We start from the raw sequence: 54,880 nt of genomic DNA on the forward strand, positions 1-54,880 counted from the left end.
CAAGACCGTGCTGCCGCGCGTTGCTGCCCTCGTCGATGTCGCCCAGGTCTCGGAGATCATCGAAGTCGTCAGCCCCGATACCTTCAAGCGGCCGATCTATGCCGGCAATGCCATTCAGACGGTGCAGGCAAGCGATGCCAAGAAGGTCATCACCGTGCGCACCGCCTCGTTTGCTTCCGCCACGGAAGGCGGTTCGGCAACGGTGGAGGCGATCGCAGCGATTTCCGATCCGGGTCTGTCGCGCTTCGTCGCCGATGCGCTGTCGGCCTCCGACCGTCCGGAACTGACCTCGGCGAAGATCATCATCTCCGGCGGCCGGGCGCTGGGCTCTGCGGAGAAGTTCAAGGAGGTCATCCTGCCGGTTGCCGACAAGCTCGGCGCTGCCGTCGGCGCATCCCGCGCCGCCGTCGATGCCGGTTATGCCCCGAACGACTGGCAGGTCGGTCAGACCGGCAAGGTGGTAGCGCCCGACCTCTATATCGCCGCCGGCATCTCCGGGGCGATCCAGCACCTGGCCGGCATGAAGGATTCGAAGGTGATCGTCGCCATCAACAAGGACGAGGAGGCGCCGATCTTCCAGGTCGCCGACTACGGCCTCGTCGCCGATCTCTTCGACGCCCTGCCGGAATTGCAAAAGGCGCTCTGAGCGAGCTCCATGCTTTTCTTTCGCACTTGCGAATGACTGGAAAATTGTCTTTTATCTGCTGCCGGGCGATCTTTCGTCCGGCAGTAATGCTAAAATAGTGCGGCAACGCGGGGGCGACTGCCGAGCGGGGGGTTTGGAGATGAGTGCGGTGTTGAAGAATATTGGGATCATCGGTGCCGGCCAGATGGGCTGCGGCATCGCGCATGTTTCGGCCGCCGCAGGGTACAGGGTCCACATCTACGATCTCTCGCAGGACCGCATCGAATCCGGCCTTGCCACTATCAACGGTAATCTTGCCCGCCTGGTGACGAACGGCAAGATGACGGATGAGGAACGTAAATCGACCTTATCGCGCATATCAGGCTCCGCCGATGTCAACGACCTCGCTCCGTCGGATCTCGTCATCGAGGCGGCCACCGAGGACGAAAGCGTCAAGCGCAAGATTTACAGTCAGGTTTGTCCGGTAATGAAGCCGGAAGCGCTGCTGGCCACCAACACCTCCTCGCTTTCGATTACCCGGCTTGCCGCCGCCACCGACCGCCCCGAACGCTTCATGGGCATTCATTTCATGAACCCGGTGCCGGTCATGAAGCTGGTCGAACTGGTGCGCGGCATCGCCACCGATGAGAAGACCTTCTCCGCCGCCAAGGAATTCGTCGGCACGCTGGAAAAGACCATTACCGTCGCCGAGGACTTCCCGGCCTTCATCGTCAACCGCATCCTGCTGCCGATGATCAACGAAGCGATCTACACGCTCTATGAAGGTGTCGGCACGGTCGACGCCATCGATACGGCAATGAAGCTTGGCGCCAACCATCCGATGGGGCCGCTGCAGCTTGCCGATTTCATCGGCCTCGACACCTGCCTGTCGATCATGCAGGTGCTGCATGACGGCCTGGCGGACTCGAAATATCGCCCCTGCCCGTTGCTGGTGAAATATGTCGAAGCCGGCTGGCTCGGACGCAAATCCGGCCGCGGCTTCTACGACTATCGCGGCGAAGTGCCTGTCCCGACGCGCTAAGAGGGACATCACCAAAAAGGGCGAATGGACCGGACGCCCGCGAAATGCTTTCCTTGCCGTGAACGGGGGGGAAACGCCATGTCGACCGAAACACCGATGTTCCTGCTGCAATGCTGCGTCCTTATCGGAATTGCCGGCGTTTTCCTGATCAGAGGAAATGGCGACTCCTGACCGATATCCTCACGATCCGATCGCACCCTTGATCAAAGTCTTGGCGTCCTCGCTGTCCCAGGCGGCAGGTCCGTTCATGGCGGAGATCAGGCAGCCCTTGTCGTCGAGCAGCAGCGTCACCGGCAGGCCGAAGGCGAGACCTTCCTTCTTCAGGCTATTGAAGACGCCGATCGTATTGTCGCGATAAAGCTGCAGCGCATCAACGCCGGTCTCGGCCAGGAAAGTCTTCGGCTTTTCGTCATCACCGGTATCGATATTGACCGGCACGACCTGGAACTTGTCGCCGCCCATCTGCTTTTCCAGCGCGTTCAGCGCCGGCATCTCTTCGCGGCAGGGAACGCACCATGTGGCCCAGAGATTGAGCAGCACGGTCTTGCCGGCGAAATGGTCGAGCGTCAGCGGCTTGCCGTCAGGGCCCTTGAAGGACACCGCGGTCAGCTTGCGCGGCTCGCTGGCGGCAACCATCGCCGCAACCTGCCCCTTCATCAGCGGCGCCAGGGTGACGGCGCGTTCCCTCGCCAGCGGGCATTCGGCCGAAGCCGTATCGCCGATGCCATTGCCAATCCCCGTCTCCTTCACGTATACCGCTGCCGCACCGGCAACAACGCCTGCAACGGCGGCGATTGCGATCAGTTTTACCGACGGCAGGCCGAAGGGTTTTTTTGTCGTCATTTCATTCTCCAGGACGGGCATCCATGGCCGAGAGCAACACGGACACCAAATCCTCCAACCAGATGTGGGGTGGGCGCTTCGCCTCCGGCCCGGACGCGATCATGGAGGAGATAAATGCCTCGATCGGTTTCGACAAGAAGCTATTCGCGCAGGATATCCGCGGTTCCATCGCCCATGCGACGATGCTCGCCCATCAGGGGATTATTTCAGCCGAGGATAAGGACAAGATCGTTCACGGGCTAAACACGATCCTGTCAGAAATCGAAAGCGGCAATTTCGAATTCTCGCGCCGGCTCGAAGACATCCACATGAATATCGAAGCGCGCCTGGCGACGTTGATCGGACCGGCTGCCGGGCGGCTGCACACCGCCCGCTCGCGCAACGACCAGGTGGCGCTCGACTTTCGCCTCTGGGTGAAGGAAGAGCTCGAGAAGACCGAGAAGATGCTGACCGGCCTGATTGCCGCCTTCCTCGATCGCGCCGAGGAACATGCCGAAAGCGTCATGCCGGGCTTCACCCATCTGCAGACCGCCCAGCCCGTCACCTTCGGCCATCACTGCATGGCCTATGTCGAAATGTTCGGCCGCGACCGCTCGCGGGTGCGCCATGCCATCGAGCACCTGGACGAAAGCCCGATCGGTGCGGCCGCCCTTGCCGGCACCGGTTATCCGATCGACCGCCACATGACGGCCAAGGCGCTCGGCTTCCGCGAGCCGACCCGCAATTCCATCGACACGGTTTCCGACCGCGATTTCGCCATAGAATTCCTGGCGATCGCCGCGATCACTGGCATGCATCTGTCGCGCCTGGCCGAAGAGATCGTCATCTGGTCGACGCCGCAGTTCGGTTTCGTGCGCCTCTCCGACGCCTTCTCGACCGGCTCCTCGATCATGCCGCAGAAGAAGAACCCGGATGCGGCCGAACTGGTGCGCGCCAAGACCGGCCGCATCAACGGCTCGCTGATCGCACTGCTGACGATCATGAAGGGCCTGCCGCTCGCCTATTCCAAGGACATGCAGGAAGACAAGGAACAGGTCTTCGACGCAGCCGAGAGCCTGGAGTTGGCCATCGCCGCCATGACCGGCATGGTGCGCGACATGACCGTCAACAGCGCGCGCATGAAGGCGGCGGCCGGCTCCGGCTTCTCGACGGCGACCGACCTTGCCGACTGGCTGGTGCGCGAAGCCGGCCTGCCCTTCCGCGATGCCCATCACGTGACCGGCCGCGCCGTCGCGCTGGCCGAAAGCAAGGGCTGCGACCTGGCCGAGCTGCCGCTCGCCGACCTGCAGGCGATCCATTCCGCAATCACCGACAAGGTCTATGACGTTCTGACGGTCGAAGCCTCGGTCGCCAGCCGCAAGAGCTTCGGTGGCACGGCCCCCTCCGAGGTGCGCAAGCAGATCGCCTTCTGGCGCGCCCGCAACTGAAAGAAAGGCGAAGCAAAACGCCGCTTCGCCCTTTCCCCGCACGGGGAAAGACCGTCCAACAATCAGGGTGCACAAGGCGGAGAAACTTCGCTATGAAGATGTCCATCGTTCGAAATGACGATGTCGGTCATATCTCGTACAAGAGGATATCCATGCAGAAGAGCTTGTCGCACCTCATTCGCTTGACGGCAGTCATCGCCGTCATCGGCCTTGCCGTTGCCGGATGCGGGCGTAAGGGCGATCTCGACCCGCCGAGTGCTGCGGCAACGAAAGAAGGCGACGTTTCCAAGCCGACGAAACAGCCGGGAACCGTTGACAAGCCCTTCCTTCTCGATCCTCTTCTTTAAGGCATAAGCCCGTGAACCACTTCGAGCACCGCGACGGTATCCTTCACGCCGAGAACGTTCCCGTTCCCGAGATTGCCAAGGCGGTCGGCACGCCGTTCTACGTCTATTCCACCGCCACCCTGGAACGCCATTACCGGGTCTTCTCCGAAGCCTTCGCCGATATGGACTCGATGATCTGTTACGCGATGAAGGCGAATTCGAACCAGGCGGTGCTGAAGACGCTGGGTCGCCTTGGCGCCGGCATCGATGTCGTCTCGGAAGGGGAACTGCGTCGCGCGCTCGCAGCCGACATTCCGGCAAGCCGCATCATGTTCTCAGGCGTCGGCAAGACCCCATCCGAGATGGATTTCGCGCTCGAGGCCGGCATCTACTGCTTCAACGTCGAATCCGAACCCGAGCTCGAAATCCTCAACCAGCGCGCCGTCAGCGCCGGAAAGAAGGCTCCCGTCTCCTTCCGTATCAACCCGGATGTCGACGCAAAGACACATTCGAAGATCTCGACCGGCAAGAAGGAAAACAAGTTCGGCATCTCCTGGGAGCGCGCCCGCGCGATCTACGCCCATGCCGCCAAGCTGCCCGGCATCGAGGTCACCGGCATTGACATGCATATCGGCAGCCAAATTACCGAGCTGCAGCCTTTCGACGACGCTTTCAAGCTGCTGCGCGACCTTGTCGCGACGCTCCGCGCCGACGGCCACACGATCGATCATGTCGATATCGGCGGCGGCCTCGGCGTCCCCTATAAGGACGACAATAATCCGCCGCCGCTGCCGGATGCTTATGCAGCGATCGTCAAGAACCAGCTGCGCGATCTGGACTGCAAGGTCATCACCGAGCCCGGCCGCCTGATCGTCGGCAATGCCGGTATTCTGGTGACCGAGGTGCTTTATGTGAAGGACGGCGGCGAGAAGACCTTCGTCATCGTCGACGGCGCGATGAATGATCTCATTCGCCCGACGCTCTACGAGGCCTATCACGAAATCCGCCCGGTGACGATTTCGGCGGCGAACGCGCCGCGCATCCGCGCCGACGTGGTCGGCCCCGTCTGCGAGACCGGCGACTATCTGGCGCTCGACCGCGAAATGGCGATGCCGAAGCCCGGTGATCTGCTGGCCGTCAGCACTGCCGGCGCCTATGGCGCCGTCCAGGCCGGCACCTATAACAGCCGCCTGCTGGTCCCCGAAGTTCTGGTCAAGGGCAGCGACTTCCATGCGATACGACCGCGTAGAACCTATGCCGAGCTGATCAGCCTCGACTCCGTTCCCGCTTGGCTCGACTAAAGCAGTCGCGCAACGTGTGGCGGTTTTACGATCACGACATACGCAAAACAAAGAGCTAAAGCGCGGGAAGCGACCTGAAAAATCGCGACGCGCTTCGGGTAGACCATCACTTTTTGGCGAATAAACGTGAAAAGCCGGTATTGCCGGCCGCTCGCCCTCGCCTTCGCCACAAAGAGTGTTATCCTTGTCAGCCATGAGCGTATTGCCCCGCAATCGCCGGAAGCGCCCTCTGTTCCACGTCAGATCGCGGAGACCGGACCGATGACAAGCCCCTTCAGGCAGAAGAAAGGTGCATTTGCGCTCCGCCCTGCCCTTGCCCGGCTGGTGACGACGAAACGTCTGCTGGCGCGCATCGTGCTTTTTTGCGAGCAGCTGCTGCCGCTTCTGTTGCCGGTTCTGTCGGTCGCCGCCCTTTATCTTTCCGCCTCCTGGTTCGGCGTCTTCCGCAGCGTGCCGGATTGGTTGCGCATCATTCTGCTGATCGCTTTCGCTCTCGCTTTGCTTGTCGCGCTCCTTCCCTTCCGCAATCTGCGCTGGCCGAGGATCGCCGAAGCCGACCGCATGCTGGAAGAACGCAACGGGTTGCCGCACCAGCCGGTCACCGTCCAGGAAGACGAGCCGGCTTTTGATGCGCCATTCGCCCGGGCGCTTTGGCGCGAGCACCAGCTGCGCATGGCCGAAAAGATCGCAGCGCTCGATGCGGGCATGCCGAGGCCTGACATTGCCGGGCATGACCGTTTCGCCCTTCGCGCCATTCCGGCGCTGCTTGTCGTCACGGCCTTTGCTTATTCGCTGTCGATCAATGGCGGTTCGGTCAGTGACGCATTGCAGGCAGCACCCGAACAGGTGACGGTCGATCCGGCGGTGCGCATCGACGCCTGGGTGACGCCGCCCTCCTATACCGGCCGCGCGCCGGTCTACCTGACCGCCGACGGCAGTGAACAGGCGCCGATCGGCATTCCGCAGTTTTCCGCTCTCACCGTGCGCGTCAGCGGCGGAAAGACGGCCGAAAAGGTCGTGTTCCGCAAAACGAACGGTCAGACGCAGGAGATCGCCCTGCAGGCGGACGCGAACCCGCGCCAGACAGCTGTGACGGCCGGCAACCAGCCGGATGCCGTGCCGGCCGGCCAGGCCGCCATAGCGCAGACGCATGCGATGAAGCTCGAAGAGAACGGCACGCTGGAAGTCAACGGCCGCCGCTGGAGCTTCGACATCCTTCCCGACAAGGCGCCGGAAATTGCATTTGACGGCTTGCCGAAGCCCAGCGTCAATGGCGCGCTTGAAATTGGTTTCACAGTCAAGGACGACTACGGCGTCCAGGAGGCTCATGCGGAGATAGTACCGCTCGAAACCGATCCGAAAGCAACGCCTCTTTACCCATTGCCGGAGTACAGGCTGGATATCCCCCGCCGTAACGCCCGTGACGCCAAGGGTGTGACCAGCCGGAATCTGACCGAACATCCGCTCGCCGGCAAACGCGTGCGCGTGACGCTTGTTGCCAAGGACGGAGCCGGCCAGACCGGCCGCAGCCCGCCGCACGAGATGACGCTGCCGTCGCGGCCCTTCAACGAGCCGCTTGCCGCGGCCGTCGCAGAGGAACGGCAGGTTTTCGCCCTCGACACCCGCAAGATGCCCCAGGCGATCGCGCTGAACGAAGCGCTGACGATCCGTCCTGAGGAGACCATCCCCAAACTCACCAACTACCTGTTGCTGGAATCCGCCTTGGCGCGCATGAAGCTCGCAAAGAGCGAGGAGGCGCTGAAGGATACGGCCCAATATCTCTGGGAAATAGCTCTCGGCATGGAGGACGGCGATCTTTCCCTTGCCGAGCGCAAGCTGCGACAGGCCCAGCAGAATCTCGCCGATGCGTTGAACCGCAACGCGCCGGACGAAGAGATCAAGAAGCTGATGGACGAACTGCGCAAGGCGATGCAGGACTATCTGAGCGAGCTTGCCGAGCGCATGCAGAATGCGCCGATGCAGCCGAACCAGAACGCCCAGAACATCCTGCGCCAGCAGGATCTGGAACGGATGATGGACCAGATCGAGAATCTCGCCCGCTCCGGCAACCGCGACGCCGCCCAGCAGATGCTGTCGGAATTGCAGCGCATGATGAACAATCTGCAGGCCGGCCGGCCGCAGCGCGGTCAGCAGAGCCAGGAGAACAGTGAGGCCCGCAAGCAGATCGACAAGCTCGGTCAAATCCTGCGCGACCAGCAGAAGCTGATGGAACAGACCTTCCGCCTCGATCAGCAGCTCAAGGACCGCCTGCAGCGCGGCGAACCCGACATGGGCGAAAACGATCCGCTGCTCGACGAGATGCTCCCCGGCGAAAACGGCGAGCCGCAGGAGCAGCAACAGGGCCAGCAAGGCCAGGAAGGCCAGCAGCCCTCCGACCAGATGACGGCCGAACAACTGCGCGAGGCGCTGAAACAGCTGCGCGCCCAACAGGATGGGCTCGGCAAGCAGCTGGGTGAATTGCAGAAAAAGCTCGGCGAAATGGGCATGAAGCCCGGCCCCGGCTTCGGCCAGGCGCAACGCGAGATGGAAGGCGCCGGCCGCGAACTCGGCCAGGGCCGCGGCCAACCGGCCATCGAAAACCAGGGCCGCGCGCTGGAAGCGCTTCGCCAGGGCGCCCGCGACATGATGAACCAGATGATGCAGGCGCAGCAGGGCCAGCAGGGGCAAGGCCCGAATGGCCAGGTCGGCCAGGGCGATCAGAACGGCCGCGATCCGCTCGGACGGCCACGCATGAGCGAGAGATATATCGAGGACGACGGGGTGAAGGTGCCTGACGAAATCGACGTTCAGCGGGCGCGCGAAATCCTCGATGCGATCCGCGAAAAGCTCGGCAACAATCCGCCGCAGGAAATGGAACGGCGATATCTCGAACGGCTGCTCGATATTCAATAGGCGCTCAAGCGCGTAACCCCGAAAATCGCCATCGATTTTCGGGGTTACGCGTGAAATTCCGAAGAGTGAACGCGCTTTAAGCGACGAGCGCCCGGGCAACCGCCTTGCGGATATCGGGAAGCGCGAATGGTTTGGCGACGACATCGATGATCTTTTCGGCGAGATCGTCGGCTCGTTCGCGCTGCTCGGCATAGCCGGTCATCAGCAGGATCTTCAGGCCGGGAAAGGCATCCTTGGCCTGGTGGGCGAGCTCGATGCCGTCCATCACAGGCATGCGGATGTCGGAAAGCAGCAGGTCGTAGACCCCATCCTTGAGCTTCTCCAACCCCTCGGCGCCATCGGCCGCTTCATCCGTCTCGTGACCGTCGAGCCTGAGCGCCCGGGCTACGAAAGACCGCAGGGAGTCCTCGTCTTCCGTAATCAGAATTCTTGCCATATGTGCATTGCTCCGTCTTCAGCCCCGCGACGGAAATCACCAGACTTTCCTTTTCGATCGGTAAAGATGGCGAAGCAATGGACGGGATGGTTAACAACCCGTCTCGGCGGCTGCACGGCGCGGCGCCTCTTTCAGACGTGCTAGAGCCTTTCCTGGTGAGATTGAAGCATTCTTCCGGAGCAGATTTTCGTCAGGACAGAGGCGATTGGCGATGGGCGTACCTCCTGGTACGTCCGAGCCGATCGCCTGTGATCCTGGCTAGAGATGCCCGGCCCACCGGCCGCACCGCTTCGCCGGGGCGAAGCGATCAGTGCGTCCGGCGATTTTCAGTCTTGCAGATTTGCCGGGCAAATCTGCGGGAGGGTTGGCTGAAACGGGCCGGCTGCTCGACCGGCCGGCTTGGCCGTAGAGCCAGGCTACGACGCGCGCCGGCCGGTCGACCATCCGACTCCGTTTGAGCCAACAGAATGCTTCAATCTAACCAGGAAAGGCTCTAAGGCGCTGCAGTACTCCCGATCATTCAGGCGTCGCCGGTCACCACGCCGACGAAGGGCAGTTCACGAAAAGCATAGGCGACATCCATACCGTAGCCGACGACGAAATAGTCGGGGCATTCGAAGCCGACATAATCGGCCTCCAGCTTTTCCTTACGCTTGACGCGCTTGTCGAGCAGCACGGCGATCGTGACGTTGCGTGCGCCACGCTCGAACAGCAACTCCTTGGCAAAAAGCAGCGTCCGGCCGGATTCGAGGATATCGTCGATCAACAGCACGTCGCGGCCATGCACATCGCTGTCGATATCCTTGACGATGCGCACGCCCTGCGAGACCGTACCGCTGCCATAGCTCGACAGCGTGATGAACTCGACCTCCGGGGCAAGCCCGGTGTCATGCAGGGCGCGAATCAGGTCGGCGGCGAAAATGAAGGAACCCTTGAGCACGGCGATGACGAGCAGGTCCTTGGTCGGACCGTTGGCGATCTCCCGCGCCATCGCATGATTGCGTTCGGCAATCTGTTCGGCGGTGAAGAGCGGCTCGATATTTTTTCCGCGCACGACAGGCATAGGGGCTTCTCCATGAAAAGAAGGGTAAGCCGTTAGCACATATGCGCGCTTGAAACAGCCTCGCCGGCTAGAAATTAACCGGATTGGCACCACCTGCGGCAGGAATTGGCCGTGTGGCGTGCCCGTGGTGGCTCTATGGCAGGAAGGAAAGCCGAACCTCCGGCATCTTTCCGCCGGCGTGCTGGACGCGCGCCGAAAAGCCCCGGCTCTGGCCGCTATAGATGACGTCAACAGGCGGGTTGATGATGATGCTCGCGGTCAACCGCTCGTCGGTCACGAGATCGGCGCGGATCGGCTGCAGCGTCTGCGTCGTGCCGCTGTCGTTTTCGATGATGCCGTTGATGACGAGCACGCGCATGCCGTTCGCATCGCGCGGCGTCGCCGTCACATGGGTGAAATGCAGCGGCGCTCCGGAATAGGCTCGGCCGCCCGACAGGCCCGAGAAGCCACCCGCAAGGCCGAAGACGAGCACGGCAAGCGCCAGCACCAATACGGCGAAACTGCGCATCGACGCGCGCTGCAGCCAGGTCTCCGCCTCCCGCAGAAGAAGAGCGGCCGTCGCCGGCCGAAGCGGCGGCTGTGCGGCGCCTGCCCGCTTGCGGTTGTCGTTATGGGTCCTCGCGGTGAATTCCCGCGGCCGCGCCTTGCCGAGGCTGACGAATTCGGCGTCGGCAATATCGGCAGGGCGCTGATTGCGGTACTGGCGGCTTGCGGGTTCGGGCGGCAGGAAATCATAGGCCTGGCCCGGTGTCCGGCGGCTGAAGAAAGATGCTTCCATGGTGGCTGCCTCGCAGATGTCCACATGGTTTCGCCGCCAGCGCTAATCTTGGCATTGAAACGAATCCTGCTCAGTCGTAAATTTTAATGGTTAATGCTTCGCAAAGATTGCCATCAAACGGGCGTCTTTCCGGCAAAATTTACCGGCTGTTAACGGTGTTGGTTAACAAGTCGCACGGTGAAACCCACAACAGACTGAGCTGCCCGTTGATTCACTTCGAGAATGTCGGTTTGCGCTACGGCATGGGCCCGGAAATCCTCCGGGACCTGACCTTCGACATTCCGAAGAAATCCTTTCAGTTCCTGACCGGCCCGTCGGGCGCGGGCAAGACGTCGCTGCTGCGGCTGCTCTTCATGTCGCTGCAGCCGACGCGCGGCCTGATCCGCATGTTCGGGCGCGACATTTCCGAAATCCCGCGCCCCGAGCTGCCGCTGCTGCGCCGGCGCGTCGGCATCGTCTTCCAGGATTTTCGCCTGCTCGATCATCTCACCACCTATGAGAATGTCGCTTTGCCCTTACGAGTGCGCGGCAAGGAGGAGAGCTCCTACAAGACCGACGTCCTGGAACTGTTGAAATGGGTCGGCCTCGGCGAACGCATCAACGTGCTGCCGCCGGTGCTCTCCGGCGGCGAGAAACAGCGCGCCGCCATCGCCCGGGCGCTGATGGACCGGCCGGAAGTCCTGCTGGCCGACGAACCCACGGGCAATGTCGACCCGCCGATGGCCAGGCGCCTGCTCAATCTTTTCCTCGAGCTCAACCGGCTCGGCACAGCGGTCGTAATCGCCACCCATGATTTGGCGCTGATGGAACAGGTGGAAGCCCGCCGTATGATCCTCTCGGAGGGGCATCTCGATATCTATGACTGAGCCCCCGTCCAAAAACCGAGACAAGGCGCCGGCCCAGGCCCAGCAGAAGCGGCCGGAAATGCGCGTGCGCCCGACCGCGCCGATCCTGCCGCCCTCCAACATCCAGGGCAATGCCCTGATGGTGGTGATATCGATCATGGCCTTTCTCGCCTGCCTGACGCTCGGCGGCGTCAGCATGGTGCGTTCGACGGCGGCGAGCTGGGAGAGTCAGATCTCCCGCGAGATCACCATCCAGATCAAGCCGGACGACAATCTCGACATGGAAAAGGCGCTGACACAGGCGCGCGACCTGGCGCTGACCTTCGTCGGCACCAAAAGCGGCCAGATCGTCGACGAGGCGGCCACCGCCCGTCTGCTCGAACCCTGGCTCGGCCCCGGCCTCGACCTCAAGGATCTGCCCGTCCCCCGCCTCGTCGTCATCACCATCGACGAGAGCAACCCGCCGGATTTCGAGGCGATGCGCGGGCTCCTGAAGGACAGCATCCCGCAGGCGAGCCTCGACGATCACCGCACCTGGGTCGACCGGCTGGTGTCCATGGCGCACACGACGGTGCTGATCGGCACCGGCGTCCTGCTCCTGGTCTTTTCGGCCATGGTGCTCACGGTCGTCTTTGCCACGCGCGGCGCGCTGTCGGGCAATCGCCACATCGTCGAAGTGCTGCATTTCGTCGGCGCCGAAAGCTCTTTCGTCGCCACCGAATTCCAGAAGCATTTCCTCAAGATCAGCCTCAAGGGCTCGGCGATCGGCAGCGCGCTTGCCGCGCTTTTCTTCGCCACCGCCGGCTTCTGGCAAAGCCGCACCCTGGCGACGCCGGAAACGGATCAGGCAACCGCGCTGTTCGGCACTTTTTCGGTCGGTGTACTCGGTTATGCTGGCATCTTCGCGACCATGATCGTTATCGCGCTGCTGACGACCGTCACGGCGCGACTGACCGTCATGCGGACGATCTATGAAATCGATACATTGCGCTCGGACCCGACGCGCACCGACGGCATCGCAAGTTGATCGTGACCATGTCGTTTTGTCATTGTAGCGTCTGTTCCACGCCGTAATCAGCGTATAATCACGATTCATGACCATGGGCCATACGACACGCAACCCGATTCGGCAGGAACCGGAGCTTGAACACCCGGCGGGCCTGCCGCCGCGACGCGGGCCGATCCGCCGCATGTTGCGCTGGGCCGGCTTTGGTTGCGTTCTGGCGATCGCCCTGATGTTCGGCGGCTTCCTGCGCTTTGCCGATTCCGTGACGACACTTAAGCCCCCGGCCGAGCCGAAGGCGGACGCGATCGTCGTGCTGACAGGGGGCTACCAGCGCATCGACCAGGCCGTGGAACTGCTGCAGAAGGGTGCCGGCAAGCGGCTCCTGATCTCCGGCGTCCACCCGACGACGACGACGGCTCAGATCCGCAAGATGACGCAGGGCTCGGCCGATCTCTTCTCCTGCTGCGTCGATATCGGTCATGACGCGATAGACACGATCGGCAATGCCGAGGAAACCTCCAACTGGATCCATGCCAAGGGATATAAAAGCGTGCTCGTCGTCACCAACAATTACCATATGCCGCGCACCCTCGCCGAGCTCTCCTATGTCGATCCCGACATCGAGTTCATCCCCTATCCCGTCGTCAACTCGGATCTGAAGACCCGCAACTGGTTCACCGATCCGAACGCGATGCGCGTCATGCTGGCCGAATATCTGAAGGTGCTGCTGGCCGGCGCCCGCAACATCACCGGCTTCGGCCGCCACACCGGATTGCGCTCGGCCAGCGTGTCCGCCGCAGACTAGAGCTTTTCCTGGTTAGATTGAATCATTCTGTTGGCTCAAGCGGAGTCGGATGATCGACCGGCCGGCGCGCGTCGTAGCCCAGCCCTACGGCCAAGCCTGCCGGTCGATCAGCCGGCCCGTTTCAGCCAACCCTCCCGCAGATTTGCTAGGCAAATCTGCAAGACTTGAAAATCGCCGGACGCACTGATCGCTTCGCCGCGGCGAAGGGTGCGGCCGGTGGGCCGGGCATGTTTCCGCCAGGATCAGAGGCGATCGGCTCGGACGTACCTTGGAGTATGCCCTTCACCAATCGCCTCTGCCCTGACGAAAACCTGCTCCGGCAGAATGCTTCAATCTAACCAGGATAGGCTCTAGGTTTTGCCAGAGCACGATGCCGAAAAGTGTGAGCGGTTTTCGGACGACATCATGCTCAAACTCTTTTAATTTAGAACAGGATTCAGATTTCAGGCCCGGCTTGAAATCTGAATCCTGTTCTGGGGCAACATCAAATGCTTTTTATGACGGGCAATATCGTGTAGGCCGGTCGCGTGAGCATGCCTCGGGAAAATTTCATGATCGCCCTGCGTTCCGTCCTCTTCAACACGATCTTCTATGCCAACCTCATCATCCGGATGATCGTGCTCTCGCCCTATTATTTCGTGGTGCCGCGGCTTACTGCCTATGAAATCCCGAAGAACTGGGCGCGCTCCAATCACTGGCTGATGCGCGTGATCGTCGGCACGACCTTTGAGATCGAAGGCCTGGAGAACCTGCCTGACGGCAGCTACATCCTGGCGCCGAAGCACCAGTCCTTTTGGGATACCTACGCGCTTCTGCCAAGGCTCAAGGACCCGGTCTACATCCTGAAGCGGGAGTTGATGTGGATTCCGCTCTTCGGCTGGTATGCCAAGAAGCAGCGCATGATCCCGGTCGATCGCGGTGCCCGCGGCAAGGTGATGGTTGACGTGCTGAAACGCACGAAGGAAGAGCTTTCGACCGGCCGCCAGCTCATCATCTATCCCGAGGGCACCCGCCGCCCGCCGGGCGCGGAGCCGCTCTATAAATACGGTATCGCCCGTATGTACCGCGATCTTGGTATTCCCGTCGTGCCGGTCGCCATGCACCCCGGCCTCTTCTGGCCGCGACGCAGCATCCGCCGTTATCCCGGCCATTTCAAGGTGCGGATCCTGCCGCCGATCATGCCGGGAATGGATCCGGACGCCTTCTTCGCCCACCTGATCGAGGTGACCGAACGGGCAAGCGACGAGCTCTTGCTCGACACCATCGAACGCAATCCGCATCTGCCGCTGCCACCGACAGCGATCGCCAGGCTGACCGAGCTGCGCAAAGTGAAGGCAGCGACGGCCTGAAGTCTTCAGACGCGCAAAGAACGCTGTAACACTTCGAGTTGCTGCATAATTTTATCCTTAGATCGGTACCGATTTAAGGGATCATGCAGGCAGCCCGCAGCCGTTCCACCTCGTTGACGACCTGCTCCAGCCACTGATCGCGAATGCCCATCTGCCTGAGATGCGCAAGCGTGTTGAAGACATAGGCATCGTTCGGACCGGACTGGCCGCTGGCCTCATTCACCACCCGTGCCGCCGCAAGCGCGTCGAGCGTACCGGCATATTGCTCGTGGTCGCGGTCAGCGACGTAGGTCACCGCCTCCATCCGCCGACCGCCGACAAATTGCAGCCGGACCCGGCGTTCCAGATAGACATTGGTGACAAGTTCGCGGGCGCGGAGATACTCGATCACCTCCTCCCATCTGTCCGGCGAAACACGGAAGGCCATGCCGCGGCAGGCGCCGCCCCTGTCCAGGCCGAGGACGAGGCCCGGATTGTCGCGTGTGCCGCGATGGACGTAGGAACGGACACAGAGTGAACGCCTGTAACCATGCACCAGGGCTTCCGCCCGTTCCAGGAACTCGAAGCCCGGATTCCACATCAGCGAGCCGTAGCCAAACACCCAAAATTCGTCCATATCGCACGCCAGACCGGAATCACTTTGCGATTCACCATTGGAGAACATCATGGCAGCGTCAAGCCGATCTGGCAGCGGTGAGTCCAGCAGCGGCAGGAAATTCTGGCTGCTGGGCGGAGGCATTCTCCTGGTGATCGCGCTTTATACCGGCGGCTGGTTCTATGCGGCATCGGCGTTGAAGACTACGGTGCTGAAAGCGATCGCGCCGCGTGATCAGGCGGGCGTCAGCGGCGAATGCTCCGATATCGAATTCCGCGGCTATCCCTTCCGCATCGGCCTGTTCTGCTCCAAGGTCGACGTCGACGACAGTGTCAACGGCGTCTCCGCCACCTTCGGCGCCCTGCGCTCGGCGGCCCAGGTTTACGCGCCTGGCAATATCGTCTGGGAATTGGATTCGCCGGCGGAAATCCGCACCAGCAACGGCCTTTCAATCTCTGCGCAATGGGCGAACATGCAGGCGAGCCTGGCAACCAGGCTGAAGGGCATCGATCGCAGCTCGACCATCATAGAGGGCCTGAAGGCGACGGCGGTCTCCTCCCTCACCGGCCAGACCGTCAGTTTCGACGCGGCCCGCACCGAAATTCATCTACGTCAGAACGGAGCCGATCTCGACGGCGCAATCTCCGTGAAGGATGTGAATACGGCGATCATGGACTGGCCGCAGGTGTTCCCGAAACTCACGGCCAGCATCGATCTGACCGTCGCCGGCAAGGCCGGCCTGATCGACGGCAGCGACCCGAATGGCCTCAATGGCGCGGCCGGCGATCTACGCCGCATCGTCGCCGATATTGGCGACGGCAAGGTGATGACGCTCACCGGCCCCTTCTCCTTCGACGAACAAGGCTTCCTCTCGGGAAAATTCAAATTGGAGATCGAACGGCTCGGGCCTTGGGGCGACAGCCTGAAACAGACCTTCCCCGACATCGCATCAACCGTCAACACGGCGACCAAGCTCCTGCAGTCGCTTGCCGGCGGCAAGGACAAGGTCTCGGTCGATCTCGTCGTCGATCACGGCAATGCCACCGTCAGCGGCTTCATCCCGCTCGGCCGAATACCGCCGATCTAACCGATCCGCTTGATGAAAAAGATCTCGGGGACCGACTGGAGCCCGGGCAGCTCCATCACGCCCGTTTCGGCAAATCCATTGCGGCGATGCCAGTCCTGGGGCCGGCTCTCGTCGCATTCGCTCGACGTCATCAGCAGACGGATGCCTTCGGCGCGCATCGCCTCTTCCCAGGCGAGAAACAGCGCGGTACCGACTCCCGACCGGCGGTGGCCGGGCAGGACGCGGATCATCTCCATATAGGGAACCCTGCCCCAGAAGCGGGAGAAGCGCAGGAAGCCGACGATCTCACCGGCTTCCCTGGCGACGAGATATTCTCCGTGCGCCACACATCGCGATACCCATGCCTTGCCGGCACTGGCATCCTCGCGCGCCAGCCAATCGATTTCAGACTGGCTTGCGCTCGCGACCTCCACCATGGCGGCGGCTACTTCTTGTCCAGCGGGTGAGGGCGGCCGAAATCCGGTGCGTCGACGTCCTGGCCAGCCTGGACGATCGAGCGGCGGATGGCACGTGTGCGGGTAAAAAGTTCGAAAATCTTATCGCCCTCACCCCAGCGGATCGCCCGCTGCAAATAGGCGAGATCCTCCGAGAAGCGCGCCAGCATTTCGAGGATTGCATCGCGATTGTGCAGGCAGACGTCGCGCCACATCGTCGGGTCGGAGGCGGCGAGACGGGTGAAATCGCGAAAGCCGGAGGCGGAATATTTGATGACTTCCGATTCCGTCACCGTCTCCAGATCGTCGGCAGTGCCGACGATGTTGTAGGCGATGATATGCGGCAGGTGCGAAACAATCGCGAGCACCTTGTCGTGGTGTTCCGCATCCATCTCGTCGACCTTCGAGCCGAGCGCCTGCCAAAAGCCGCGCAGCCGCTTCAAGGCCGTCTCGTCGGTACCTGCGACCGGCGTGAAGATGCACCAGCGGCCTTCGAAGAGGCCGGGGAAGCCGGCATCGGGGCCGGATTTTTCCGTGCCGGCCAGCGGATGGCCGGGGATGAAATGCACATTCTCAGGCATGTGCGGCTGCATCTGCGCGATGACGGAAGCCTTGGTCGAGCCAACATCGGTGACGATCGCGCCGGGCTTGAGGTTGCCGGCGATTTCCTTCGCCACGCTTTCCGAAGCGCCGACCGGCACCGAAACGATGATGAGATCGGCATCCGCGACGGCCTCTGCCGAAGAGGTGGTATAGCGATCGCCGAGGCCAAGCTCCTCCGCACGCTTCAGCGTGTCGGCGCTGCGTGTGGCGACGACGATCTCTTTCGTCAGCCCGAGCCGGCGAATGTCGTGGGCGAGCGAAGATCCGATCAGGCCGATGCCGATCAGCGCGATTCGGTCAAACAGCACGCTCATGCCTGACGTCCCATGAATTCGCGGAGTGCTGCAATGACGCCGCGATTGGCCTCTTCAGGGCCGATGCTCATGCGCAGCGCATTGGAAAAGCCGTAGCTGCGCACGGCGCGCAGGATGTAACCTCGGCTCGTCAGAAGTTCGTCCGCGTCGGCGGCACGCTTGCCGTCGATCTCGGGGAAATGGATGAGGACGAAATTCGCGACCGACGGCGTGACTTTCAGCCCGATCGCTTCCAGCGCCTCCGTCAACGTTTCCACCCACATCTGGTTGTAGGAGACGGCCTGCTGGACGAAAGCCTGGTCGCGGATGGCCGCGGCGCCGGCAGCGATCGCCGCCGCATTCAGGTTGAACGGCGCGCGGACGCGGTTCACCGCATCGACGATCTCGGCCGGCGCGTACATCCAGCCGACGCGCAACGCCGCCAGACCGTAGGCCTTCGAGAAGGTGCGGGTCATCACCACGTTGGAGCTGGAAGACACCACCTCGATCCCGGCTTCGTAGTCGTTGCGGCGCACATATTCGGCGTAAGCCGCATCGAGCACGAGGACGACGTGTTTCGGCAGGCCGGCCTGCAGGCGGCGGATTTCGCTGACGGGAATATAGGTGCCGGTGGGATTACCGGGATTGGCGATGAAGACGATCTTCGTCCTTTCCGTCACCGCGGCAAGGATCGCGTCGACATCGACGGTATAGTCCTTTTCCTTCACGACGACGGGCGTGGCACCCGTGCCCATGATCTGGATCTTGTAGACGAGGAAGCCGTGCTCGGTGATGATACCTTCGTCACCCGGGCCGAGATAAACATGGCAGAGCAGGCCGAGCAGTTCGTCCGAGCCGTTGCCGCAGAGGATGTTTGCCGGATTGAGGCCATGCACGGCGGCGATCGCCTCGCGCAGTTCGATCGCCTGCCCGTCGGGATAACGCCCGAGATTTTCGGCAGCGGCCTTGACCGCCTCGATCGCTTTCGGGCTGGCGCCGAGCGGCGTTTCGTTGGAGGAGAGCTTGTAGACTCGGGCAACACCCGGCGCATGTTCCTTGCCCGGCACATAAGATGCGATATCGAGAATACCGGGACGCGGAACGGGCTTGCTGATCTCAACGCTCATGGGTCGACCTTGGATTTTCCGGAAAATGACCAAGTGGCATTAAAGCGGAATGCGGTTCTTGTCGAGAGCGGGAACGGGGTCACCGGTTGCGCGCCGTCGGCACGCCGTGGGGTGCCAGCACCGGCACGAAGACGCGGCGCGACGCCCGTGCCGCCACCGGCAGCCCCTGATAAAGCCGCTTCTGCGCCTCGACGATAATGACGCCCGAAAAGGCCGGCCACAGCGTCCGGCCGATCCGCTCGAAGGCGCGGCGAAGTCGCAGGATGGTCCTGAGTTTCGAGGGCGGAAAGAACAGCGCTTCGGCCGTCGCGCCGGGCGTGAAATTCGTCTCGCGAAGCAGATGCGTCAGCTGGCCGCGCGAATAGGGCCGGCCCGAACCGAAGGGCGTATGCTCCATGCGCGCCCAGACGCCACGCCGGTTCGGCACAACGATGACCAGCCGTCCGCCCGGCGCCAGCACCCGCCAGAGTTCCTTCAGCGTCTCGCGCGGGCTTTCGGCGAATTCCAGCGAATGCACCATCAACACCCGGTCGATCGAGGAATCCGGCAGCGGCAGTTCCTCATCGAAAATCAGCGTCGTCGACGACAGCGAGCCCATCGGCCAGTTCACTGCGCCCTGTCCGGCCGGCATGAAGGCGAAGGTGCGCTCGGTATCGGCCTGGAACCGATCGAGGAAGGGCACGGCATAACCGAGACCGACCAGGCGCTCCTGCGGCAGGCGCACCCAAAGCGACGAAAGTGCCATGGCTATCGACTGCTCGGCAAAACGCCCGAGGTCGGAATGATAGAACTGACGTAGGTCGACGATATCGGCGTGCATTGCGATAAATGTTATCAGCGGCCGGTTGGACTTCAAGGCCGGAACCTCTACATTCCCGCGAGACTCGCAGGACAAAGGATTATTGAACGATGAAACCTTTGGAACTAGACGTTTTTCTCTGCCGCACCGACAATTTCGGCGTTCTCGTGCACGATCCGGAGACGGGTTTTACCGCGGCAATCGACGCGCCGGAGGAGGCGCCAATCCTGGAAGCGGCGACACGGCGCGGCTGGAAGATCACGCATATCTTCACCACCCATCATCACACCGATCACGTCGCCGCCAATCTGGCGCTGAAGGAGCAGTTCGGCTGCGAAATCATCGGCCCGATCAACGAGGCCATCGCCATTCCCGGCCTCGACCGGACGATGGCGGATGGCGACAGGTTCCTCTTCGGCAACCACACGGTCAATGCGATCGAGACCCCCGGCCACACCGCCGGCCACATCTGCTATCACTTCGTCGACGATAAGCTGCTTTTTGCCGCCGACACGCTGTTTGCTCTCGGCTGCGGCCGCCTGTTCGAGCGCCCCGCGGCCGACATGTGGCATTCCCTGCAAAAGCTTGCCGTGCTGCCGGATGAGACCGCCGTCTATTTCGGCCACGAATATACGCTTTCCAACGCCCGTTTCGCGTTGACGGTCGATCCCGATAATGAACGCCTGAAGAGCCGCGCCGCCGAGATCGAGGCTTTGCGCGCCCAGGGCAAATTCACCATCCCGACGACGCTGGGACTGGAAAAGGAAACCAATCCATTCCTGCGCGCCGGCGATCCGGCGATCCGCCGCAATCTGATCATGGAAGGCAAGACGAACGAGGAAGTCTTCGCCGAGATCCGCAAGCGCAAGGACAATTTCTGATGTCGCCCGAGGACATCGTCCGGCAACTTGGCATGCAGCCGCATCCGGAAGGCGGCTGGTACGTCGAGACATTCCGCGATACGGCGGGCGGAGAGCGCGGACATTCCACCGCGATCTATTACCTCCTGACCAGCGGGCAGCGCTCGCACTGGCATCGCGTCCACGACGCCGCCGAAATCTGGCATTACTATGCCGGCGCGCCGCTGGCGCTGCACCGCTCGCAGGACGGGGCGGCAAGCGAGACCCTGACGCTCGGACCGAATCTGATCGCAGGCGAGCGGCCGCAGGCGATCATTCCCGCCAATTGGTGGCAATCGGCCGAAAGCCTTGGCGATTTCACCCTGGTCGGCTGCACCGTTTCGCCCGGTTTCGTATTTTCAAGCTTCGAAATGGCCCCACCCGGCTGGACGCCAGGCGGCTAAAGCCTTTCCTGGTTAGATTGAAGTATTCTGTTGGCTCAAACGGAGTCGGATGGTCGACCGGCCGGCGCGCGTCGTAGCCCGGGCTCTGCGGCCAAGCCGACCGGTCGATCAGCCGGCCCGTTTCAGCCAACCCTCCCGCAGATTTGCCAGGCAAATCTGCAAGACTTGAAAATCGCCGGACGCACTGATCGCTTCGCCATGGCGAAGCGGTGCGGCCCGTGGGCCGGGCATGTTTCCGCCAGGACAGGGGCGATCGGCTCGGATGTACCTTGGGGTATGCCCATCGCCAATCGCCCCTGTCCCGACGAAAACCTACTCCGGCAGAATGCTTCAATCTAACCAGGAAAGGCTCTAAGACCTATTCCACCGCGGCCGGCCGCAGCCGGGACTTGCGACGGAACATCTCCTGGGCGGCCAGCGCCGCCCCGCCGGTGACGAGCAGGCAGGCGAGCGCGATCCGCCAGCTCGGCTCGGCAAATCCGAACAGCGTCAGGATCAGCGTCGAAAGCAGCGGTGCTGCATAACTTGCCGCGCCGAGGATCTGAATATCGCCGTTCTTGACGCCGTAATCCCAGGCGTAGAAGGCAGCGCCGACCGGCAAAAGCCCGAGCCCGATGACGGCGATCCATTCGAAGCCCGTTGCCGGCCAGACGGTCGTCTCGAGGCCGAGATGGCAGAAGAACGACAGGATTGACGTCGCAAGGCAGAAGCCGGTGACGACGTCGGTGGAGACCGCCTCGAAGCGCCGCGTCAACAGCGAATAGCCCGACCAGGTGAAGGCGCAGAGGAAGGCGGCACCGTAACCGACGACATAGGCGCCGTCGAAATCGATGCCGTTGCGGCCGACGATCAGGAAGGTGCCGCAAAGCCCGGCCAGCGCGCCCGCCACGTGATACCAGCGCAGCCGTTCGCCCGGCAGCAGCGCCGAGCCGACGACGATCAGCAGCGGCCAGAGATAGGCGATCAGCCCCGCCTCCACCGCCGGCGCGTTCCTGAGCGCGGTGAAATAGAGGAAATGGTAGCCGAAGAGCCCGGCAATGCCGGTCAGCCAGACCTTTGCCGGCTGCTTCAGCAGCGTCAGCCGCGACGGGTTGAGAATAAGCACGACGAGGCCGGGGACGCTGCCGATCGCAAAGCAGATGGCCGAAAGCTGGAACGGCGGCATCTTGCCCGAAGCAGCCGTAAACAGCGCCAGGAACGACCACATCATAATGGCCGTAAAGCCGATCAACGTCGCGCGAAGCTTCACCTGTCCCCCTTCACGGAGGCGAAAGCTCCGTCAGCTGACGCTGCCGTATTTAACGGCAGTGATCGTCACCATTCCATATTCGGTTGGAATGCGCACATAGACGGGAGCATATACATTTGCCGCGTCCGACTTGGCAAACCAGATTTCCATGCGGTCGCTCTTGCTCAGATAGTCGATATCCTTGCGGCCCTTCTTGTAGCCCGAGCGCGGCACGAAGCGCACGCCGCAGACAACCGCCTTGCCCTTGAAGCCGTCGGTCGAAAAATCCTTGTCGCCCTTCGGCGAGAGCACCAGATCCATGCGCGTCTCGCCATCGAAGATCGGCAGCGTCTGCGAGCAGACCTTGGTGTCGCCGGTGAAGACCAGGCCGGAGATCGGGTCGAGCACCGAGCGCATGTCGCGCGGCGTAACGTCGATCCAGTTCTTCGGCCGCTTTGGCTGCGGGGTCGTCGTCGCCGAGATGATATCGCCGTTGCGATAGCTGACCTCGTAGACGCGGGCTCTCTTGCCCTTCTTGTAGTAGAGCGAATATTTCAGCGCCTGCAGCCGGTCGTTACGGACGACGCCGCTAACGCTGGTCTTTGCCGAGATGGTCGTGACGAGATCGGCAAGGCCGGCGGATTTGATATCGCCGGCGATCGTATAGCTGTGATCGTCCTCGATCTGCGTCAGGAACGCGGCACGCGCGATCGGCAAGCCGGCAAGCGTCACCCGGTATACCGTCCGGTGCTGGATCTCGGCCGCCGATGCCGGTATGGCAAAAAGCGCGGCGATGGCCGAAATGAAAATGCGTCTGCCCGAATGAGCCATGTGTGAAGCCTTGTCTTGCCGCGCGCGCGGCAGCCCTTGCCGGAACGCTCTATACGCCCCCCATGCCGGGAAGAAAACAGCAGCTTTTTGACAGAATTGCGGGAAAGGCCAAGGTTTGGCTTGACGCGAGCAGGCTCTCTGACTATAGAACCGCAACTTTCCAATCATGCCTGTTGGATTGCGAGCCCGGTTTTGCCGGGGATGGCAATTCGATGGCCCGAGAAAAACAAGAATAGGTGTTCCATGTCCCGCGTGTGCGAATTGACCGGCAAGGCCGTCCTGACTGGTAACAATGTCAGCCATGCCAACAACAAGACCAAGCGCCGGTTCCTGCCGAACCTGTGCCAGGTAACGCTGATTTCCGACGCTCTCAACCAGCGTTATCGTCTTCGCGTTTCGGCTGCTGCTCTTCGTTCGGTCGAGCATCGTGGCGGCCTCGATGCCTTCCTGCTGAAGGCCAGCGAAAACGAACTGTCGATGCGCGCACGTCTGCTGCGCCGCCAGATCGTCAAGAAGACCGCCGAAGCGGCTGTCGCTGCCTAAGCTTCCGCCCTTCTTGCATAAGGCTTCAAAGGCTTGAACGGGTGAAACCGGACAAGCCTTTTGCTTTGCCGGATCGTCTCTCCAACTGGTGGCATCACCCAGGATAAAAAAATGCTGAAGACCCGCTATACCATTGCCTATGTCGCGCTGATGACGCTTGTTGTCGTCGCCTCCAACTTCCTCGTTCAGTTTCCGCTGAACGCCGAAGTCGCCGGCATCAATCTCGCTGACATCCTGACCTGGGGCGCCTTCTCCTATCCGGTCGCTTTCCTGATCACCGATCTGACCAATCGCCAGTTCGGCCCGCAGGCCGCCCGCAAGGTCGTCCTTGCCGGTTTTGTCGTCGGCGTCAGCCTCTCCTTCTTCACCTCGGCGCCGCGTATCGCCATTGCCTCCGGTTCGGCCTATCTCGCCGGACAGCTGCTCGATATTGCCGTCTTCAACCGCCTTCGCCGCCAGGCCTGGTGGCGCGCGCCGCTCCTCGGCTCGCTGATCGGCTCGGCGCTCGATACGGTGATGTTCTTTTCGCTTTCTTTTGCCGCGTTTTTCGTCTTGCTCGGCCCGAATGAGCCTTTTGCGCTGGAAGCGGCTCCCATCCTTGGCGTTTTCGCTGCCGAGGCGCCGCGCTGGATTTCCTGGGCGATCGGCGATTTCGCCGTCAAGATGATCGTCGGCCTCGTCATGCTGCTGCCCTATGGCGCGCTGATGAACGTGCTGCGGCCGATGCAACCCGCCCGCGCCAGCTGAAATCGGCGGAGACGTCACCGACGCCTTCGGACCGCGCCGGCGGCGATGGCGGGGTGCAGAAGAACCTCTGCGAGCAGATCGTCGATGTCTCGCGACGAATCGAGCCGCAGCACCGGCGCGGTCTGCGTTTCCAACCATTGCTCATGCGCCGCGAGGCTGCGGCGCTCGGGGCCGGCCGTATCGTAGCTTGCTGCCCATGCCAGGAATTCTCCGCTTTTCACTTCCATGTCACCGCCAGGCCCGATCCTGTGTCCGTATCGAGCCGCCTCACGCGCACGGATTCGCGCCATGCGAAGCTCCGGCTCGATCCTGAGGAACACAATCAGATCGTAGAGCGGCTCGCGCGGCTTTCCCCATTTCAGCGCCGATCCTGAAAGAATCCAGCCGCCGGGACGCCGCGTCTCCTCCAGAGCATTTCCTGGTTAGATTGAATCATTCTGTTGGCTTAAACGGAGTCGAATGCTTGACCGGCCGGCGCGTGTCGTAGCCCAGCTCTACGGCCAAGCCGGCCGGTCGAGCAGGCGGCCCGTTTCAGCCAACCACGAAGGGCCGGGCATGTTTCCGCCAGGATCAGAGGCGATCGGCTCGGACGTACTAAGGGGTATGCCCATCGCCATTCGCCTCTGCCCTGACGAAAACCTGCTCCGGCAGAATGCTTCAATCTAACCAGGAAATGCTCTAGCAGCGGCCTTATGCGCTCGCCGGCATCCCGCAGTGTCGTGAACGGCGGATCGGTCGGCAGCCAGAAGAAATCGTCGGTGTCGAGATGGGCAATATCCAGCTTTTCGGAAAGCGCACGGCCGAGCGACGTGGTGCCGGAACCGGACGCACCCATCACATGAATATGCACCATGATTTTCCTTCGAAAACCGCCGCTTCTGCAATACCGCCAGCGGGATAACCGAGGCATGTGACGTCAATCTGACGATCCTAGCAATTGCGGCTCTTCGGCGAGCCGGAATTCCAGCATCAGATTACGCTGCAGAATGGAGTGGTTGTCGTCCGACACCAAAACGATATGGGTGGTGCCGTCTTCCGCCTGAAAAGCATCGAGCCCCTCCATATTGTCGATCTGCGAATTGAAACTGCCTTCGAGCAGCAATTCGCCCTCGACCACAGCCCCCGGCCTGATATCGGCGCCCTTGATGCGGCGAAGACGCATGCCGATGCCCTCGGCCATGTTGAAGCGGCGTTCGAGCAGCAGCAGGTCGCCGTTCGGCAGGAAGGTCCCGTCGGTGACGTCGAAACTCCCGTCCCGCGCCACCGCAAATCGCCCTTTCAGCGGCCCGCTGAGAATTGCCGCCACCCGATTGCCCTCGTTGTCGAGGCCGCGCTCGGAGACCACAACCACACCGCCCTTGAGCGGGCTCGACCCCGGCGCAACAGCAATCGTCTCGATACCGCGATTATCCTTCAGCATCTTGCGCGGAATGAGGAGCGGAAGGGTGCCGATCGCCCGCGATTCGGCAAAGCCTGGATCGGGATAGATATCGACCCGATGATCCTGCTCGAAGGAGACCAGGATCCGGTCGCCGTCGAGCGCCAGGCCCTCGGCATCCATATATCCCTTGCCTTCCAAACTCAGGCCTGCACGGTTGCTCATCGGCGTGATCTCGACATCCGAAAGGCCCGAAAGCTTGCCCTTGGCATCGCGCTCGATGCTGCCGGTCAGCCACTGGCCGGTATCGAGCACGACCACGAAATGCTTCTGGTCCGGCCGAAAACGGATGGAGGAAAGCGAGCCGAACAGCGCCTTGCCGGAAACCATCTCCAGCCCGCCGAGAAATTCCAGCGATCCTAATTTCATCTCCGATGAGCCGATCCCGAAATCTGCTATTTGCCGGCTAATGACCGACGCATCGCCGCCCGCCCATGATGGGTTAGCGCCTGTTGCGATACAAAGAGCGATCGACGCCGCATGGCAGAGGCGCTTGCCTGTCATTCCGGACATTTCCCTGAAGCGGCGTCAGCCGGCACGGCGCAGCCGGCCGCCGCGCGGCTGGGCGGATTGATCTTCGAAAAGCGAGGCAAGCTGCTCAGTCATCGCGCCGGCAAGCTCGTCGGCATCGACGATCGTCACTGCCCGGCGGTAGTAGCGCGTCACGTCGTGACCGATACCGATCGCCAGCAACTCCACCGGTGAACGGGTCTCGATCCGTTCGATCACGGCGCGCAAATGCCGCTCCAGATAATTGCCGGGATTGACCGACAGCGTCGAATCGTCCACCGGCGCCCCGTCAGAGATCATCATCAGGATTCGGCGCTGTTCGCGGCGCGCAAGCAGGCGGTTATGCGCCCAGATCAGCGCCTCGCCGTCGATATTTTCCTTCAGCAGGCCCTCGCGCATCATCAGCCCGAGATTGGCGCGCGCCCGCCGCCACGGCGCATCGGCCGATTTGTAGACGATGTGGCGCAGGTCGTTGAGGCGGCCCGGCGTCTGCGGCTTACCGCCGGCAAGCCAGGTTTCACGCGCCTGCCCGCCCTTCCAGGCCTTTGTCGTAAAGCCGAGGATCTCGACTTTGACGCCGCAGCGCTCCAGCGTGCGGGCGAGAATGTCGGCGCAGGTGGCGGCGACCGTAATCGGCCGGCCGCGCATCGAGCCGGAATTGTCGATGAGCAGGGTGACAACCGTATCGCGGAACTGCGTGTCGCGCTCCATCTTGAAGGAGAGCGCCTGCATCGGATCGATGATGATGCGCTGCAGCCGGGCCGGATCGAGATAACCTTCCTCTAGATCGAAATCCCAGGAGCGGTTCTGCTGCGCCATCAGGCGGCGCTGCAGCCGGTTGGCGAGGCGGCCGACGGCACCCTGCAGATGCGCCAGCTGCTTGTCGAGGAAGGCGCGCAGGCGCTCCAGCTCAGCGGCGTCGCAGAGCTCCTCGGCGGTGATGATCTCGTCGAACTCTTCGGTATAGACGTGATAATCGACCTTCTCGTTGAAATCAGCGAATGGCGTGTTCGGACGGCGGGTCTCGCCCGGCGTTTCCGAATCGTCCTCGCCCTCCTCCATCATGTCGTCGTCGGAGATTTCGGCGCCTTCGGTCTCGCCGTCCTCCATCTGTTCGTCGGCGACTTCACTGTCCTCGACCGGGGCGGCATCGGTGCCGGCATCCTCGTCGACCTCGTCCTGATCCTGCTCGTCGCCGCTCGGCTGGTCTTCCTGCTCCGATTGATCGTCATTGTCGGCTTGGCTGTCGTCATCGCCGTATTCCTCGGCCATCTCCATGGCCGACAGCATGTTGCGGATCACCTTGGCGAAGGCCTGCTGGTCGTTGATCGCACCCGACAGGTTGTCGAGCTCGGAGCCCGCCTTGTCCTCGATGAAGCCGCGCCAGAGGTCGAGCACCTTGCCGGCGGAGGCCGGCGGGCGCTGGCCGGTCAGCTTCTCACGCACCATCATCGCGACGGCTTCGCCGATCGGTGCGTCTTCCTGGCGCTCGATGCCGGTGAAGTTCGCCTTGGAGTATTTCTCCTCGGTCATCGAGCGCAGGTTCGACGCCATGCCCTCCATGCGCAGCGCGCCGATCGATTCGACGCGCGCCTGCTCGACCGCGTCGAAGATCACCCGAGCGTCCGAGCCCTGCGGCGCCATCGTGGCATGCACCTTCTCGTCATGGCAGGCAAGCCGCAGCGCCATGGAATCACCAAGCCCGCGGGTGACCGCCAGCTCATGCGCCGTCGGTCGCTTGGAAAGCTCCGGCAGGCGGATGCGCTCGCCGGTCATTCCCGGCCGTTCGTTGGCGAAGGTTACCTCGACATCGCCGTCGCCGGCGACCGAGCGCACGCAGCCTGATATCGCCCGGCGCAACGGCTCGACATCGACGGGCGCGCCGGGCTTTGCTTTCGAATTGTCACCGCGAGCTGCCATGATCGGTCGGTCTCAGGCTCCGAGAACGATGTTGGCGGCACTTTCCTTCAGCTCGACGCCGAAGGCGCGCTGATAGTGCTCGGCGACCAGCGGCCGCTCCAGCTCGTCGCACTTGTTGAGGAAGGTGGTGCGGAAGGCGAAGGCGAGATCGCCGAAGATCTCGGCGTTCTCGGCCCAGGTAATAACCGTGCGCGGGCTCATGACGGTCGACAGGTCACCGTTCATGAAGGCAGCACGGGTGAGATCCGCGACACGCACCATCTTTGACACGATCTCGCGGCCTTCCCTGTCCTTGCCGAAGCTCTTCACCTTGGCGGCGACGATATTCACTTCGTGATCATGCGGCAGATAATTCAGCGTCGTGACGATCGACCAGCGGTCCATCTGCGCCTGGTTGATCTGCTGCGTGCCGTGATAAAGGCCCGTGGTGTCACCGAGGCCTATCGTATTGGCGGTCGCAAACAGGCGGAACGCCGGGTGCGGCCGGATGACGCGGCTCTGATCGAGCAGCGTCAGGCGGCCGGAGGATTCGAGCACGCGCTGGATGACGAACATCACATCAGGACGACCGGCATCATATTCGTCGAAGACGAGAGCGACATTGTGCTGATAGGCCCAGGGCAGGATGCCGTCCTTGAATTCGGTGACCTGCAGCCCGTCCTTGACGACGATTGCGTCCTTGCCGACGAGATCGATACGGCTGACATGGCTGTCGAGGTTGATGCGCACGCAAGGCCAGTTGAGCCGTGCCGCCACCTGTTCGATATGCGAGGACTTGCCGGTGCCGTGATAGCCGGAGATCATCACGCGTCGGTTATGGGCAAAGCCTGCGAGAATGGCGAGCGTCGTGTCGCGGTCGAACAGATAGTCGGGATCGAGGTCCGGCACATAGGCGTCGCCCTTGCTGTAGGCGGGAACGCGGATGTCCGAATCGATGCCAAAGGTCTCGCGAACCGAAACGGTGGTGTCGGGCAGTTCAGATATATCCAGGTCGATCTTGCTCATCATGTCTCCAAGGCGGGTGATGCCACCCGGCCATACTGTCTCAGGCCATGTCGCAACCGTGACGCCGCGATTTTATCCGCGCCGTCCAGGTCGGAACGTCGGCGATACTTCTCCGGGACTGAAACGAAACCTCGGCGGGATGATGACCGCTTGCGAGCATTCTTGAAAGAGTCCCGGACAAGAAACGCCGCGTCCGGAAGGTCGGCGGAGGCGGTGGGTAAACACGCAAATATGAGCCGCGTTTGCCTGCGGCCTCAGCCGATTTGGACCATACCCGATTGAACCCTAAGAGCAAGGACGGGAATTAACAAAAACCGTTCTGCTTCAACAATTGATAGGCCTGGATGACGGCGCGGAAACGCTCCTCCGAGCCGCGATCACCGCCATTGGCATCCGGATGGTGCTTCTTGACCAGTTCCTTGTAGCGGCTCTTGATCTCCGCCGATGTCGCATTGGCATGCAGTCCCATCGTATCGAAGGCCTTGCTTTCCAGCGATTTCAGCTTGCGCGCCTGGGGAAACCGCGGGCCGCTGCCCTTGCCGCCTTCCTTGACGAAGCCGAAGGGATCGCGAACGCGCGTATAGGCGCCGGAGCGGACTTCCGAATGCAGCGGACTGTCCTTCGCCGATTTGTTGACGCCGACCGTCCATGTCGGCCGGTGGCCGGTGATCGCCTCTTTCTGGTATCGCGCGATCTCGCCGTCCGACAGACCGGAGAAATAGTTGTAGCCCTTGTTGTATTCCTTGACGTGCTCGAAGCAGAACAAAAAGAACTGGCCTTCCGCATTGCGTCCGACGGGAGCGCGATGCGAACCTTTCTTGTCGCAGCCGTCCCATTGACAGGTAGGCGGCGCCTGCTCTGTCTCCTGCTCGCGTTTGCGGCGTGTTCGGATGCGATCGAAATATTTGGAATCAAGTCTCATGGCGGCGCTAATTATGGGGCTGTCGGAAGGCGACAACAAGAATTGACAAATGGGAATGTTGCTGGCTTGGTGGGAACCCCTTTCGCGCAACAGCAAGACCGGATGATGACCCTCAGGACCCGCATCGAAGAGAAACTTGTCGAAGCCTTCGCGCCGGAACGCCTGAGCGTCATCGACGAAAGCCACCTGCATGCCGGCCATCATCCCGATATCACAGGCACCGGCGAAACCCACATGCGGGTGAGGATCGTTTCGGCGAAATTTGCCGGCCTGTCGCGGCTGGCGCGCCACCGCGCCATCACGGATCTGCTGAAACCGGAACTCGATGCCGGCCTGCATGCGCTGGCCGTCGAACCGGCAGCACCGGGGGAGGCGACGCGATGGTAGAACCGCAGCCTATATAGGAACCGGCTGCCTTCGCGCCAAGCCGATCAGGCCGGCTTTGCGCCGTCTTCCCCGGCGGGCCGGATGCGCAGCTTGGTGATGCGGTTCTTCTCCCGCTTCATGACGACGAAACGTTTGCCATAAAAGGTGAAGGCCTGGCGCTCTTCCGGAATGGTCATCGATTCATGGATGACGAGGCCGGCGATCGTCGTCGCCTCCTCGTCGGGCAGGTTCCAGTCGAGCGCACGGTTGAGGTCGCGGATCGGCACGCCGCCATCGACGACAATCGAACCATCCGCTTCCTGGCGCACGCCCTGAATCTCGATGTCGTGCTCGTCGGAAATGTCGCCGACGATTTCCTCGAGAATATCCTCGAGCGTGACGATGCCCTGCACCTCGCCATATTCGTCGACGACGACGGCGAAATGTTGTTTGCGGCGCAGGAAGGCATTGAGCTGGTCTTCGAGATTGGTGCTGTCGGGCACGAACCACGGCTTCTGCGCAATCTTGACGATATCGAGGTTCTGCGGCTCCATGTTCGGCTCGGCCAGCGCGCGCAGGAGATCCTTGGCATGGACGACGCCGATGATGTTGTCGATCGTGCCGCGCCACAGCGGCATGCGCGTATAGGGGCTTTCGAGGATGGCGCGCACCACCGTTTCCGGCGGATCGTCGGCATTGATCGCCCGCATCGCGGTGCGGTGGACCATGATGTCTGATAATTCCAGCTCACCGAGGTCGAGCACGCCGCCGAGCCGGTCGCGATCGGCCTTTACCACCGATCCCTCACGGTGGAGCAGATCGACAGCGCCGCGCAGTTCCTCATGCGCCGTCAGCATCGACACCTCCCGTGAGAGATTGATGCCGAACAGGGCCAGAATCCGCCGCACGATCGCATTGACGAAGGAGGACGCCGGCCCGACGACGGCGACGAAAAGCCTGGCTGGAAGCGCCGCTGCAAGCGCGAAGCGCTCCGGCGTCGAGATCGCCCAGCTCTTCGGCAGCACTTCCGCGAAGATGACGAGGATGACGGTCATCGCCAGCGTCGCCAGCGCCACGCCGGAACTGCCGAACAGCCCGAGAAACAGGCTGGTGGCGATCGACGACGACAGGATATTGGCGAGATTGTTGCCGATCAGCAGCGCGCCGATCAGCCGGTCGCGCCGCTCGATCAGCTGGCGCACGAGACCGGCGCGCTCGTCGCCGTTGACCTCAAGCGTATGGATACGGCTGCGCGAAACGGCGGTCAGCGCGGTTTCTGAGCCGGAAAAGAAGGCGGACATCAGCACGAGCGCCGTGATCGAAATGATCTCCGGCCAATATGTCGCGAGAAATGCCAGAGCGCCTTCGACCGTCATCAGGGGTGTTTTTCCCGGAGAAAGCTGATCACCTCGGAGGCCGGAACGTCGTCGGCGACGAAGGACTGGCCGATGCCGCGCGTCAGGATGAAGGTGAGCTTGCCGCCCTTGACCTTCTTGTCCTGCGCGATCGCATCCATCAGCACCTCGGCCGGCGGCAACTCGCCCGGAATGTCGGACATCCGGGTCGGCAGGCCGACCGCCCGCAGATGCCGCTCGACACGGCGCGCATCGTCGGGGCTTGCGAGGTTCATCCGTGCGGAGAATTCATGCGCCAGCACCATGCCGATCGAAACGCCTTCGCCGTGCACAAGGCGGCGGCTGTCATAGGCGGTCGCCGCTTCCAGCGCATGGCCGAAAGTGTGGCCGAGATTGAGCAGCGCCCGCTGGCCGTTCTCTCGCTCGTCGGCGACGACGACATCCGCCTTCGCCTGGCAACTGGTGGCGATCGCCTCGATGCGGGCGGTGCCGCCAGCAAACACGGCCTTCCAGTTCGCTTCCAGCCAGGCGAAGAAATCCGGCTTGTCAATCAAACCGTATTTCGCGACTTCGGCGTAACCGGCTCGAAATTCACGCTCGCTCAGCGAGTTCAGCACATCGGTATCGGCCAGAACCAGATCCGCCTGGTGAAAAACGCCGATCAGGTTCTTGCCGTGGCGGGAATTGATGCCGGTCTTGCCGCCGACGGAAGAATCGACCTGCGCCAGCAGCGAGGTCGGCACCTGCACGAAGCGCACGCCGCGACGTACGATGCCGGCCGCAAATCCAGAGAGGTCGCCGATGACGCCGCCGCCGAGCGCGATGACGTAGTCGTTGCGCTCAACGCGGGCTTCCAGCACCTTGTCGCAGGCCGTCATCAGATGCTCGAAACTCTTCGTCTTCTCGCCGGCCGGCAGCACCACCGCAGCCGAGTCGATGCCCACATCAGTAAGGCTTGCAACGAGCGCTTCGAGATAAAGCGGAGCGACATTTTCGTCGGTGATGACCGCCGCCTTGCGGCCCTTGAGGCGGGAGGCGATTTCGGCCCCGGCCCGCGCGATCAGCCCCGGCCCGATCAGGATGTCATAGGCGCGCTCGCCGAGCGGCACATGCACCGTCTGGACGGTGGGAGCGGAGGTTATCGCATTCATGACGCTGGACTTTCTTTCTGAGCTTCGATCACCGCCGTCAGCACCTCGTCGGCCATGATTTCCTTGCGCACATCGCGCGAGAGCACGGTGAGATCAGCCTGGGCGTAGATCGGATACCGTGCGTTCATCAGGTTTTCGAGCGTCTGCTTCGGATTTTCGGTCTTAAGCAAGGGGCGGTTGTCGCGCTTGTTGACCCGCTCCCAGAGCACATCGAGATCCGCCTTCAGCCAGACGGAGACGCCGCCCTTCCTGATATGCCGGCGCGTCCGCTCGTTGATGAAGGCGCCGCCACCGGTCGAGACGACCCGCGGCCCGCCCTTTAAGAGCCGCTTCATGACCCGCGTTTCCAGCGCCCGGAATTCGTCCTCGCCATAGGCCGCGAAAAGTTCGGGGATCGTCATGCGCGACACCCGCTCTATTTCGTGGTCGCTGTCGATGAAGGGAATCCCGAGCTGGCTGGCAACGATGCGCCCGACGGCGGATTTTCCCGCACCCATCAGCCCGACGAGGATCAGATTGCGTGAACCGAGGGCGGCGCGAGCTCTGTCTTTCAGGCTGTCAGCAACGGTCAGCAGTGGTTCACTCATCGGTCCATTCACACTTTGTTTGCAAACCGTATCGACAAATGCAGATGGAGCGTCAAGTCGCGGACAAGGGATTCATGGCTTGAATACCGCTTCTTGCACTTGCAGATACGCTTCTTATAACAGAAGCAGAGCATGAAGGAGTTGCCGGATGCCGAGCCTGTTCCGTTTTCTGTTCGTCTGCGCGATGCTCGCCGGGACGGTTTACGGAGCGATGTGGGCGCTTGCGACCTTCGTGGAGCCCGAGCCGCGCGACGTGACGATCCGCATTCCGTCCGAACGGGTCAATCCGCCGGCGACGGGCACGATCGACACCACCGGGAAGTGAGCGACATGAGGGATCTCGGCCGCGTCCATGTGGAATCCTTCCTGGAAATGATGAGCGCCGAACGCGGCGCCGCCGCCAACACGCTGCAATCCTATGAGCGCGATCTCGATGACATCAGGTCCTTCCTGAACGGCCGCAGCATCAGGTTGACCGAAGCCGCCTCCGCCGACCTTTCCGCCTATCTCGCCTCGCTCGCCAGCCAGGGTTTCAAGCCCTCCTCGCAGGCGCGCCGGCTTGCGGCCATGCGGCAGTTCTACAAGTTCCTCTACGCTGAAGGCATTCGCACCGACGACCCCACCGGCGTGCTCGACGCGCCGAAGAAAGGGCGGCCACTGCCGAAGACGATGGGGGTCGAGGAGGTCGGCAGGCTGCTATTCCAGGCGCAGACCGAGGCCGACGATCCGGCCCCGGGCCAGTTGCAGCGCCTGCGCATGCTGGCCCTCTTGGAACTGCTTTATGCCACCGGCATGCGCGTCAGCGAGCTCGTCTCGCTTCCCGCCCGCGTCCTCGACCAGGAGGGCCGCTTCCTGATGATCCGCGGCAAGGGCAACAAGGAGCGACTGGTGCCGTTGTCGCAATCGGCGATCAAGGCCCTGAAATCCTACGGGCGGCTGCTGGCGGCCGAAAATGCCGTGGCGAAGGAGCCGCAGGAAAGCCCCTGGCTGTTTCCCGCCGCCTCGAAGGAGGGCTACCTGCCGCGCCAGGTTTTTGCGCGAGACCTGAAAAACCTGGCGATCCGCGCCGGTCTGACGCCGTCGCTGATCTCGCCGCACGTCATGCGCCATGCCTTTGCCAGCCATCTGCTCGCCAACGGCGCCGATCTGCGCGTCGTCCAGGAACTCCTCGGCCATTCGGACATTTCGACCACACAGATCTACACACATGTGCTCGAAGAGAGGCTGCAGCAGCTCGTCCAGACGCATCACCCCCTTGCCAAACAGGCGAAAAAGCACGAATAGGACCGGCGACGAGGGGCGGAGCCAGGAAAACGCCCCGGGCACAAGGAACGGAAACGCACCTCATGCACAATTATCTCGACTTCGAAAAGCCGATCTCCGACCTCGAAGGCAAGATCATCGAGCTGAAGAAGCTCGCAACGGAAGACGAGAGCATCGACACCACCGATGAGATCAGCCGGCTGGAGGTTCGCGTCCGTGAGGCGATCGTCGAAATCTATTCCAAGCTCAACGCCTGGCAGAAGACGCAGGTCGCCCGCCATCCGCAACGCCCGCACTTCGTCGATTACGCCAAGACGCTGTTCCAGGAATTCACGCCGCTGGCCGGCGACCGCAAATTTTCCGAGGATGCCGCGATCCAGGCGGGCCTTGCCCGCTTCCGCGGTCAGCCCGTCGCCGTCATCGGCCAGGAAAAGGGCAACGACACCAAGTCCCGACTGAAACACAATTTCGGCAGCCCCCGCCCGGAAGGCTACCGCAAGGCGATCCGCATCCTTGAAATGGCCGACCGTTTCGGCCTGCCGGTGATTTCGCTGGTGGATACGGCCGGCGCCTATCCCGGCGTCGGCGCCGAAGAGCGCGGCCAGGCCGAGGCGATCGCCCGCTCGACGGAAATGTGCCTCGGCGTCAAGGTCCCCCTCATTTCCGTCGTCATCGGCGAAGGCGGCTCGGGCGGCGCCATCGCGATCGCCACCGGCAACAGGGTCTATATGCTCGAGCATTCGATCTACAGCGTCATCTCGCCGGAGGGCGCCGCTTCCATTCTCTGGCGCGATTCGACCCGCGCCCGGGAAGCGGCGACCAACATGAAGATCACCGCCGAAGACCTGAAGTCGCTTGGCGTCATCGATGGCATCATTTCCGAGCCGCTCGGCGGCGCCCACCGGGATCCTGACAGCGTCATTGCCACAACCGGCGACGTCATCGCCAATGCGCTGGCCGAAATGGCATCCCGCTCCGGCGAACAGTTGCGCAACGAACGGCGCCAGAAATTCCTCAACATGGGCCGGAATCTGTAAGGCCAGTTGCACCTCTTTGCCGATTGAGGCCAAACCTTGGCCACATTGATGTTATCTCTAACATTTGCGCTTGCGGGGGCGTTCCTCACACGTCATAGGCTGGTAAGGATTTGTGAAGTATAAGCCGCTTATGATTCTGCCTCGTGCCAGGACTCCTTAAGCGACCGGGTCGCACTTCTTTATGGGCTAGTTTGAATGCGCATACGTCATTTTGCCTATGTTTCCCTCATGGCGCTGGCTCTTTCCAGCTGCAATGACGCGTTGGAAACCGCGCAGGTCGATCTTTCCAAGGTCAAGAACAAGGTCGAGCAGCCGCTCCCCCCTCATATCCTCACCGCCATGTCCGCCAAGGGCATGGACCGCAATTCGCCGATCATGATCCGCATCTTCAAGGAAGAAGGCGCCATGGAGATCTGGAAGGCGAAGACCGATAACCGTTTCGACAAGATCGCCGACTACAAGATCTGCGCCTGGTCCGGCCGTCTCGGTCCGAAGGTAAAGACCGGCGACCGGCAGGCACCAGAAGGTTTCTACGACCTGACGCGCGCCAACCTGAACCCCAATTCGAAATATTATCTGGCGATCAACACCGGCTTCCCGAACCGCTACGACGCGGCGAACGGCCGCACCGGCTCCGATCTGATGATCCATGGCGCCTGCTCGTCCTCCGGTTGCTATTCGATGACCGACCAGCAGGTGCTGGAGATCTATGCCTTCGCCCGCGACGCCTTCAAGGGCGGCCAGGCGACTGTGCAGCTGCAGGCCTTCCCTTTCCGCATGACGGCGGAAAACATGGTCAAGCATCGCCTCGACAGCAATTACGACTTCTGGAAGATGCTGAAGGTCGGCTACGACAATTTCGAAGTGACGAAGCGCCCGCCCGAGGTGAATGTCTGCGAGAAGAAATATGTCTTCAACCAGCAGGTAACCGATGGCGGCGCCTTCAATGCCGCCGGCAAATGCCCTGCCATGTCGACGCCGCCGGCGCTGACGGCCGCGCTTGCTTCCTATGGCAAGACCTACGATGCCGAATACGCCAAGGCGATGAGCAAATATGACGGCATGGCCTGGTATGACCCGTCCGAAGCCGAGCGCAAGGCGGTGGTCGCCAAGCTGCGCAAAGGCCGCGAGCTGGCCTTCGCCCCGACCGGCACCTCGCTGGAAGCCGGCCGCATGGTCAAGGTCGCCGAGCTCGAAGAGCTGATGGCCAAGCGCACCGCCCAAAGCGTGACCACCCAATCCGCGACAGGCGCCACGCCCGCAACGCCCGCCCAGCCGCAGGCAACGGCGGTCGCCGCAGCAGCCCCTGCCCTCGTGCCGGTGCCGGTGCAGAACCCGCTCGCCTTTACCGCGCCCGAACCGCAGGAAACGGCAGATGCCGCGGCGAAGAAGCCGTTCTGGAAATTCTGGGCGCGGAACTGAACGGCTTGAGCCCCGTTCTATACGATCTCCGTGGCCTGAAATGCCCACTCCCCGTGATCAAGACACGCAAGAAGCTTGCCGCCATGGCAAGCGGTGCACTCATTCGTGTCGATACCACCGATCCGCTTGCCGTGATCGACATGCCGCATTTCTGCAATGAGGAAGGCCACGAGCTGGTCGAGACCGAAAAGACCGAAAACGGCCACCGCTTCCTGATCCGCAAGCGCTAGAATCGTTCCTTCAGTAATCAGAGCAGATGCCGTCCCAAGCGGCAGGATTTAGCAGCCGTCGGCGAAACTCCAGGTTAATTGCCATGTTCTCGCCGCTCGCGCTCGCAACCGCTGCTGCGCCGAAAATTCATCATACAACTACACAGCTTTTGTATGTTGACATTATACTTAGCTGGTTCTAGCCATAATAAGCCGGTCGGAGGAACGGCAAAAATAGAGGAGGCTGACTAATCCACGTCTTCTGTTTCCACGAGAAGAGGTAAGTGCGCCATCAGACCGATGAGCACGCCGAGCCTGTTTGCCACGTGCAGGGATCTTCAGCACAGCCGGGATATGGACTTCTGAGAATAATCGTCATGCAAAACGGGAGGAGAGCATGAAGAACTTTGTCAAATTGGCCGCCGGTCTTATGGTTGCGGCTTCAGTCATGAGCAGCGCCGCCAGCGCGCAAACGGCGCTGAAATCGTCCGATACTCATCCGGACGGCTATCCGACTGTTGAGGGCGTCAAATATTTCGGCGAACTGGTGAAGGAGCGCACGAAGGGCCGCTATTCGGTCGAAGTGTATCATTCCGCCCAACTTGGCGAAGAGAAGGACACGATCGAACAAGTACGCTCCGGCGTGATCGAGCTCAATCGCGTGTCGATGGCACCCTTTAACGGCACGGTGAAGGAATCGATCGTTCCGGCCCTGCCCTACATCTTCCGTTCGGAAGAGCACATGCACAAGGTCATGGACGGCGCGGTCGGCGATCAGATCAAGAAGGCGTTCGAACCGGCCGGCCTCGTGGTGCTCGCCTTCTACGATGCCGGTGCGCGCTCGTTCTACAACAAGACGAAGCCGATCAATTCAGTTGCCGACATGAAAGGCCTGAAGTTCCGCGTCATCCAGTCAGACATCTTCGTCGACATGGTGGCGGCCCTCGGCGCCAACGCGACGCCGATGCCCTATGGTGAAGTCTATTCCGGGATTGAAACCGGAGTCATCGACGGCGCTGAAAACAATTTTCCGAGCTACGACACCGCCAAGCATGCGGAAGTCGCGAAGCACTACTCGCTTGACGAACACACCATCCTGCCAGAGGTGTTCGTGATGAACAAAGCGGCGTTCGACAAGCTGACGCCGGAGGATCAGGAAATCTTCAAGCAGGCAGCCAAGGACAGTGTCGCCAAGCAGCGCGAGCTCTGGGCAGCCAAGGTCGCTGAATCACGTGCCAATGTCGAAAAGCTCGGCGCGCAGATCACCACACCGGACAAGCAGGGCTTCATCGACGCGATGGCCCCGGTTTACGAAAAGCACGTCAAAGACGACGTACTGAAAAAGATGGTCGAGGACGTAAAGGCTGTGCAGTAGCCTTCGCTTGCCCTCCTTCCTGCGGGAGGCGGCGTGAGCCAATCGGGTGGAGGCCTACCTCCACCCCATTTCACCCTTCCGTTCCGCCCCTATCTTGATCGATCCTCTCTGTAAGGAGAGCGTCCGCCCGATTTCGACGAGGCCTGCATGTCGAATAACCTGACACCCGTCACCAACGTCCTGGCGCGCCTAAGCAACGCGGCCTTGTGGCTCGCCGGCGGCGGCCTGATCCTGATGACGGTCTTTGTCGCCTGGCAGGTATTCTGCCGCTACGTATTGAACGACTCGCCGAGTTGGACGGAGCCGGGCTCGGTCATGCTGATGAGCTGGTTCATATTCCTCGGCGCCGCCGTCGGCATCCGAGAGAACAATCACCTTGGATTCGACGTGCTGCTCTACGTGCTGCCGAAATCCGGCAAGCGTGTCCTGCGCATGATCTCGGACGTGGTCATCCTTGCCTTCGGCGCCGGCATGATCTGGTACGGCGGCGCCCTGATCAGCCTAACTTGGAACACGACCCTGCCGTCGCTCGGTATTTCCGGCGCCTTTGACTATCTGCCGCTCGCTGCCGGTGGTGTCCTCGCCGTCGTCTTCTCGCTGGAACGCATTGTGCTGCGCCTTGCCGGCGAACCGATAGACGACGTTCTGGACGAGGTCCTGCCGGCGGAGATTGCCGTCGAGATCGAAAACCTGAACGTCGACCCGAACACGCAAGTGAAAGTATAGCGCGATGGAACTCTGGATTTTGTTCGGTGTTTTCACCGTCTTGATGCTGATCGGCACGCCGATCGCCTTCTGCCTCGGCGTCTCCAGCTTTGCCACGGTGCTCTATATGGGCCTGCCTCCGCTGGTCATCTTTCAGCGGCTGAATTCCGGCATGAGTGTCTTTTCGCTGCTTGCCATCCCTTTCTTCATCTACGCCGGCGACCTGATGGTGCGGGGCGGCATCGCCAGCCGCATCGTCGCCTTCGCCGCCTCGCTGGTTGGCCATGTGCGCGGCGGCCTCGGCCAGGTCAACATCGTCACCGCGACTCTGTTCGGCGGCATCTCAGGTTCGGCAGTCGCAGAGGCTGCAGCCGTCGGCGGGCTGATGATCCCGCAGATGAAACAACGCGGCTATGGTGCCGACTACGCGGTCAACGTCACCTCGATGGCGGCGCTGATCGCGCTGCTCCTGCCGCCGTCCCACAATATGATCATCTATTCGATCTCCGCCGGCGGCAAGATATCGATCGCCGATCTGTTCACCGCCGGCGTCCTGCCTGGCCTGTTGCTCGCAGCCGCGCTCATGGTAACCGCCTACATCGTCGCACGCTCGCGCGGTTATCCGACGGAGCCGTTTCCCGGCTTTGTCATGGTGGCTCACCTGCTCGCCGTCGCGGTGCCTGGGCTTCTGTTGATCGCCATCATCTTCGGCGGGGTGAGGTCCGGCATTTTCACAGCGACGGAAAGCTCCTGCATCGCCGTTCTCTACGCGCTGCTGGTAACCCTCTTCGTCTACCGGCAGATGAGCTGGAAAGACTTCGTCCACGCCACGCAGGGCGCCGTGCGCACCACCGCAATGGTGCTCCTGATCATTGGCACCGCCGCCGCTTTTTCCTGGCTCATGGCCTTCCTCAAGGTGCCCGCCTCGCTGGTTATCTGGATGAAGAGCGTCGCCGACGACCCGCTGACGGTGCTGCTTCTGCTCAACGTGCTGATGCTGGTGCTTGGCACCTTCATGGACATGGGGCCGACCATCATCATCTGCACGCCGATCTTCCTGCCGGTCGCGCAGGCTTACGGTGTCGATCCGGTGCACTTCGGCGTGATCATGATCCTGAATTTCGGCATCGGCCTGAACACGCCTCCCGTCGGAGCCGTGCAATTCGTGGCTTGTGCGGTTGGCAAGATTTCGGTCTGGGAGGCTATGCGCTCGATCTGGCCGTTCTACGGCGCCGGCCTCGTGGTGCTCGGTCTGGTCACCTACATCCCGGCGATTTCGCTGTGGCTGCCGGCTGTGTTCAAATAGGAGGGCCACATGGCGGCCGATACAGCCGTTGAATTAAGGATCGAGCGAAGACCGAAACTCTCCGAGGGCGTGGTTTCGGCGATCCGCGCCCAGGTCTTGTCCGGGGGCTACGCGCCGGGCGAGAAGCTGCCGACGGAATCACGAATGGGCGAGCTTTTCGGCGTCAGCCGGACTGTTGTCCGCGAGGCGATTGCAACCCTTGCAGCCGATGGCCTCGTAGAGGCGCGCCAGGGCGCCGGCGTCTTCGTCAAAAATCACCCAACGATCGCCTTCGGCGCGATCAGCCTCGATGTGGGAAACAAGATTTCCCATGCACTCAACGTCATCGAGGTGCGCATGGGACTGGAGATCGAAAGCGCTGGACTTGCTGCGCTACGGCGCAATGCAGCTCAGGAGGCGCAGATCCAGGAAGCCTTTTTCGAGTTCGACCGGCTGCTCGAGCGCGGCGAAGCGACCGGCAAGAGCGACTTCGCTTTTCACCGAGAAATCGCGGCTGCCACGAACAATTCATATTATGTGGAGGTTCTCGATGCGCTCGGCATGCGGGCGATCCCGTGCGACATCGCCTCGCCCTGGGGCACGGACAGCACGCTGTCGCGTGACTACCAGGAAGGCCTGCAGCGCGAGCATCTGGCAATCCTGAAGGCGATTTCGGCCGGTGACCCGGAGGCCGCCCGCGCTGCCATGCGCGCCCACCTGACCGCCAGCCAGGAGCGCTATCGCACGCTTCTGAGCGGCCAGCAGGCAAGATGGCTTTCAGGCACCCGTAAACGCAAAAGCTGAAGACGATCGCCTGACAACAACATGTTGCGGCGGTTTAGATCCGCATGCCGGGAACGGCCAGCGGATTGTCCGACAGCGCCACACGATCCGGCCTATCGATGCGCGGCTTGCCAAGGAAAGCGTCGAACAGATCCTTGACGAAGGCTTCCGGCAGATCCCGGGTGATCAGCACCATGCGCGTGCGCCGATCATTGGGATCCGGCCAGGCGGCAAGCCGCACCGGCGGATGGAAAATGCTCTGCACACCATGCAGCACCAGCGGCCGCTCCGGCCGGTCGGAGACGGAAACGATCGCCTTCATTCGCAGCAGCTTCTCGCCATGGGCCGAGCGCAGCAGATCGATGAACATGTCGAGCGCCATCGGATCGATCGGCTTCTTCTCGATGATGGAGAAAGAGCGGATCGAGGCATCATGACGGTTGACGTCGTGCGGATCCTGATGAGCCTCACCGCCATCATGATGGTGATGACCATGACCGTGACCGTGATCATGATGGTGATCGTGGTCATGGTTGTGACGCGCCGCGTGTGCATCCTCGTCCTGCAGCCAGCGCCCGACATCGGCGATCTTCGTCGCCGAATCATAGAGGCCGTTGACCAGCACGGCGGCGCTGCCGGCCTCTGCGCTGTCGGCATCCATCACCGCCGCGCGCGGATTGAGCGCCCGCAGTCGCCTTTCCAGCCCGTCCGTTGCCTCGGCCATCGTCTTTTTCGAGACGATCAGCCGGTCGGCGACGGCCGCCTGTTTGCGCGCTTCCTCGTGATTGTCGAGCGTCTGCTGCCCGTTGACCGCATCGACGACGGTCACGACGCCGTCGAGCTCGAAATTCGTGGCAATGACGGGATTGCCCATGATCGCCTGCATGACCGGCGCCGGATCGGCAAGGCCCGTCGTTTCGATGACGACGCGCTTCACCGGCTTGACGCGGCCGGTCTGCACGGCATCCATAAGGTTGGCCAGCGTATCGACAAGCTCGCCGCGCACGGTGCAGCACAGGCAGCCGTCTGACAGCTCGATGATCGAATCGCCGGAGCTTTCGACCAGCAAATGATCGATGCCGACATCGCCGAACTCGTTGATGATGACGGCCGCGTCCTTCATCTCGGGGTCTTTGAGGATGCGGTTGAGCAGCGTCGATTTGCCGGCGCCGAGAAAGCCGGTCAGGATGGTGACCGGAATCCTGTCGTTGAGCGCGCTCATGTCGTTTGACCTTAAATGCTTATCTTAGAAAGACGTCGGGCGCGGCATCGGCACCGGCACATTGGCGATGCCTCCGGCCGTATCGCCAGTCGCAACTTTTTCCGGCTGCTGCGCCGGCTGCGGATCCTGCCCCGGAATGAGGCCGGCGAAGACGAATTGCGGATCGTGGTCCATTTCCAGAATATAGGGCGAGCTTACCTTCATGCGGCCGACCTCGTCGCGCGTTTCGCTGCGTATCTTGGCGCCCTTGGCGCTGCAGATATCGGCGGTAATGTCGGTCACCTGGTCCCGTCCCTGCCCGTAAGGCTTCAGCGAACCGAGCGTGTCATTGCCGGGAAATTGGGTGGTGAAGCCCTTCTGCAAGAGGTTCGCCGTCGCATCGGCGCGCGCCGCCAGGCTGTCGGTGCCGAGCACGACGGAGACGAGGGTGCGGCCGTTGCGGGTCGCCGAACCGATCTGGTTGAAGCCCGAGGCACAGATGAAGCCGGTCTTCATGCCGTCGGCGCCGGCGAAGCGGCCGATCAGCATGTTGAGGCTCGGCACGTTCTGCTGGCCAGTGGTAAAACCTTCCAGCGCGAAATAGCCGGCATACTGCGGAAAGTCGCGGCGCAGCGCTACGGTCAGCACTGCGAGATCGCGCGCCGTTGTATATTGTCCCTTGCCCGGCAGGCCGTTCGGGTTGACGAAATGCGAATCCGTCATGCCGAGCTTCAGCGCCTCGCCGTTCATTCGCGTCACAAAGCCTTCCTGCGTACCGCCGACGGCTTCGGCAACCGCAACCGAGACGTCGTTCGCCGATTTCACCAGCAGGATCTTCAGCGCGCTGTCGAGCGTCAGCTTCTGGCCGGGCTTGAAATACATCTTGGCGGCCGGCTGCGCAGCGGCGCGCTTGCTCATGACAATGGGCGTATCAAGGCTGATCTGGCCGGCGCGGATCGCATCGAACACGGTATAGACCGTCATGAGCTTGGTGAGCGAGGCGGGATACCACTTGCGGAAGGCTTCCTCGTGCTCGAGCACGCGGCCGGTCTGGACGTCGACGAGAATATGCGGATTGGCCTGAGCGAGCGAAATGGAGGCGAGAAAGGCGGCAGTCGCAGCGGCGGTGAAACGCAACGGCCGCATGGCGGCAAACAAACGGAAGTGGCTCGTCGACACGGTTCGTCCTTCAGATGTCCGGAAAATCTCGCAACCTTCCTCTATCTAGCCTATATGGCTATGACATGGCAAAGGTCATTGACGAAGTAATTTCCAAAAGCCTCACACCCTTGTGATGCGATCAAAGATTGTCGGGATTTCATAACAGGAACGCCAACATGCCGATTTTGAACAGAGCCGCCGAATTGCAGGATGAAGTCGCCGAATGGCGCCGCCACATTCATGCCCGCCCCGAGCTCCTCTTCGCGGTGGAAAACACGGCCGCTTTCGTCACCGAAAAGCTGAAGGAATTCGGTGTCGACGAGATCGTCACCGGCATTGGCCGCACCGGGGTCGTCGGGCTGATCAAAGGCAAGGGCGAAAGCCGCCGCACCATCGGCCTGCGCGCTGACATGGACGCCCTGCCGCTGACCGAGATATCGGGCAAGCCCTGGGCCTCGAAGACGCCGGGCAAGATGCATGCATGCGGCCATGACGGCCATACGGCCATGCTGCTCGGCGCTGCGAAATATTTGGCCGAGACCCGCAATTTCAACGGCAATGTCGCCGTCATCTTCCAGCCCGCCGAAGAAGGCGGCGGCGGCGGCAACCTGATGGTCAAGGACGGCATGATGGAGCGCTTCGGGATCGAAGAGGTCTATGGCATGCACAATCTGCCCGGCCTGCCCGTCGGCCAGTTCGCCATCCGCAAAGGCGCGATCATGGCGGCGACCGACGAATTCACCGTCACCATCAAGGGCCGCGGCGGCCACGCCGCCCAACCGCACCGGACAATCGACCCGATCGCCATCGGCGCCCAGATCGTCGCCAACCTGCAGATGATCGCCTCGCGCACCGCCGATCCGATCAGTTCGGTCGTCGTCTCGGTGACCAAGTTCAACGCCGGCTTCGCCCATAACGTCATCCCGAACGATGCGACCTTCGCAGGCACGGTCCGTACGCTTGACGACGAGATGCGCACGCTCGCCGAAACGCGCTTCCGGCAGATCGTCGAGGGCGTGGTTGCTGCCCACGGCGCCGAAGCCGAGATCAGCTTCCACCGCAACTACCCCGTCACCGTCAATCATCCTGATGAGACCGCGCACGCGGTCGCCATCGCCGGCGCCATTGCCGGCGAGGCAAACGTCGATGCCGAAATCGATCCGATGATGGGCGGCGAGGACTTCTCCTACATGCTGAACGCCCGCCCCGGCGCCTTCATCTTCATCGGCAACGGCGACAGCGCCGGCCTGCACAACCCGGCCTACGACTTCAACGACGAAGCCATCGCCCACGGCATCTCCTATTGGGTCCGCCTTGCCGAACAGCGCCTCGGTGTTTGACAAGAATTAAGGCTTGGCTTCGCGCCAAGCCTTTTGTATGCATGGCATGCAAGTGGTCCCGTAGCTCAGCAGGATAGAGCACCAGATTCCTAATCTGGGGGTCGCGCGTTCGAATCGCGCCGGGATCACCAGTCTTAAAGCGATGAGCAGATCGCGTATTCCTTCACACCTTGATCGGAATTCCGGCCTCGATTGCAGCCTCGATGAAAGCCTGTCGCGCCTCCTCCCGGCTTCGCTTTCCGGAGATCACGTCGGCGCATACGGCACAAGCCCGATCCAGGGCGGGGCCCTCGTCTGTCGGCCAGTCTTCAATCAACGCCCATGTCGCAGCCTGCGTGGTCTGTATCACCACCCATTGATCCGGTCCTTCAAGGGCGATCGTCACCGGCTTTTTCCAGATGGTCTGCATTCTCTTTGGCCTTCCTTGCGTGCTGCGCCAGCAATTAGAATGATCGATCGCGCCTTGTAAATCCGGCTCGACCGCATTGGCTCCCATATCGATTCATCGCACCTGGGGAGAGGTTCGCCGGCCGCGCACAACCCGCCGCACGCCAAATCCCAGCAGCGCCGCAATCACCCAAGCGCTGATAAAACCAATCGCAGCCCAGACGAGGCCTGCGAAGCTGAGCGGCACGCCGGGCACGAAATCCCGCAAGGTATTGGCGAAAACGACATCATCCGGTTCCCCGATGAGCACGAACGGCTTGGCGACGGGGGCGGCGGTGCCGAGTTTCAGCTGCTGCGACAGCAGCGTTTCGTAGCGGGCGATCGTGCTTTGCATGGAGGCGCCGCGGTCGCGCAGGAAATCATCGGAAGATTGCGCGTAGGTGTTCAGCGCCTGCTGGCGATCGAGGTCGTGCTCGGCCGCCTGCCTGTTGAAATCCTCGACGATGACGCGCAATTCGTCGATCGCTCCGCCGATTCGCTGGCGATATTGCTGGGCAAATTCCGGCGCCTGCGAAAACACCGTGCCACCGGCAAGCCCGGCGACGATGGCGATGATCCTTGCAATCGGTCCCATGATCGATGCCTCCGGCTGTTCCCTGCGCTAACGATCCGCGGCCGTAAAGGTTTCTGCCTTCGACACAATCGGTAACGCTATGTGATTGAACCGGCGACACTTCCGGCGAGTTGACACCATGACAACCAAGTTGCTTCCCGTGAGCAACTGAGAAAGAGAGGCTCGTCATGAAACAGTTCGTCCTCGCCTGCACGCTCGCCGCTGCGTCCGTTTTGTCAGCCATGCCGTCCCAGGCGGCAAGTGTGACCATCACCACGGATGACGCGCGCCCCTATTACCGTGATTCGGAACGCCCCTATTACCGCCACCACAGTCCCTATTATCGCCACGACATGCGGCGACGCTACGTTTCCCGCGATTGCTTCACCAAGACGGAAAAGATCCGCCGCCACGGCCATACGGTCATCAAGGAAACCCGAATCTGCCGCTAAGGCAAACCCCGGCCGATCCTTTCGGCCGGGGTTTTCATCTGGTATCCTTCGGCAAGGAACTTCGCAAATCCCGCCGCGTTTAGGGCGAAATGGGAGTATTCGCCATGCTTATCAAGATGACTGTTCTGGCAATCGCCTATGTCGCGGTCAGCGCTCTGCTTCTCACCATCGCCTACCAGTTGCAGGGACCGGTGGCCACGGCGAAGACCGATCGGCCGGCCGGCTCGTCTTTTCTGATCGAGCGCTTCGCCGGTTGATCAGCTGAACGCCGGCCCGAGCATGGCCGACCGAGAAGCCCGCGCGGCTCGCCATCGAGCCACGGCAGCATGGCCTATCGATCTGCGCTCCTTCCACTGCGGTGGAGCGCCCCTCACCATCAATGCGTGCCGTCCAGGGAGAACCCGCCAAGGAGGATCCTGTTCTGAACGTTATGCACGCCTTCGACGGCCATGGCGACCGCGGTCGCCCGTTCGATCTCCCCGACTGTGCCGACCGTGCCGCTGAGCACGATCTGGTCTTTTTCCATCGTCACCTCGACATCGGACGCATCGATGCCGCCGGCAATCGCCAGCGCATTGGCGACGGCCGCCTCGACCGACGCACGATTGGCGATTTCCGCTTCCATTTCAGGCTCCAGCCCGTGAAATGTCTGCTCCTTGAAAACCATGACCCGTTCCTCTGTGAAACCTTGAAAGGAAACGCCCGCCGGCTGGTTTTGGTTTCAGCGTGTTACCAGTTGAGGCGATAGCGCAGATTGACGCTGCCGGCCTCGTCCGCCGAAAACGGGTTGTTCATCGACGCATCGAGATTGAGGTTCGGCAGGATCGTCTGGCTGACGGCCACCGAACTGGAGAAGTCGCCGCTGACATTGCCGAGGCCGGCGCTGGCCGAGAGCGAGGTTCCTGTCCACGGATGGATGAGTTTCAGCGCCTGCGACGCCGTGACCGAGGCCTGTCGGGCATCGACCGGGTCGTAACCGACGCTGACGGAACGGCTCGATTGCATGTCGAGCGAGTCCGACAGGATCCAGCTGCGCGAACGGCTGAGCGTCAGCGCGCCGCTGCCGCGCAGCGTATCGACGCTGACCTTCACACCCCGCTGTGATTGGCCGGCCGGTGTGACGTTGGTTCTCACGATCCTGCCCCAGAGCATCGCCTGTTCGGAGTCGGGCAGCGGCGCGCCGCCTTTCGTCGCGGCCAGCGCAAAGTCGGCGCCGGCGCTTGTTTCCCATTCCGCCGGCAGACGAAAACCCATTGTCGCCTTGTAAGACCGGTCCGAAAGCTTGGCGGGCGACCAGATCAGCAGGTCATCTGCCTTTGCCGCCGCGGGGAGCGAAAAAGGCAGCACGGTGAAGAGAATGCGGGCTATCTTGAATATCGTCATGTGACCCGATTGTTTGACTAACTGGCTCGCCGAACGGCGCGACGCCGCAGCAAAAGTGCGCACAGAAAACCCGCAAGGGACCAGCGCGGCCAAGCCGTCCATCCCAATGTCATCCTCGATTTAATGTGTGGCCGAAACGGCCGACGGCAGCCAAGGTGCCTGTTCAATGGACGCCGCGGCGCCCTTGGATACCCATGCGACCACGCGCGGCCGCCTGAGAATCACGATTCCCTCAGGAATGTTGCCAGGATCACATCTCGCCGCTGCTCTGTAAACCCCTCGAGGCCGAAATCTGCTGCACTGCACACTTGCCGCCCCCTCCAAACCCTAGTAGAGCCTGGGCCTACGAGACAAATTTTCGCGAAATTCCACATGACGACCGGCAAAACGGCGCCGCGGCGCCTCAGCATCTTCGGTTCGACCGGCTCGATCGGCCGCAACACGCTCAATGTCGTCGAACACCTGGGCGGACGGGACAATTTCGAAATTTCCGTGCTGACGGGCAACGCTAGTGTCGAATTGCTGGCCCGGCAGGCAAAATCATGGGGCGCGCGACTGGCGGTGACAGCCAGCGACCGGCATTACGAATCGCTGAAGAGCGCGCTTTCGGGCAGCGGCATCGCGGTTGCGTCGGGAAAATCAGGCCTTATGGAAGCCGCCGATCGTGAAGCCGACTGGGTGATGGCAGCAATCGTCGGCACCGCGGGCCTGGCGCCGACGCTGGCGGCCGCACGGCGCGGCGCCGATATCGCCCTTGCCAACAAGGAATGCCTTGTCTCGGCCGGCGATCTGTTCATCGCAGCGATCCGGGCGGGCGGCGGCAAGCTGCTTCCCGTCGACAGTGAGCACAACGCCATCTTCCAGGTGCTGGAGGAAAACCAACGCCATGCCATCGAGCGCGTCGTGTTGACGGCTTCCGGCGGGCCCTTCCGCACCGCCTCGCTGAAGGAGATGGCCGGTGTGACGGCGGAAACCGCGCGCGCCCACCCGAACTGGTCGATGGGATTGAAGATCTCGATCGACAGCGCCTCGATGTTCAACAAGGCGCTGGAGATGATCGAAGCGCGGCATCTTTTCAGCCTGACGCCCGAGCAGATCGAAGTCATCATCCATCCGCAATCGATCATCCATTCGATGGTCGGCTATACTGACGGATCGGTGTTGGCTCAGCTCGGGGCGCCCGATATGCGCACCGCGATCGGTTATGCGCTGTCCTTTCCGCGCCGGCCGAACCTGCCGATCGAACGGCTGGATTTCGCCAAGCTCGCCCGGCTGGATTTCGAGGCGCCGGATGAGCTGCGCTTTCCGGCCTTGCGGCTCGCGCGCCTGGCGATGACGCGCGGCGGCGTTCAGGGCGCGGTGTTGAACGGCGCCAAGGAAGTTGCGCTCGAAGCCTTCATCGAAGGACGGCAGCCGTTCCTCGCCATGGCCGACATCACCGAGAAGGTCATGGACGATCTGGCCCACCTGCCGCCGGCTGCCGCTATGGACGATGTCTTCGCCGCCGATAGGCAGGCCCGGCAGAGGGCTGCAGACCTCATGAAACTGGAGATCGCCGGCTGAAGGTTACCGCAGCCGGTTGCCAGCCTCATCGAACAACCGGCAATCCGACGGTTCGAACAGCAGGTTGACCTCATCGCCGGCCGCGATGCTGACCGGTGAACGATGCTCGACGGTCAGCGATTGGCCGTCGCCGAGCTGACAGTAGAGATATTGGGTTCCCCCGAGATATTCCGAGAAATCGACCTTCGCCACCAGCCTGCCCGACCGATCGGGCGCCACCTTCAGATGCTCCGGTCGCAGACCGAGCGTTACTGGGCCTCCCGCCGGCCGGCCGGTGCGGGGCAAGGAGGTTTCGACGGGGACGCCGGCGACCTCGACCAGGCCTTCCCCCGTAGAGCGGGCATTCAGCAGGTTCATCCTCGGCGAACCGATGAAGCCCGCCACGAAGGTATTGGCGGGATCTTCGTAGATCTGCCGCGGTGTTCCGGCCTGCTCGACCCGACCGTCGCGCAGCACGACGATCTTGTCGGCGAGCGTCATCGCCTCCGTCTGATCGTGAGTGACATAAATCATCGTGTTGCCGAGTTCGCGGTGCAGGCGGGCGATCTCGATGCGCATGGAAACCCGCAGCTCCGCATCGAGATTGGACAGCGGTTCGTCGAACAGGAAGACATCGGGCTTGCGCACGATCGCCCGGCCGATTGCCACACGCTGGCGCTGGCCGCCGGAAAGCTGTCCAGGCCGCCGGTCGAGCAGGTGGTCGATTTTCAGGATCGCCGAGGCGGCCTTGACGCGCGTCTCGATTTCGGCGGCACTCGTGCGCGCCATTTTCAAACCGAAAGCGAGATTGTCCCGCACGCTCATATGCGGGTAGAGCGCGTAGGACTGAAAGACCATCGCAATGCCGCGCTCGGATGGATCGAGATCGGTGACCAGACGTCCCTTGATCTCGATCTCGCCGTCGCTGACGTCCTCGAGGCCGGCGATCATGCGAAGCAGCGTCGATTTTCCGCAGCCGGACGGTCCGACGAAAACGACGAATTCGCCCTCATCGATCGTCAGATCGATCCCGTGGACCACTTGCAGACTGCCATAGCTTTTTCGCACGTCCTGAAGGACGACGCTTTTGTTGCCCATACCGTTCGTCATCCCCAAAACGACCTATTTGCCCGACTGGACCCAGACGAGCATCTCTCCGGGCGCACGATTGTCCCAGAGATGATAGGGCACGAAGCGCGCCGTGACGACCCGCCTTTCGGCCGGCGCCTGGCGGTAGAGCGGTGTGCCCCAGTTCGATGTCTCCTCGCGTTCGACTTTGAGATCAAGGGCAACGGCATCGTTGAGATCCTTCAGCACGACGGTTTCGGCGGCCGGCAGGGCGCGTGGCAGAACGATAGCGTTGAGATCCTCGCCATTATCGGTCGCTTCCACGCAGTAGACGAGCGGGCCGCGCATCAACGCGACGCGGCCGGCATCCTGGCGCACCTTCGGATTGGCATATTGCGGACGAAGCGAAAGCGGCAGGTGAAGGGCGACGCGATCGCCATCGGCCCATTGCCGATCGATCCTGGCATATCCGTCACGGATATGGGCGCTAAGGTCGAGTATCGTTCCATTGACGCTGAGGCTTGCGCCCTCCGCCCAATCGGGAATGCGCAGCGACAGCGCGAATGCCGCCGGCTTCTTCAGTCTGGTGGTAAAGGCCACCGCACCGTCCCACGGATAGTTGGTAGCCTGCTCCAGTTCCACTTCGGCGCCGTTAGCAAGCTTTAGCCGAGCGGTGCTCTCGCCATAGATATGCACGGCGATCTCGTCGTCGGCAACGGCATACATGTAGGAGCCGATCGACGTCACCAGCCGGGCGATGTTGGGCGGGCAGCAGGGGCAATGGTGCCATTTCCACCGGTGGTGCTTGCCCGCACTTTCGAGCGGATTGTCATAGAAGAAGGTCTTGCCGTCGGTCGAAAGCCCCGGCAGCGCGCCGTTGTAGAGCGCCTGTTCCATGATGTCGGCATAGCGGCGGTCCGGACCGCGTCCGAGCATGCGGCTTGCCCAGAACACCAGGCCGACGGAGGCGCAGGTCTCCGCATAAGCCGTGGCATTGGGCAGATCGTAGTAATCGGTAAAGCCTTCATTCGATGCGGCCGGCCCGATGCCGCCGGTGATGTACATCTGCTTGGTCGTCAGGTCGTCCCACAGCGTTTCCAGCGCCGCCGTTAGGCTGTCGTCCCTGTATTCGGTGGCGATGTCGGCCATCCCGGAATAGAGATACATGGCGCGCACGGCGTGGCCGACGACCTTCTTCTGCTCGCGCACCGGCTGGTGCGCCTGCCCATATTCATAGGTTTTCTGATGATAGTCGGACAGGCTGCGACCATCGCGAACGGCCTCCGCCGTGAAGAAATGCGGCTCGGTGCCGCGTTCGTCGATGAAGAATTTCGACAGGTCGAGATATTTCTTCTCGCCGGTGACGCGGGCGAGCTTGACCAGCGCGAGCTCGATCTCCTCGTGGCCGCAATAGCCCGGGATCTGGCCTTCGCCATGGCCGAAAACCGTGATCATGTAATCGGCATAACGGCACATGATGTCGAGCAGCTTGCGTTTGCCGGTCGCCTGATAATAAGCGACCGCCGCCTCCATCAGGTGTCCGGCGCAATAGAGTTCGTGATGATCGCGCAGGTTGGTCCACCGGCGGGATGGTTCGACGCGCTGGAACCAGGCGTTCAGGTAGCCGTCCTTGTCCTGCATCCGCTCATACATGTCGATGATCTCGTCGGCGCGCGCCTCGAGCTTCGGGTTCGGCCGGCGGTAGAGTGAATAGGCGATGGTCTCGATCGACTTGCCGAGGTCGGAATCCCAGAACATCTGCGTCGTCCCGCCCCAGGGTTGAATGGGAATGACGACACCGGGGCTCGGCTGATTGACATCGATCGCCTTGAGCATGCCGGCCTCGACGCAGCGGTCGAGCAGCGTCTCGGCGGTGGAATTGCAGACGGCATCCTGCCATTTGCCCCAGAAACCGCCGAGATCGACATCGGGAACGGCGACGGGACGAAACTGGCGGTCATTGCTTGATTTGGTCATGGGCTCGACTTTCTCTCGTTCATTTCACCGCGCCGGCCATCAGCCCGCGCATGTAGTAGCGTTGCAGGAGCAGGAAGACGATCACGCATGGGATCGTCATGACGATGACGCCGGCCTGGACCGCCCCCCAATTGATGGCGCCGAGGCGGCCGGCGCGGACCGCCGTCATCAGCACCGGCAGGGTGTATTTCTCGTTGCTGGAGAGCAGCACGAGAGCGGCGAGAAACTCGTTCCAAGCATTAAGGAAGGCAAAGATCGCCACCGTCGCGACGCCGGGCAGCACCAGCGGCAGCAGAACACGGGCGAGAAGCCGGAGATCGCGCGCCCCGTCGATGCGGGCGGCCTCCTCGATCTCCTTCGGCACGGCATCGAAGGCGTTGCGCATCATGAAGACGGAGAAGGGCAGCTGCAGCGTCACATAGACGAGCGTGAGACCGATGAGCGAATTGTTGAGACCGAGCTTTGCCAGGATGATGAAGAGCGGCGTCAGGATCGACTGAAACGGGATCATCAGCGTGGCGATGATCAGCACGAAGAGCGCGTTCTTCATCGGGAAGCGGTAACGGGAGAAGCCGTAGCCGGCGAGCAGGCTGACGAGAACAGTCAGCACAACGGTAGCGACCGACACGAACAGCGAATTGATCATGTGCCGCCAGATGCCGGCGCCGAACGTATCAAGCAGCGCATAGGCATCGAAGCTGACGCCCGATGTCGGCCAGGGCGGCAGGGGCGGCAGACTGGCTTCCGTGCCCTGCCGAAAGGAGGCGAGCAGCGTGATCGCGAAGGGCGCCAGAAAGAAGATCGAAATGGCGATGCCGGTGAGATGATAAACGGACTTCACGCGAATCGCCTTGCGCGTCCGGCGTTCCCTTGACGTGGTCATGGGCGTTCCTCCCCGACACGCAGCAGCCAGAGCTGCACGATGCTGATCGCCACCAGGATGGCGAGAAGCACGATCGACAGCGCAGCGCCGTAACCCAGGTTGAACGACACGAAGGACTGATTGAAAATGTAATAGACCACCGAGATCATCTTGTTCTGCGGCCCGCCCGACGTCATGATGTAGAACTGGTCGAAGGCGAGGATCGAGCCGGTGACCGAGACGATTAGCGCCAAGGCGATCGTCTTGCGCATCAGCGGCAGCGTCAGGTGTCGAAAACGCTGCCAGCGGCCGGCGCCGTCGATGCGGGCCGCCTCCGTCAGTTCGGACGGAATGGCCTGCAGCCCGGTCAGAAGAATGATCATCGTGAAGCCGGCGATCTTCCAGACGACCATCACCACAACAGTCAGGAACGCGGTATCGAAGGTCGCAAGCAGATTGGGGCTTTTTTCGACGACACCGAGCGCCTTCAAGGCCGGGCCGATGAAGCCGCTATCGACATTGGCAAGCCAGACCCAGAGCAGCGAGGCCGTCGCCAGGCCGACGACGACGGGCAGGAAGATGATGGTGCGATAGGCGCTGACGAACTGCCGTTCCTTTTCGACGAAGATGGCGAGCGGAAAGGCGACGGCGAAGATCGCGATGGTGACGATGACAGTGTAATAGGCGGTGAAATTCAGCGCCGTCATAAAGCGGGTGTCGTTGACCATGCGGTAATAGTTGTTGAAGCCGATCCAACGCGACGCCCCCATCAGCGGCCAGTTGTGCAGGCTCATCCATCCCGTGAACAGGACCGGCATGATGAAGAAGACGATGACCAGCGCCATGGCAGGCGCGATATAGGCAAGGCCGCGCCAGTTCGATCTGCGCCGTCGCCTGCGCCGAGGCAATAGTATCTCTGAGCCGGAACCGGTCATCGAAACGCTCCGCATCTGTCAGTTGGAATTGGCCGGGAAGCTGCCACCGCTCCCCGGCCGCGGCCACGGGAGAGTCTACTGGCCGCTATCGATGATCGATTGCATTTCCGACTGGGCGCTCGAAAACGCGCCGTCGACGTCGTCGCCGAAGATTGCGGCATTGGTGAAGCTTGCCCATGGGCCGTTGGCGCTGTTGATCAGGTCGTTGAACTGCAGCGTATAGGGCGTCTTGGCAACGCTGATCGCCTTGAGGCCGACCTGCATACGCGGATCGAGA

At 62.0% G+C, this 54,880-nt stretch carries 59 protein-coding genes, 1 tRNA gene and 1 pseudogene (1 of these 61 cut by a window edge); 30 read left to right on the plus strand and 31 right to left on the minus strand.

Annotated features, from left to right (window positions below; translation table 11 throughout):
• Nucleotides 1-646: electron transfer flavoprotein subunit alpha/FixB family protein (locus A7X77_RS29225; RefSeq protein ID WP_064686326.1), on the plus strand; the 646-nt coding region annotated here is incomplete at its 5' end.
• Nucleotides 647-785: 139 nt separating this feature from the next.
• Nucleotides 786-1,667, plus strand: coding sequence for a 3-hydroxybutyryl-CoA dehydrogenase (locus A7X77_RS29230; RefSeq protein WP_004671370.1), 882 nt, complete (start codon nt 786-788; stop codon nt 1,665-1,667).
• Between the two features lie 180 nt (nt 1,668-1,847).
• Here the strand turns inward: A7X77_RS29230 and tlpA are convergent, their stop codons facing one another.
• Nucleotides 1,848-2,510, minus strand: a complete 663-nt coding sequence (tlpA, locus tag A7X77_RS29235) for a thiol:disulfide interchange protein TlpA (RefSeq protein ID WP_064686368.1) — start codon at nt 2,508-2,510, stop codon at nt 1,848-1,850.
• Between the two features lie 23 nt (nt 2,511-2,533).
• On the opposite strand from tlpA, the gene argH reads away from it, so the two are divergent.
• From argH to A7X77_RS29255, 4 genes are all read left to right on the plus strand, one after another.
• Nucleotides 2,534-3,937, plus strand: coding sequence for an argininosuccinate lyase (gene argH, locus A7X77_RS29240; RefSeq protein ID WP_064686327.1), 1,404 nt, complete (start codon nt 2,534-2,536; stop codon nt 3,935-3,937).
• A gap of 152 nt (nt 3,938-4,089) precedes the next feature.
• Entirely contained in the window at nt 4,090-4,284 is a 195-nt protein-coding gene (gene lptM / locus A7X77_RS29245; RefSeq protein ID WP_064686369.1) for an LPS translocon maturation chaperone LptM, read from the plus strand.
• Between the two features lie 11 nt (nt 4,285-4,295).
• On the plus strand, nt 4,296-5,564 hold the full coding sequence (lysA, locus tag A7X77_RS29250) for a diaminopimelate decarboxylase (RefSeq protein ID WP_064686328.1): 1,269 nt from the start codon (nt 4,296-4,298) through the stop codon (nt 5,562-5,564).
• Nucleotides 5,565-5,825: 261 nt separating this feature from the next.
• On the plus strand, nt 5,826-8,477 hold the full coding sequence (locus A7X77_RS29255; RefSeq protein ID WP_064686329.1) for a TIGR02302 family protein: 2,652 nt from the start codon (nt 5,826-5,828) through the stop codon (nt 8,475-8,477).
• A gap of 76 nt (nt 8,478-8,553) precedes the next feature.
• Here A7X77_RS29255 and A7X77_RS29260 read toward each other — a convergent pair whose 3' ends face one another.
• The 3 genes from A7X77_RS29260 to A7X77_RS29270 all read right to left on the minus strand — a co-directional run bounded on the left by A7X77_RS29260 (nt 8,554) and on the right by A7X77_RS29270 (nt 10,754).
• Entirely contained in the window at nt 8,554-8,913 is a 360-nt protein-coding gene (locus A7X77_RS29260) for a response regulator (protein WP_003543311.1), read from the minus strand.
• Nucleotides 8,914-9,433: 520 nt separating this feature from the next.
• Complete coding sequence (hpt, locus tag A7X77_RS29265) at nt 9,434-9,976, minus strand: hypoxanthine phosphoribosyltransferase (protein ID WP_004671390.1); 543 nt, start codon at nt 9,974-9,976, stop codon at nt 9,434-9,436.
• A 133-nt stretch (nt 9,977-10,109) separates the two neighbouring features.
• Nucleotides 10,110-10,754, minus strand: coding sequence for a hypothetical protein (locus tag A7X77_RS29270; RefSeq protein WP_064686370.1), 645 nt, complete (start codon nt 10,752-10,754; stop codon nt 10,110-10,112).
• A 206-nt stretch (nt 10,755-10,960) separates the two neighbouring features.
• On the opposite strand from A7X77_RS29270, the gene ftsE reads away from it, so the two are divergent.
• From ftsE to A7X77_RS29290, 4 genes are all read left to right on the plus strand, one after another.
• Complete coding sequence (gene ftsE / locus A7X77_RS29275; protein ID WP_004671394.1) at nt 10,961-11,620, plus strand: cell division ATP-binding protein FtsE; 660 nt, start codon at nt 10,961-10,963, stop codon at nt 11,618-11,620.
• Nucleotides 11,613-12,626 (plus strand): cell division protein FtsX, encoded by a 1,014-nt coding sequence (locus tag A7X77_RS29280; RefSeq protein WP_064686330.1) that lies wholly within the window; start codon nt 11,613-11,615, stop codon nt 12,624-12,626. Before ftsE ends, A7X77_RS29280 begins: the two co-directional genes overlap by 8 nt.
• Before the next feature lie 67 nt (nt 12,627-12,693).
• Nucleotides 12,694-13,410, plus strand: coding sequence for a YdcF family protein (locus A7X77_RS29285; RefSeq protein ID WP_197486909.1), 717 nt, complete (start codon nt 12,694-12,696; stop codon nt 13,408-13,410).
• Nucleotides 13,411-13,961: 551 nt separating this feature from the next.
• Entirely contained in the window at nt 13,962-14,759 is a 798-nt protein-coding gene (locus tag A7X77_RS29290; protein ID WP_064686332.1) for a lysophospholipid acyltransferase family protein, read from the plus strand.
• Nucleotides 14,760-14,832: 73 nt separating this feature from the next.
• Here the strand turns inward: A7X77_RS29290 and A7X77_RS29295 are convergent, their stop codons facing one another.
• Nucleotides 14,833-15,375 (minus strand): gamma-glutamylcyclotransferase, encoded by a 543-nt coding sequence (locus tag A7X77_RS29295; protein WP_064686371.1) that lies wholly within the window; start codon nt 15,373-15,375, stop codon nt 14,833-14,835.
• A 49-nt stretch (nt 15,376-15,424) separates the two neighbouring features.
• Here A7X77_RS29295 and A7X77_RS29300 point away from each other — a divergent pair, with 49 nt between their 5' ends.
• Nucleotides 15,425-16,441, plus strand: coding sequence for a DUF2125 domain-containing protein (locus A7X77_RS29300; protein ID WP_064686333.1), 1,017 nt, complete (start codon nt 15,425-15,427; stop codon nt 16,439-16,441).
• Here A7X77_RS29300 and A7X77_RS29305 read toward each other — a convergent pair.
• The 4 genes from A7X77_RS29305 to A7X77_RS29320 all read right to left on the minus strand — a co-directional run bounded on the left by A7X77_RS29305 (nt 16,438) and on the right by A7X77_RS29320 (nt 19,754).
• Nucleotides 16,438-16,857: a GNAT family N-acetyltransferase gene (locus A7X77_RS29305; RefSeq protein ID WP_064686334.1), complete on the minus strand. Its 420-nt coding sequence runs from the start codon at nt 16,855-16,857 to the stop codon at nt 16,438-16,440. The genes A7X77_RS29300 and A7X77_RS29305 overlap by 4 nt on opposite strands.
• An 8-nt stretch (nt 16,858-16,865) precedes the next feature.
• A complete protein-coding gene (locus A7X77_RS29310) occupies nt 16,866-17,792 on the minus strand; it encodes a prephenate/arogenate dehydrogenase family protein (RefSeq protein WP_064686335.1) in 927 nt (308 codons plus the stop codon).
• Nucleotides 17,789-18,898: a histidinol-phosphate transaminase gene (hisC, locus tag A7X77_RS29315; protein ID WP_064686336.1), complete on the minus strand. Its 1,110-nt coding sequence runs from the start codon at nt 18,896-18,898 to the stop codon at nt 17,789-17,791. The genes A7X77_RS29310 and hisC overlap by 4 nt, the downstream gene beginning before the upstream one ends.
• A gap of 79 nt (nt 18,899-18,977) precedes the next feature.
• Nucleotides 18,978-19,754: a class I SAM-dependent methyltransferase gene (locus tag A7X77_RS29320; RefSeq protein WP_038691615.1), complete on the minus strand. Its 777-nt coding sequence runs from the start codon at nt 19,752-19,754 to the stop codon at nt 18,978-18,980.
• 53 nt (nt 19,755-19,807) lie between these two features.
• On the opposite strand from A7X77_RS29320, the gene gloB reads away from it, so the two are divergent.
• Nucleotides 19,808-20,578: a hydroxyacylglutathione hydrolase gene (gloB, locus tag A7X77_RS29325; protein WP_064686337.1), complete on the plus strand. Its 771-nt coding sequence runs from the start codon at nt 19,808-19,810 to the stop codon at nt 20,576-20,578.
• Entirely contained in the window at nt 20,578-21,000 is a 423-nt protein-coding gene (locus A7X77_RS29330) for a cupin domain-containing protein (protein ID WP_064686338.1), read from the plus strand. Before gloB ends, A7X77_RS29330 begins: the two co-directional genes overlap by 1 nt.
• A gap of 358 nt (nt 21,001-21,358) precedes the next feature.
• Here A7X77_RS29330 and yddG read toward each other — a convergent pair whose 3' ends face one another.
• Nucleotides 21,359-22,249 (minus strand): aromatic amino acid exporter YddG, encoded by an 891-nt coding sequence (gene yddG / locus A7X77_RS29335; RefSeq protein ID WP_064686339.1) that lies wholly within the window; start codon nt 22,247-22,249, stop codon nt 21,359-21,361.
• Nucleotides 22,250-22,279: 30 nt separating this feature from the next.
• Complete coding sequence (locus tag A7X77_RS29340) at nt 22,280-23,059, minus strand: DUF3108 domain-containing protein (RefSeq protein ID WP_064686340.1); 780 nt, start codon at nt 23,057-23,059, stop codon at nt 22,280-22,282.
• A gap of 243 nt (nt 23,060-23,302) precedes the next feature.
• Between A7X77_RS29340 and rpmB the strand changes: the two genes are divergently transcribed.
• Together rpmB and A7X77_RS29350 are read left to right on the plus strand one after the other, a co-directional pair.
• Nucleotides 23,303-23,602 carry a 50S ribosomal protein L28 gene (gene rpmB / locus A7X77_RS29345; protein ID WP_004679586.1) on the plus strand — a complete coding sequence of 100 codons (300 nt, stop codon included), beginning with the start codon at nt 23,303-23,305 and terminating at the stop codon, nt 23,600-23,602.
• 111 nt (nt 23,603-23,713) lie between these two features.
• Nucleotides 23,714-24,349, plus strand: coding sequence for a VUT family protein (locus A7X77_RS29350; protein ID WP_064686341.1), 636 nt, complete (start codon nt 23,714-23,716; stop codon nt 24,347-24,349).
• A 14-nt stretch (nt 24,350-24,363) separates the two neighbouring features.
• On the opposite strand, the pseudogene A7X77_RS29355 reads toward A7X77_RS29350, so the two are convergent.
• From A7X77_RS29355 to A7X77_RS29380, 6 genes and pseudogenes are all read right to left on the minus strand, one after another.
• Nucleotides 24,364-24,759, minus strand: a pseudogene (locus A7X77_RS29355) (adenylate kinase); the annotation flags it as partial.
• Nucleotides 24,760-24,794: 35 nt separating this feature from the next.
• Entirely contained in the window at nt 24,795-25,202 is a 408-nt protein-coding gene (locus tag A7X77_RS34465; RefSeq protein WP_432431357.1) for a hypothetical protein, read from the minus strand.
• A 63-nt stretch (nt 25,203-25,265) separates the two neighbouring features.
• On the minus strand, nt 25,266-26,291 hold the full coding sequence (locus A7X77_RS29365) for an esterase-like activity of phytase family protein (protein ID WP_064686342.1): 1,026 nt from the start codon (nt 26,289-26,291) through the stop codon (nt 25,266-25,268).
• A gap of 24 nt (nt 26,292-26,315) precedes the next feature.
• Nucleotides 26,316-28,217 (minus strand): cobaltochelatase subunit CobT, encoded by a 1,902-nt coding sequence (gene cobT, locus A7X77_RS29370; protein WP_064686343.1) that lies wholly within the window; start codon nt 28,215-28,217, stop codon nt 26,316-26,318.
• 12 nt (nt 28,218-28,229) lie between these two features.
• The gene (gene cobS, locus A7X77_RS29375) at nt 28,230-29,222 is read right to left on the minus strand and encodes a cobaltochelatase subunit CobS (protein WP_010030065.1); all 993 of its coding nucleotides are present in this window, start codon (nt 29,220-29,222) and stop codon (nt 28,230-28,232) included.
• A gap of 304 nt (nt 29,223-29,526) precedes the next feature.
• Nucleotides 29,527-30,144: a J domain-containing protein gene (locus A7X77_RS29380; protein WP_064686344.1), complete on the minus strand. Its 618-nt coding sequence runs from the start codon at nt 30,142-30,144 to the stop codon at nt 29,527-29,529.
• 102 nt (nt 30,145-30,246) lie between these two features.
• Between A7X77_RS29380 and A7X77_RS29385 the strand changes: the two genes are divergently transcribed.
• Nucleotides 30,247-30,531, plus strand: coding sequence for a BolA family protein (locus tag A7X77_RS29385; protein ID WP_197486910.1), 285 nt, complete (start codon nt 30,247-30,249; stop codon nt 30,529-30,531).
• Between the two features lie 44 nt (nt 30,532-30,575).
• Here the strand turns inward: A7X77_RS29385 and A7X77_RS29390 are convergent, their stop codons facing one another.
• From A7X77_RS29390 to A7X77_RS29400, 3 genes are read right to left on the minus strand one after another with little or no spacing between them, the layout of a single operon-like run.
• Complete coding sequence (locus A7X77_RS29390) at nt 30,576-31,886, minus strand: HlyC/CorC family transporter (protein ID WP_064686345.1); 1,311 nt, start codon at nt 31,884-31,886, stop codon at nt 30,576-30,578.
• Nucleotides 31,886-33,016 (minus strand): 3-dehydroquinate synthase, encoded by a 1,131-nt coding sequence (gene aroB, locus A7X77_RS29395; RefSeq protein ID WP_064686346.1) that lies wholly within the window; start codon nt 33,014-33,016, stop codon nt 31,886-31,888. Before aroB ends, A7X77_RS29390 begins: the two co-directional genes overlap by 1 nt.
• Nucleotides 33,013-33,603, minus strand: a complete 591-nt coding sequence (locus A7X77_RS29400; RefSeq protein WP_064686347.1) for a shikimate kinase — start codon at nt 33,601-33,603, stop codon at nt 33,013-33,015. Before A7X77_RS29400 ends, aroB begins: the two co-directional genes overlap by 4 nt.
• Before the next feature lie 148 nt (nt 33,604-33,751).
• On the opposite strand from A7X77_RS29400, the gene A7X77_RS33610 reads away from it, so the two are divergent.
• The 9 genes from A7X77_RS33610 (at nt 33,752) to A7X77_RS29440 (ending at nt 41,703) form a co-directional block, all read left to right on the plus strand.
• Nucleotides 33,752-33,928: a hypothetical protein gene (locus tag A7X77_RS33610; protein WP_197486911.1), complete on the plus strand. Its 177-nt coding sequence runs from the start codon at nt 33,752-33,754 to the stop codon at nt 33,926-33,928.
• Nucleotides 33,929-33,933: 5 nt separating this feature from the next.
• Nucleotides 33,934-34,887, plus strand: coding sequence for a site-specific tyrosine recombinase XerD (gene xerD / locus A7X77_RS29405; protein WP_064686348.1), 954 nt, complete (start codon nt 33,934-33,936; stop codon nt 34,885-34,887).
• A gap of 62 nt (nt 34,888-34,949) precedes the next feature.
• Nucleotides 34,950-35,903: an acetyl-CoA carboxylase carboxyltransferase subunit alpha gene (locus tag A7X77_RS29410; protein WP_064686349.1), complete on the plus strand. Its 954-nt coding sequence runs from the start codon at nt 34,950-34,952 to the stop codon at nt 35,901-35,903.
• Nucleotides 35,904-36,098: 195 nt separating this feature from the next.
• Nucleotides 36,099-37,325, plus strand: a complete 1,227-nt coding sequence (locus A7X77_RS29415; RefSeq protein WP_064686350.1) for a L,D-transpeptidase family protein — start codon at nt 36,099-36,101, stop codon at nt 37,323-37,325.
• Nucleotides 37,326-37,330: 5 nt separating this feature from the next.
• A complete protein-coding gene (locus A7X77_RS29420) occupies nt 37,331-37,555 on the plus strand; it encodes a sulfurtransferase TusA family protein (RefSeq protein WP_064686351.1) in 225 nt (74 codons plus the stop codon).
• Nucleotides 37,556-37,931: 376 nt separating this feature from the next.
• Entirely contained in the window at nt 37,932-38,909 is a 978-nt protein-coding gene (locus A7X77_RS29425; RefSeq protein ID WP_064686352.1) for a TRAP transporter substrate-binding protein, read from the plus strand.
• A 147-nt stretch (nt 38,910-39,056) separates the two neighbouring features.
• Nucleotides 39,057-39,635 (plus strand): TRAP transporter small permease, encoded by a 579-nt coding sequence (locus A7X77_RS29430; protein ID WP_064686353.1) that lies wholly within the window; start codon nt 39,057-39,059, stop codon nt 39,633-39,635.
• 4 nt (nt 39,636-39,639) lie between these two features.
• Nucleotides 39,640-40,920: a TRAP transporter large permease gene (locus A7X77_RS29435; RefSeq protein WP_064686354.1), complete on the plus strand. Its 1,281-nt coding sequence runs from the start codon at nt 39,640-39,642 to the stop codon at nt 40,918-40,920.
• Between the two features lie 9 nt (nt 40,921-40,929).
• Nucleotides 40,930-41,703, plus strand: coding sequence for a FadR/GntR family transcriptional regulator (locus tag A7X77_RS29440; protein WP_064686355.1), 774 nt, complete (start codon nt 40,930-40,932; stop codon nt 41,701-41,703).
• 34 nt (nt 41,704-41,737) lie between these two features.
• Here the strand turns inward: A7X77_RS29440 and A7X77_RS29445 are convergent, their stop codons facing one another.
• A complete protein-coding gene (locus tag A7X77_RS29445) occupies nt 41,738-42,904 on the minus strand; it encodes a CobW family GTP-binding protein (protein ID WP_064686356.1) in 1,167 nt (388 codons plus the stop codon).
• Between the two features lie 24 nt (nt 42,905-42,928).
• The gene (locus A7X77_RS29450) at nt 42,929-44,062 is read right to left on the minus strand and encodes a D-alanyl-D-alanine carboxypeptidase family protein (RefSeq protein ID WP_064686357.1); all 1,134 of its coding nucleotides are present in this window, start codon (nt 44,060-44,062) and stop codon (nt 42,929-42,931) included.
• Between the two features lie 158 nt (nt 44,063-44,220).
• On the opposite strand from A7X77_RS29450, the gene A7X77_RS29455 reads away from it, so the two are divergent.
• Complete coding sequence (locus A7X77_RS29455) at nt 44,221-45,384, plus strand: M20 aminoacylase family protein (RefSeq protein ID WP_064686358.1); 1,164 nt, start codon at nt 44,221-44,223, stop codon at nt 45,382-45,384.
• A gap of 54 nt (nt 45,385-45,438) precedes the next feature.
• A tRNA-Arg gene (locus A7X77_RS29460) sits at nt 45,439-45,515 on the plus strand.
• A 32-nt stretch (nt 45,516-45,547) separates the two neighbouring features.
• Here the strand turns inward: A7X77_RS29460 and A7X77_RS29465 are convergent.
• Together A7X77_RS29465 and A7X77_RS29470 are read right to left on the minus strand one after the other, a co-directional pair.
• Nucleotides 45,548-45,793, minus strand: a complete 246-nt coding sequence (locus tag A7X77_RS29465; RefSeq protein WP_004679623.1) for a DUF982 domain-containing protein — start codon at nt 45,791-45,793, stop codon at nt 45,548-45,550.
• Nucleotides 45,794-45,886: 93 nt separating this feature from the next.
• Nucleotides 45,887-46,405 carry a DUF2937 family protein gene (locus A7X77_RS29470; RefSeq protein ID WP_064686359.1) on the minus strand — a complete coding sequence of 173 codons (519 nt, stop codon included), beginning with the start codon at nt 46,403-46,405 and terminating at the stop codon, nt 45,887-45,889.
• A 167-nt stretch (nt 46,406-46,572) separates the two neighbouring features.
• Here A7X77_RS29470 and A7X77_RS29475 point away from each other — a divergent pair, with 167 nt between their 5' ends.
• Both A7X77_RS29475 and A7X77_RS33615 read left to right on the plus strand, forming a co-directional pair.
• Nucleotides 46,573-46,836, plus strand: coding sequence for a hypothetical protein (locus tag A7X77_RS29475; RefSeq protein WP_064686360.1), 264 nt, complete (start codon nt 46,573-46,575; stop codon nt 46,834-46,836).
• 104 nt (nt 46,837-46,940) lie between these two features.
• The gene (locus tag A7X77_RS33615) at nt 46,941-47,093 is read left to right on the plus strand and encodes a hypothetical protein (protein ID WP_170964787.1); all 153 of its coding nucleotides are present in this window, start codon (nt 46,941-46,943) and stop codon (nt 47,091-47,093) included.
• Between the two features lie 119 nt (nt 47,094-47,212).
• Here the strand turns inward: A7X77_RS33615 and A7X77_RS29480 are convergent, their stop codons facing one another.
• A complete protein-coding gene (locus A7X77_RS29480) occupies nt 47,213-47,503 on the minus strand; it encodes a BON domain-containing protein (RefSeq protein WP_010034950.1) in 291 nt (96 codons plus the stop codon).
• Between the two features lie 62 nt (nt 47,504-47,565).
• Nucleotides 47,566-48,219: a hypothetical protein gene (locus tag A7X77_RS29485; protein ID WP_064686361.1), complete on the minus strand. Its 654-nt coding sequence runs from the start codon at nt 48,217-48,219 to the stop codon at nt 47,566-47,568.
• A 372-nt stretch (nt 48,220-48,591) separates the two neighbouring features.
• On the opposite strand from A7X77_RS29485, the gene dxr reads away from it, so the two are divergent.
• Complete coding sequence (dxr, locus tag A7X77_RS29490; RefSeq protein WP_064686362.1) at nt 48,592-49,782, plus strand: 1-deoxy-D-xylulose-5-phosphate reductoisomerase; 1,191 nt, start codon at nt 48,592-48,594, stop codon at nt 49,780-49,782.
• Between the two features lie 3 nt (nt 49,783-49,785).
• Here dxr and A7X77_RS29495 read toward each other — a convergent pair whose 3' ends face one another.
• The 5 genes from A7X77_RS29495 to A7X77_RS29515 all read right to left on the minus strand — a co-directional run.
• Entirely contained in the window at nt 49,786-50,871 is a 1,086-nt protein-coding gene (locus A7X77_RS29495) for an ABC transporter ATP-binding protein (protein WP_064686363.1), read from the minus strand.
• A gap of 12 nt (nt 50,872-50,883) precedes the next feature.
• Nucleotides 50,884-52,806, minus strand: coding sequence for a glycoside hydrolase family 127 protein (locus A7X77_RS29500; protein WP_064686364.1), 1,923 nt, complete (start codon nt 52,804-52,806; stop codon nt 50,884-50,886).
• 19 nt (nt 52,807-52,825) lie between these two features.
• The gene (locus A7X77_RS29505; RefSeq protein WP_064686365.1) at nt 52,826-53,689 is read right to left on the minus strand and encodes a carbohydrate ABC transporter permease; all 864 of its coding nucleotides are present in this window, start codon (nt 53,687-53,689) and stop codon (nt 52,826-52,828) included.
• Nucleotides 53,686-54,603 (minus strand): carbohydrate ABC transporter permease, encoded by a 918-nt coding sequence (locus A7X77_RS29510; protein ID WP_064686366.1) that lies wholly within the window; start codon nt 54,601-54,603, stop codon nt 53,686-53,688. The genes A7X77_RS29505 and A7X77_RS29510 overlap by 4 nt, the downstream gene beginning before the upstream one ends.
• A gap of 75 nt (nt 54,604-54,678) precedes the next feature.
• Nucleotides 54,679-54,880, minus strand: the 3' portion of a protein-coding gene (locus A7X77_RS29515) for an ABC transporter substrate-binding protein (RefSeq protein ID WP_064686367.1). The gene runs 1,037 nt beyond the window's last position; only the last 202 of its 1,239 coding nucleotides appear in the window; its start codon lies beyond the right edge, outside the window — the gene reads right to left on this strand; the stop codon is at nt 54,679-54,681.

It is taken from the genome of Rhizobium bangladeshense (assembly GCF_001662075.1).
Lineage (GTDB): Bacteria > Pseudomonadota > Alphaproteobacteria > Rhizobiales > Rhizobiaceae > Rhizobium > Rhizobium bangladeshense_B.

Bases quoted from the DNA above. Each gene is read 5' to 3' on its own strand.
- A7X77_RS29480 (WP_010034950.1), bottom strand. From the start codon at position 47,503: ATGGTTTTCAAGGAGCAGACATTTCACGGGCTGGAGCCTGAAATGGAA.
- aroB (WP_064686346.1), bottom strand. From the start codon at position 33,016: ATGAATGCGATAACCTCCGCTCCCACCGTCCAGACGGTGCATGTGCCG.
- xerD (WP_064686348.1), top strand. From the start codon at position 33,934: ATGAGGGATCTCGGCCGCGTCCATGTGGAATCCTTCCTGGAAATGATG.
- A7X77_RS29305 (WP_064686334.1), bottom strand. From the start codon at position 16,857: ATGGTGGAGGTCGCGAGCGCAAGCCAGTCTGAAATCGATTGGCTGGCG.
- A7X77_RS29295 (WP_064686371.1), bottom strand. From the start codon at position 15,375: ATGGACGAATTTTGGGTGTTTGGCTACGGCTCGCTGATGTGGAATCCG.
- A7X77_RS29435 (WP_064686354.1), top strand. From the start codon at position 39,640: ATGGAACTCTGGATTTTGTTCGGTGTTTTCACCGTCTTGATGCTGATC.
- cobS (WP_010030065.1), bottom strand. From the start codon at position 29,222: ATGAGCAAGATCGACCTGGATATATCTGAACTGCCCGACACCACCGTT.
- A7X77_RS29270 (WP_064686370.1), bottom strand. From the start codon at position 10,754: ATGGAAGCATCTTTCTTCAGCCGCCGGACACCGGGCCAGGCCTATGAT.
- tlpA (WP_064686368.1), bottom strand. From the start codon at position 2,510: ATGACGACAAAAAAACCCTTCGGCCTGCCGTCGGTAAAACTGATCGCA.
- A7X77_RS29410 (WP_064686349.1), top strand. From the start codon at position 34,950: ATGCACAATTATCTCGACTTCGAAAAGCCGATCTCCGACCTCGAAGGC.
- A7X77_RS29485 (WP_064686361.1), bottom strand. From the start codon at position 48,219: ATGACGATATTCAAGATAGCCCGCATTCTCTTCACCGTGCTGCCTTTT.
- A7X77_RS29510 (WP_064686366.1), bottom strand. From the start codon at position 54,603: ATGACCGGTTCCGGCTCAGAGATACTATTGCCTCGGCGCAGGCGACGG.
- A7X77_RS29380 (WP_064686344.1), bottom strand. From the start codon at position 30,144: ATGAGACTTGATTCCAAATATTTCGATCGCATCCGAACACGCCGCAAA.
- A7X77_RS33610 (WP_197486911.1), top strand. From the start codon at position 33,752: ATGCCGAGCCTGTTCCGTTTTCTGTTCGTCTGCGCGATGCTCGCCGGG.
- A7X77_RS29390 (WP_064686345.1), bottom strand. From the start codon at position 31,886: ATGACGGTCGAAGGCGCTCTGGCATTTCTCGCGACATATTGGCCGGAG.
- A7X77_RS29255 (WP_064686329.1), top strand. From the start codon at position 5,826: ATGACAAGCCCCTTCAGGCAGAAGAAAGGTGCATTTGCGCTCCGCCCT.
- argH (WP_064686327.1), top strand. From the start codon at position 2,534: ATGGCCGAGAGCAACACGGACACCAAATCCTCCAACCAGATGTGGGGT.
- A7X77_RS29340 (WP_064686340.1), bottom strand. From the start codon at position 23,059: ATGGCTCATTCGGGCAGACGCATTTTCATTTCGGCCATCGCCGCGCTT.
- A7X77_RS29385 (WP_197486910.1), top strand. From the start codon at position 30,247: ATGATGACCCTCAGGACCCGCATCGAAGAGAAACTTGTCGAAGCCTTC.
- A7X77_RS29445 (WP_064686356.1), bottom strand. From the start codon at position 42,904: ATGAGCGCGCTCAACGACAGGATTCCGGTCACCATCCTGACCGGCTTT.
- A7X77_RS29330 (WP_064686338.1), top strand. From the start codon at position 20,578: ATGTCGCCCGAGGACATCGTCCGGCAACTTGGCATGCAGCCGCATCCG.
- A7X77_RS29440 (WP_064686355.1), top strand. From the start codon at position 40,930: ATGGCGGCCGATACAGCCGTTGAATTAAGGATCGAGCGAAGACCGAAA.
- A7X77_RS29350 (WP_064686341.1), top strand. From the start codon at position 23,714: ATGCTGAAGACCCGCTATACCATTGCCTATGTCGCGCTGATGACGCTT.
- A7X77_RS29500 (WP_064686364.1), bottom strand. From the start codon at position 52,806: ATGACCAAATCAAGCAATGACCGCCAGTTTCGTCCCGTCGCCGTTCCC.
- A7X77_RS33615 (WP_170964787.1), top strand. From the start codon at position 46,941: ATGCTTATCAAGATGACTGTTCTGGCAATCGCCTATGTCGCGGTCAGC.
- hisC (WP_064686336.1), bottom strand. From the start codon at position 18,898: ATGAGCGTTGAGATCAGCAAGCCCGTTCCGCGTCCCGGTATTCTCGAT.
- A7X77_RS29455 (WP_064686358.1), top strand. From the start codon at position 44,221: ATGCCGATTTTGAACAGAGCCGCCGAATTGCAGGATGAAGTCGCCGAA.
- A7X77_RS29430 (WP_064686353.1), top strand. From the start codon at position 39,057: ATGTCGAATAACCTGACACCCGTCACCAACGTCCTGGCGCGCCTAAGC.
- A7X77_RS29280 (WP_064686330.1), top strand. From the start codon at position 11,613: ATGACTGAGCCCCCGTCCAAAAACCGAGACAAGGCGCCGGCCCAGGCC.
- rpmB (WP_004679586.1), top strand. From the start codon at position 23,303: ATGTCCCGCGTGTGCGAATTGACCGGCAAGGCCGTCCTGACTGGTAAC.
- lptM (WP_064686369.1), top strand. From the start codon at position 4,090: ATGCAGAAGAGCTTGTCGCACCTCATTCGCTTGACGGCAGTCATCGCC.
- A7X77_RS29300 (WP_064686333.1), top strand. From the start codon at position 15,425: ATGGCAGCGTCAAGCCGATCTGGCAGCGGTGAGTCCAGCAGCGGCAGG.
- A7X77_RS29290 (WP_064686332.1), top strand. From the start codon at position 13,962: ATGATCGCCCTGCGTTCCGTCCTCTTCAACACGATCTTCTATGCCAAC.
- dxr (WP_064686362.1), top strand. From the start codon at position 48,592: ATGACGACCGGCAAAACGGCGCCGCGGCGCCTCAGCATCTTCGGTTCG.
- A7X77_RS29415 (WP_064686350.1), top strand. From the start codon at position 36,099: ATGCGCATACGTCATTTTGCCTATGTTTCCCTCATGGCGCTGGCTCTT.
- A7X77_RS29495 (WP_064686363.1), bottom strand. From the start codon at position 50,871: ATGACGAACGGTATGGGCAACAAAAGCGTCGTCCTTCAGGACGTGCGA.
- cobT (WP_064686343.1), bottom strand. From the start codon at position 28,217: ATGGCAGCTCGCGGTGACAATTCGAAAGCAAAGCCCGGCGCGCCCGTC.
- hpt (WP_004671390.1), bottom strand. From the start codon at position 9,976: ATGCCTGTCGTGCGCGGAAAAAATATCGAGCCGCTCTTCACCGCCGAA.
- A7X77_RS29285 (WP_197486909.1), top strand. From the start codon at position 12,694: ATGACCATGGGCCATACGACACGCAACCCGATTCGGCAGGAACCGGAG.
- A7X77_RS29425 (WP_064686352.1), top strand. From the start codon at position 37,932: ATGAAGAACTTTGTCAAATTGGCCGCCGGTCTTATGGTTGCGGCTTCA.
- A7X77_RS29260 (WP_003543311.1), bottom strand. From the start codon at position 8,913: ATGGCAAGAATTCTGATTACGGAAGACGAGGACTCCCTGCGGTCTTTC.
- A7X77_RS34465 (WP_432431357.1), bottom strand. From the start codon at position 25,202: ATGGTGCATATTCATGTGATGGGTGCGTCCGGTTCCGGCACCACGTCG.
- A7X77_RS29475 (WP_064686360.1), top strand. From the start codon at position 46,573: ATGAAACAGTTCGTCCTCGCCTGCACGCTCGCCGCTGCGTCCGTTTTG.
- A7X77_RS29505 (WP_064686365.1), bottom strand. From the start codon at position 53,689: ATGACCACGTCAAGGGAACGCCGGACGCGCAAGGCGATTCGCGTGAAG.
- A7X77_RS29465 (WP_004679623.1), bottom strand. From the start codon at position 45,793: ATGCAGACCATCTGGAAAAAGCCGGTGACGATCGCCCTTGAAGGACCG.
- A7X77_RS29310 (WP_064686335.1), bottom strand. From the start codon at position 17,792: ATGAGCGTGCTGTTTGACCGAATCGCGCTGATCGGCATCGGCCTGATC.
- A7X77_RS29470 (WP_064686359.1), bottom strand. From the start codon at position 46,405: ATGGGACCGATTGCAAGGATCATCGCCATCGTCGCCGGGCTTGCCGGT.
- gloB (WP_064686337.1), top strand. From the start codon at position 19,808: ATGAAACCTTTGGAACTAGACGTTTTTCTCTGCCGCACCGACAATTTC.
- A7X77_RS29365 (WP_064686342.1), bottom strand. From the start codon at position 26,291: ATGACAGGCAAGCGCCTCTGCCATGCGGCGTCGATCGCTCTTTGTATC.
- A7X77_RS29400 (WP_064686347.1), bottom strand. From the start codon at position 33,603: ATGAGTGAACCACTGCTGACCGTTGCTGACAGCCTGAAAGACAGAGCT.
- A7X77_RS29230 (WP_004671370.1), top strand. From the start codon at position 786: ATGAGTGCGGTGTTGAAGAATATTGGGATCATCGGTGCCGGCCAGATG.